The following is a 57,033-nucleotide window of genomic DNA, read 5'->3' as shown; positions in this document are numbered from 1 at the left end:
CATCGCCCACCGGATCACCGACAAACTCGTCGGCTCCTCGCTGATCGCCGCCGGAGGCGTGCTGATCGGGCTGCTGCTGATGCCGTTCGCGGCGGTCCCGGCGGCCGGCGCACGGCCGTATCTGATCGCCTCCGCGGTCGTCCATGTCGCCTACTTCGCGCTGCTGATGCTCTCCTTCCGACTCGGCGACTTCGGACAGGCCTATCCGCTCGCGCGCGGCACCGCACCGCTGCTGGTCACGCTGTTCGCCGCCGTGTTCGTGCACGAGGTCCCCAACGCCCTGGCGGCCGCGGGGATCGCCGTGTCCTGCGCCGGGCTCTTCGGGATCGCGCTGTGGGGGCTGCGCGGCCGCAGGCCCGACTGGGCGGCGGTCGGGGCCGCCCTCGCCACCGGCCTGTCCATCGCCGCGTACACCGTCCTCGACGGCCTGGGGGTGCGCGCCTCGGGTTCCCCGGCCGGCTACATCGCCTGGCTGATGGCCCTTCAGGGCCTGGCCATCCCGGCGTACGCCCTCGTTCGCAGACGCGGCGAACTGCTCACCGCGGCACGCCCGTTCGCGGCGCTGGGACTGCTGGGCGCTCTGCTGTCCGTCCTCGCCTACGGACTGGTCCTGTGGGCGCAGACGCGCGCCGAACTCGCACCGGTCGCCGCGCTGCGCGAGTCGTCGATCATCGTCGGGGCGGCCATCGGCGCGGTGTTCTTCAAGGAGCGGTTCGGGACGCCCAGGATCGCGGCGGCCGGTCTCCTGGTCGTCGGTATCGGGCTGATGCTGCACGCCGGTTGACGGGCGGCCATATTGTCGTTGCCTTGACGAACCGTTCTTCGAACGTTCAGCTGAGCGCCTGTATCCGGGCTGTGTGTTCTCCGTAAGGTCCCTGCGGATTGCGAATGAAGGGACGCACGGGACTCATGGACACACTCCACGCAGTCCGGGCCCGCGGGATCAGCAAGTGCTTCGGCGATGTCGTTGCACTTGACGGCGTGGACCTGGATGTGACGCAAGGCCAGATCCACGGTCTGGTCGGACCGAACGGCGCCGGCAAGACGACGCTGCTCGGTCTGCTGCTGGGGCTGGCCGTCGCCGACGGCGGCAGACTGGAGATCCTCGGCACGCCGGTCGAGCGGACGCTCGCCGCCCCCGACGGTGTCGCCGGTTTCGTGGACGCGCCCGGTCTCTACCCCTCGCTCACCGCCCGGCAGAACCTCGCCGCGCTGGCGGCCCTTCGCGGCCTGGACACGGGGACGGCGGGCATCGACGGCGTGCTCGGCGAGGTCGGGCTCACCGATGTCGCCGACGACAAGACCCGCGGCTTCTCCCTCGGCATGCGCCAGCGGCTGGGGCTCGCCGCCGCCCTGCTCACCCGGCCCCGGCTGCTCGTGCTCGACGAGCCGTCCAACGGCCTGGACCCGGCCGGCAAGAGACATGTGCACGGCGTCCTCACCCGGCTCGCCGCCGAGGGAACCGGCGTGGTGCTCTCCAGCCACCGCATGGACGACCTGGAGGCGCTGTGCTCCGAGGTCACCATCCTCGCCACCGGACGCGTCGTCTTCTCCGGCCCGCTGAGCAAGCTGGTCGCCGAGAACCGTGAACTCGACTACCGGCTGCGCGCCTCCGACCCCGAGGCCGCGCGCCGGATCGCCGCCGACACGGCGGGCATCCGGATCGTCGACGACAGCGGCGTACGACAGGACGCCGACGTACTCGTCGTACGCGCTCTGGTGCCCGCCCTCGACGAACTCGTCGCGAAGGTCGTGCGGTCGGACGTCGCGGTGCGCGAACTCGCCCCCGTCGTATCACCGCTGGAGGCCGCGTTCCTCGCCCTCACCGACCAAGAGGAGACCGGCCGATGACCGCGACCACCGTCGCCCCGAGCACGACTGCGGCCCGCCGTGTCCCGGTGTCGCGCGGCTACCGCTTCGAACTGGTCAAGCTGGTCTCGCAGTGGCGGATCCGGCTGCTGGTCCTCGCCTGCTGGATCGCGCCGGCGCTCTTCGTCGCCGGGGTGAGCCAGCAGAGCACGCTTCCCTCCGACACGCTCTTCGGCCGCTGGATGCATGCCACTGGCTGGGCCGGACCGTTGGTCATGCTCGGTTTCGCGGGCACCTGGGCGCTGCCGCTGCTGACCTCGGTGGTCGCCGGTGACGTGTTCGCCTCCGAGGACCGCCTGGGCACCTGGCGTCATCTGCTGGTGGCGGTCCGCTCGCCCGCGCGGATCTTCGCGGCGAAGGCACTGGCCAGCCTCACCGTCATCCTGCTGCTGGTGGCCGGACTGGCCGTCTCCAGCGCGGTCGGCGGACTGGCGGCGGTCGGCAACCAGCCCCTGGTGGGACTGGACGGGCATCTGCTGACGCCCGGGGACGCGGCCGGCCGGGTCCTGCTCTCCTGGATCGCGGCCCTCGCACCGACGCTTGCCCTCGCCGCGATCGGACTGCTCGGGTCGGTCGCGCTGGGCCGCTCCCCGATGGGGCTGCTGCTGCCCCCGATCGTCGCGCTCGCGATGTCGGTCGCCCAGATGCTGCCGCTGCCCGTCGCCGTGCGCCTCGCCCTGCCCACCTACGCCTTCATCTCCTGGAACGGCCTGTTCACCAGCCCGGCCCAGCTCGCCCCGCTCCTGACCGCCGTCGCGGTCAGCCTGGTGTGGGCGGTGCTCGCGACCGTACTGGCCTATGTGCTGTTCGTGCGGCGCGACTTCACCAATCCGGCCTACGACGGTTCCGGGCGCCGCGCGTTCACCTTCGGCGTGCTGCCGCTGGCCGCGCTGACCGCCGTCACCGTCGGGGCGGTCGCCGTGGGCACCCCCTCGACGGGCTCCGGCATCGAACAGGACAAGGTGCAGAAGTCCCTCGCCACGGTCTTCGCGCACCTCTATCGCCTGCAGACGCAGGAACTCCATCGACCCGCCGTCACCGAAAAGCAGTTGGGGGCCACGGCGGCGTGTACCAAGAGCGACGGCCAGGCCGCCCAGGAGGGCGCGGGGAACGACTGGCGTTGCGTTGTGAGCTGGCACCTCCCCGGCGTCTCGGTGACGGGGACGGCGATCTACCAGCTCGACATCACCTCGGACGGGCGGTTCGTGGCGGACGGTGACGGTCCCAAGGAAGTCAACGGTTACTTCCTGGTGCGGACCGCGACCGGTGACGCCCCGAATCCGCTGTGGCAGTTCGACGGCAACGTCGAACTGCTTGACACCCACTGAAGGGAACAGTTCCGTGCAGGTAACCCGCCAGCGTCGGATCAACGAGAACAGACAAGTCAACTTCCTCGGCCGGCGCGTCGGCCGCCGGGCGCTGCTGGTGACGGCCGGTATCACCGTCGCCCTCGGCGTCACGGGCACCGCGGTCGCCTCGACATACCAGTTCGGCACCCAGCAGGTCGGCCAGACCACCGCCAACGGCCAGGTCGTCTCCGCCGACCAGTACATCAACCCCTACGGCAGCCGCACCGTCATCAACGACGGCAAGATCATGTCGTCGACGGTCAGCCCGGACGGCACCCACCTCGCGGCCTCGGTCGCCGACGGTGACGCGTCCCTGGTGATCATGGACCTGGCGACCGGGCAGGTGAAGCAGAAGGTCGGCACCAACGCGGCGGACGGCCTGCGCATCAGCAGCGGCGCGGTCGGCCAGGAGGGTCCCACCTACTCGCCCGACGGCAAGCAGCTGTGGCTGGGCCAGGCCAACGGCTACACGAAGTTCACCGTCAACGCGGACGGCACCCTCGCGAGCCCCACGGCCGTACCGATCGCGGCCAACGGCTCCAAGCAGGCGCTGGTGGGCGCGGCCGTGTTCTCCGCGGACGGCTCCACCGTGTACTCCGCGGTCAACGGCCAGAACAAGGTGGTCGCGATAGACGCGGCGACCGGCACGGTCAAGCAGACCTGGGCCGTCGGCAACGCCCCGCGCGGTCTCGCCCTGGTCGACGGCAAGCTCTACGTCAGCAACGAGGGCGGGCGTCCGGCCAAGGCCGGGGACACCACCATCAACTCCTACGGCACCGACGTGGTCGCCAACCCGAAGACCGGCGCCTCCACCACCGGCACGGTCAGCGTCATCGACACCTCCGACCCGTCCGCCGCCGTCGGCACCATCGCCGTCGGCCTGCACCCGACCGCGGTGTACGCGAACAAGGGCGCGGTGTTCGTCACCAACACCGCCGACAACAGCGTGTCGGTCATCGACAGCCACAAGGACATGGTCGTCCAGACCATCGCCACCCAGCCGTGGCCCGAGGCGTCCGTCGGCTACGAGCCGAACGCGGTCACCCTCACCGACGACGGCCGCCTCCTGGTGACGCTCGGCCGCGCCAACGCCGTCGCCGTCTACCGCTACACCTCCCCGCAGCAGCCCGCCCGTTACGTCGGTCTGGTCCCCACGGACTACTTCCCGTCGGGGATCACCGCCCTCGGCAAGAAGGTCGTCGTCGCCAACACCCGCGGCGTCGACGCGCTGCGCCCCGACGCCGCCGGCCACAACACGCACGACACCACGTCGAGCCTCACCCAGTTCACGATGCCGAGCGACCAAGTCGTCAGGTCCGAGACGGCCAAGGTGTTCAAGCAGAACGGCTGGACGTCCAACTCGGTCAAGACCGCCAAGGGCAACAGCCACAAGAAGGCCGTCCCGGTCCCGAAGCGGATCGGCGACCCGTCGACGATCAAGCACGTCTTCCTGCTCGTCAAGGAGAACCGCACCTACGACCAGGTCTTCGGCGACCTCCCGCAGGGCAACGGAAACTCCGCGCTCACCCAGTTCGGCGAGAACGTCACGCCGAACCAGCACGCGCTGGCCCAGCAGTTCGGCCTGTACGACAACTTCTACGACATCGGCACCAACTCCGCCGAGGGCCACAACTGGCTCATGCAGTCCGACAACCCGGAGTACACCGAGTCGTCGGCCGGCGAGTACACCCGTAGCTACGACACCGAGAACGACGTCCTCGGCCACCAGAAGACCGGGTTCATCTGGACCGGTGCACAGGCGGCCGGCAAGTCGGTCAAGGACTTCGGCGAGTTCCAGTCGCTGGAGACCAAGCCGGCCGGCGCGACCTGGCAGAACCTGTACTGCGACAGCAAGAACATGGCCGCGACCGGGGCCCAGACCGCCTACCCCATCAAGACGGGCTCGGCGATCCCCTCGCTCAACGACGTGTCGGTGCAGGGCTTCCCGCTGTTCGACCTCGACGTCCCGGACGTCTACAAAGAGCAGATCTGGCAGCAGGACTTCGAGAAGAACGGCCCGGCGAACCTGAACATGTTCTGGTTCTCCAACGACCACACCGGCGGCCCGGCGAATGCCGCCGCCGCGGTCGCCGACAACGACCTCGCGGTCGGCCGGATGGTCGACAAGATCACGCACAGCAAGTACTGGAAGGACTCGGCGATCTTCGTCGTCGAGGACGACTCCCAGGCCGGCCTCGACCACGTCGACGGCCACCGCGCGCCGGTCCAGGTCATCAGCCCGTACGCCCAGCACGGCAAGGTCGACGACCACTACTACTCGCAGATCACCATGGTCCGCACCATCGAGCAGATCCTCGGGGTGCACCCGATGAACCAGCTCGACAGCGCGGCCACCCCGATGTACGGGGCGTTCACGAGCAAGGCGGACGACACGCCGTTCACGGCGGTCCCGAACCGGACCTCCCTGACCCTCGGCGTGAACCCGCAGCCGACCTGCGGTTCGGACACCCCGGCAGCCCAGGACACCAAGGCGGCAGCCGCGCCGACGACGGTCTCGGTGCCGGCGGCCGAGAAGACGCTCGCGGCACAGTGGAAGACCTGGGCGTCGCACCAGCGGCTGACCGGCCCGAACGCCGTGCCCGACTACGCCAACCCCACCCAGATGAACCGTTACACCTGGTACCAGACCCACAACTGGACCAAGCCGTACCCCGGCGACAAGAAGATCTACACGCCGGACGACGTACCGGGCGCCTACCTTCCCTCCTCGGAGAACGACGGCTGAGCGCTCTGCCACGCGGTCATGTGCGGGGCCCTGGGCGGGCCCCGCACGTCCCCTCGTCGGTCCCGGGACGGCTGCCGCGCGCAGGCTGCCGCGCCATGCGCCAAGCTTGCTGCGGAACGTACGCGGAACGCACGCGGAACGACGACGAGAGGGAGACGTCATGACCGACAAGCCGACCGTGGCCTTGCTGGGCACCGGCATCATGGGCGCCGCGATGGGCCGCAACCTCCTGAAGGCCGGACTCACCGTCCGCGCGTGGAACCGCACCCGGGCCAAGGCGGAACCCCTCGCCGCCGACGGCGCCCAGGTCACCGGCACCCCCACCGAGGCCGTCGACGGCGCCGACGTCGTTGTGACCATGCTGTACGACGGCGACACCGCCCTGGAGGCCCTCCGTGAGGCGGCCGGCGCGCTGCGGCCGGGGGTCGTCTGGGCGCAGTGCACCACCGCGGGACTCGACCAGATCCCCGAACTGGCCGCCTTCGCCCGCGAGCACGGCCTGGTCTTCTACGACGCCCCGGTCCTCGGCACCCGCCAGCCCGCGGAGGCCGGACAGCTCACCGTCCTGGCAGCCGGTCCCGAAGAGGGCCGGGAGACGGTCGCGCCGGTCTTCGACGCCGTCGGCGCCCGCACACTGTGGACCGGCGACGACGGGTCCTCGGCCGCCGCGACCCGGCTCAAGCTGGTCGCCAACAGCTGGGTCATCGCGGCCACCGCGGCGACCGGCGAGGTGGTGGCCCTGGCCCAGGGCCTCGGCGTCGACCCGAACAACTTCTTCGACCTGATCGCGGGCGGGCCGCTCGACATGGGCTACATGCGGGCCAAGGCCGGGCTGATCCTGGACGGCGGGCTGACCCCGCCGTCCTTCGCGGTGGACACCGCCGGGAAGGACGCCCGGCTGATCGTCGCCGCCGGCGCGAGCCACGGCGTGCGCCTCGACGTCGCCGAGGCGGCCGCCGAACGCTTCGCCCGCGCCGCCGCCCAGGGCCACGCCGACGAGGACATGGCCGCCGCGTACTTCGCGAGCTTCGACGGCAAGTAGTCGGTCACCCGGGTCCGCGCCGACGTGACGGCCCGGCCCTGTGAGGAGCACCCTGGAAGCAGCGATTGCGGAGGTGGTCCCCATGATGCAGACCGCTGTGGGATGGCACGTCGAGATGGAGTTCCTGGAGGACGACACGCACACGCGCGCGGTGGCCATGGTGCGCCTGCCCGACGGCACCGAGGTACGGGCGCACGGCCATGCGAGCCGTCATGACTCCGACAGCAATCAGCCCAGAGTCGGCGAGGAGATCGCCGGAGCCCGCGCTTTGAACGAACTGGCCATGCAGTTGCTGACTAAGGCGCACGGCGAGATCGACGCGGACTCCGGACGGCACTCGCACCCGATCAACGTGTGAGGAGCGTGGGCGCGGTTGCGGGCGGCGTGGGAGGCGCGGGCCGGGCGCGCAGGCGTGCGAGGCGTGGGCGCGGGGTGCGGGCGCGTGCGTGGGGCGCAGCGCGGAGCGCGCTGCGTGCGCTGGGCGCTGAGGCGCGTACGTCGGCGCTGAGGCGTGCACGTCGGCGCTCGGGCGTGGTGCGTGGGCGCTGGGGCGCGTACGTCCGCGCTGGGGCGCATGCGCGGCTACGACAGCGCCGTGCGCACCGCCCGCACCAGCGCCTGCGCCCGTGCGTCCGCCGTCACGCTCTTGCGGAAGCCGTTGGTGACGTAGCCGAAGGCGATGCCCGACTCGGGGTCCGCGAAGCCGAGCGCGCCGCCGCGGCCCGGATGGCCGAAAGAAGCGGGGGAGAGCAGCGGGGAGGCGCTGCCGTGCAGCATGTAGCCGAGCCCGAAGCGGGTGGAGACGACCAGCACCCGGTCCGGCCCCGCCGACTGCTCGGCGCGGGCCAGCTCGATGGTCTCCGGCGTGAACAGCCGCGTGCCGCCGTCGACCTCGCCGATGAGGGAGGCGTAGAAGCGGGCCAGGCCGTCGGCGGTGGCGATCCCGTTGGAGGCGGGGAGTGCGGCCGCGCGGTAGGCGGGCTCGTTCTCGTCCGGAAGCGGGCTGATCGCGCCGAACGCCCGGCGGGTCAGCGACCCGGGGTCGGCGTACGCCTCGGAGACGGCCCGCTTGGGCCGGGTCCGTAGCGCGCCGGCGGTCTCCGGGGCCTCGACGGGCCCGACGCGCCCCACGCGCGCGTGCTCCGTCTCCGGCAGGCCGAGCCACAACTCGGCGCCGACCGGCCCGGCGATCTCCTCCGCGATCCACTCGCCGATCGGCCGCCCGGTCACCCGCCGCACCAGCTCACCGGTGAGCCAGCTGTAGGTCTGTGCGTGATAGCCGTGATCGGTGCCCGGCTCCCACACCGGTGCCTGGGCCGCCACCGCCGCGGCGCTCAGATCGGGGTCGGCGGCCTGCTCGGGCGTGAGCGGCCGGTCCAGCACCGGCACGCCGGCGCGGTGCGCGAGCAGATGCCGCACCAGCGTGCGCTCCTTGCCGGCCGCCTTGAACTCCGGCCAGTGGTCACCCACCGGGGCGTCCAGGTCCAGCTCCCCGCGCTGCCGCAGAAGTAGCAGCACCGCGGCGGCGACGCCCTTGGTCGCCGAGCGCACGATCTGGGCGGTGCCGTGCTCCCAGGACGCCGCGCCGGCATCCCCGTCGAAGTCCCGGGCGCCGCCCCACAGGTCGACGACCCGGTGCCCGTCCCGGTACACGGCGACCGCCGCGCCCCGGTCCCCGAGCAGCTCGAAGTTCTTCGCGAACGCGTCCCTGACCGGCTCGAAGCCCTCGGCCACAGTGCCGTTCACGTCCACGTCCGCCACGTCCCTCCTGATCGCCTGCCACCCTTGGGGGCCAACGCCCTCGCGGGGCCCGCGATTCCTCGGTACCGAGGACGTACGGGCGTGAGCTGCGCCTCAGTCCTCGGTGGGGGAGGCGTGCGGTCAGCCGAGCACGATCGTCACGTCGATGTTGTCGCGCGTCGCGTTCGAGTACGGGCACACGTCGTGGGCGGCCTCCACCAGCTTCGCCGCGATGTCCGCGTCCAGGACCGGGAGCGAGACACTGAGCGCGACGGCGAGACCGTAGCCGCGCCGTTTGTTGGGGCCGATACCGACCTTCGCGGCGACCGTCGAGCCGGTCAGGTCGTAGCCCTCGCGGTTGCCGACCAGGATCAGCGCGTTGTGGAAGCAGGAGCTGTAGCCTGCCGCGAACAGCTGCTCGGGGTTGGTGCCGTTGCCGTCGCCGCCCAGCGCCGGAGGCATCGCGACCTTGAGGTCGATCTGGCCGTCCTGGCTGGTCACATACCCGTTCCGGCCGCCGTGAGCGGTCGCCTCGGCGACATACATGATCTTCGTCGGACGGGTGTCGACGGTGGCGCCTTCGGTCACGGCGGGACCTCCCCCAGGGCGGAAACGATGATGGGCAACACGATGGTGTGCAAGTACATCGTGCACAAGGTACCGACCGGTAGGAAGTCTCTGGATTACCAGGGGGTGGAAACCGTGGGTAACAGGGAGCGGGGGAGTGAGAGGAGAGGTGGGGCGCGCGATGCTGAGGTGCGCGCTGAGCGTGCGCGCCCGGCGTGGGCGCCGCTACGCGGGGCGCGGGGCCGCGCCGCTCGCCCGGTCCGCGAGCATCCGCAACTCCTCGCGCAACCGTGCCACGTCCGCGCCGTCGAGCCCCGTCGTCGTGAGCAGGGCGCCGGGTACGCGCGCCGCGCGCTCCCGCAGTTCCTCCGCGCGCCCGGTGCACGCGACGAGCACCGAGCGCTCGTCCCGCTCCGAGCGCTCCCTGTGTACCAGACCCGCCGCCTCCAGCCGCTTCAGCAGCGGCGACATCGTGCCGTAGTCGAGACGGAGCGCGCCGGCCAGGTCCTTCACCGTGGTCTCGCCCCGCTCCCACAGGACGAGCAGCACGAGGTACTGCGGGTAGGTGAGCCCGAGGTCGTCGAGGAGCGGGCGGTAGGCGGCGGTCACGGCGCGCTGCGCGGCGTACAGCGCGAAGCACAGCTGGTCGTCCAGCCGTGGCGGCCCCGTGCCCTCTTGATGCGTCACCCGCCCATTGTCACGGACGCGGGGAGGCGCGGGACGGCCGTCACGGAAACGCGTCAGGCGCTTCCGCGTCCCGCCGTCGCCGCGCGCGGGTCGAAGCCGAACGGCAGTTCCAGCCGGTGGGCGCGCATCAGGGCTTCGTCGGACAGGAGTTCGCCGGTGGGGCCGTCGGCGGCGATCGTGCCGTCGCTCAGGATCAGGGAGCGCGGGCACAGCTCCAGGGCGTAGGGCAGGTCGTGGGTGACCATGAGGACCGTGACGTCCAGGGAGCGCAGGATGTCGGCGAGTTCGCGGCGGGAGGCCGGGTCGAGGTTGGAGGAGGGTTCGTCGAGGACGAGGATCTCCGGTTCCATGGCGAGGACGGTGGCGACGGCGACCCGGCGGCGCTGGCCGAAGGAGAGGTGGTGCGGCGGGCGTTCGGCGAAGTCGGCCATGCCGACGCGTTCCAGGGCGGTACGCACGCGTGCCTCGAGTTCGGCGCCCTTCAGGCCGGCCGCCGCCGGACCGAACGCCACGTCCTCGCGGACCGTCGGCATGAACAGCTGGTCGTCCGGGTCCTGGAAGACGATGCCCACCCGGCGCCGGATCTCCGCCATGTGCCGCTTGCCGACCGGCAGTCCGGCCACCGTCACCGTGCCCGTGCCGCCGCTCAGGATGCCGTTGAGGTGCAGTACGAGGGTGGTCTTGCCGGCGCCGTTCGGCCCGAGCAGCGCGACGCGCTCGCCGCGCGTGACGGTGAAGTCCACGCCGAACAGGGCCTGGTGCCCGTCGGGGTAGGCGAAGGCGAGGCCGGAGACCTCCAGGGAGGCGGGAGCGGTAGTCACAGGGCCCATCCCAACACGCAGACGACAAGGGCGGACAAGGGCAGCGCGAGGGCGTGGGACCACTGCGCCCGGGACGCGGTCACCTCGTCGATGACCGGCATCGAGCCGGCGTACCCCCGGCTCACCATGGCCAGGTGGACGCGCTCCCCGCGCTCGTAGGAGCGGATGAACAACGCGCCGGCGGACTTCGCGAGCACGCCCCAGTGGCGCACGCCCCGCGCCTCGAAGCCGCGCGACTCCCGTGCGATCCGCATCCGGCGCATCTCGTCGGTGATGACGTCGCCGTAGCGGATCATGAAGGAGGCGATCTGGACGAGCAGCGGGGGGAGCCGGAGCCGCTGGAGCCCGAGGAGCAGTTCGCGCAGCTCCGTGGTGGCCGCGAGCAGGACGGAGGCGGCGACGCCGAGGGTGCCCTTGGCGAGCACGTTCCAGGCGCCCCACAGGCCGTTCACGCTGAGCGAGAGACCGAGGACGTCGACCCGCTCGCCCTCCGCCACGAACGGCATCAGCACCGCGAAGGCGACGAACGGCACCTCGATCAGCAGCCGGCGCAGCACGAAGGAAGCGGGCACGCGCGCGTGGTGCGCGACGCCCGCGAGGAGCACGGCGTACAGGGCGAACGCCCACATCGCCGTACGCGGTGTCGAGACCACGACGACCACGAAGGCGAAGGCGGCGGCGAGCTTGGTGTGCGGGGGGAGCGTGTGCACGGGGGAGTGCGCGTGCCGGTAGAGCCGGTGGGTGTGTCCTGCGCCCATGTCAGAGCGCCCGGGACGGTTCTTCGGCGCCCCGGCGCCTGCGCACCGCCCAGAACACCGTGCTGCCCGCGACGACGGTCACACCGACGCCGATGACGCCCGCGAGGCCGCCGGAGAGGCGGGCGTCGGAGATGTCCTTGACGCCGTAGTCGGCGAGCGGGGAGTCGGCGGCGGCGTGCTCCTCCGACTTCACGTCGATGCCCTTGTCGTGGGCGACCTTCTCCAGACCGTCCGGGTCGGCGGAGGCGTAGAAGCTGACGAACCCGGCGAGGACCAGGGAGGTGGCGAGCCCCGTGATCCACAGCGCGCGCCGCGAGGTGCGCGCCGTCACGGGCGCCGTGGGCGCCGGCTGTGACGGGGGCGCGTCCACGAGCACGCCGTTCACACGCAACTTCAGCCCCTGCCGCAGTTCGCGCGCCCCGTGCACCAGGTCCGGGCGTACGGCGATGACGGCGCCGACCGTGAGCGCGGTGATCGCGGCCTCGCCGATGCCGATGAGGACGTGCACACCGATCATGGCCGTGGCCACCTTGCCGATGGACACGTCGGTGGTGCCGCCGATCGCGTAGAGGAGCGTGAAGGCGACGGAGGCGGCCGGGACGGAGAGCAGGGCGGCGACGAAGGATGCGGCGGTCACCGAACGCCGGGTGCGCGGCAGGACCTTCAGCAGGCCCCGGAAGACGGCGTACGCGACGACGGTCGTCACGATCGCCATGTCGGTGATGTTCACGCCGAGCGCGGTCAGCCCGCCGTCCGCGAACAGGATGCCCTGCATCAGCAGGACCACGGACACGCACAGGACGCCGGTATAGGGGCCGACGAGTATCGCGGCCAGCGCTCCGCCCAGGAGATGGCCGCTTGTTCCGGCCGCGACGGGGAAGTTGAGCATCTGTACGGCGAAGATGAACGCCGCCACCAGGCCGGCGAGCGGCGCCGTGCGCTCGTCGAGTTCGCGGCGGGCGCCGCGCAGGCTCACGGCGAGGGCGCCGGCCGCGACCACCGCGGTGACCGCCGAGGTGGGGGCGTCGATGAATCCGTCAGGTACGTGCACCGTTCGATTTTAAGGTGTTGTTGCGAAGCTTTTGCAAGAGCGAGGGAGTCGTATATCGCGTACCGAGACGCATCGGGGCCCACCGGGAGCCGCGGGAGAAACGTTGGTGCCCGCAAGCGCAATCCGGAATATGTGGGACATTGGAGAAGAAGCGGATGCACAGCTTTCGCAAAGGTAACGGAGCGTAAAGGGCAGTCCGATGTCTGTAGTCGAGCAGTATGCGCGAGCCCACATCGTCACGGACGAGGACGTGCGGGAGGACCCGGGTGCGGTGCCCGTCATCCTGCGCTACGACCCCGAAGCCGATCCGCGATCGGTGCGCGTCGGCCTGCCCGGGACGGACGAGTGGACGTTCTCGCGCGCGCTGCTGGAGCAGGGACTCAGGGCGCCGGCGGCGAGTGGTGACGTACGGGTGTGGCCGCTGGGGCGGGTGCAGGCCGTGGTGGAGTTCCACTCCGACCACGGCACGTCGGTGGTGCAGTTCGAGTCGAAGGCCCTGCTGCGCTTCCTCCGGCGCACCTACATGGCCACCCCTGTGGCCGGTTAGCGCCGCCTACAGCGACGACCCCAGCTTCAGCAGCGCCGCCACGATCGGCCCGGCCGTGTCGCCGCCGTGGCCGCCCGCCTGGACCACGCCCGCGCCCACCAGATCGCCCTTGTACGCCGTGAACCAGCCGTTGGGCTTCTTCTGCCCGTCGACCTCGGCCGAGCCCGTCTTGGCGCCGTAGTCCGGGCCGAGACCCGCCATCGCCTTGGCGGCCGTGCCGTACGCAGCCGTGTACTGCATGACCTCCTTCAGCTCGGACTGGGTCTTCGCGGACATCGTGCGCGAGGCCTTGGCGACGGTCCGGTTGTCGACCGTGGGGGAGACCAGGTACGGCTGGTGGAAGACGCCCGTCTCGACGGTGGACGCCACCGACGCCATGTTCAGCGGGTTCATGCGCACCCCGCCCTGCCCGATCAGCGAGGCGCCCATCTGCGCGCCGCTCTGCACCGGGACCGAGCCGTCGAAGGTCGGGACGCCGATGGCCCAGTTGTTCATGCCGAGGCCGTAGACCTGCTGCGCCTCGGTCGTCAGGTCGCTGTTGGACAGCTTGGGCGCGAAGTTGATGAAGGCGTTGTTGCAGGAGGCCCCGAAGGCCAACTTGAACGTGCCCTTCTTGATCTCGGAGTCGTCGTCGTTGTGGAACGTCCACCCGGCCAGCTTGTACGTCTTGGGGCAGGGGTGGGACGCGTCCGGGGTGATGAGCCCCTTCTCGAACAGCATCGTCGAGGTGACGATCTTCATCGTGGAGCCGGGGGCCAGCGAGCCCTGGAAGGCCACGTTGAAGCCGTGGCTGGAGTTGGCCACGGCGTAGATCTCGCCGGTCGAGGGGCGCATCACGACGACCGAGGCGTTCTTCTGGGTGGTGACCTGCTTCTCGGCGGCCGCCTGGAGGGTCGGGCTGAGCGTCGTCCTCACCGTGCCCGGCGTGCCCTTGCTGAGCTCCAGGAGGGTCTTGTCGGACAGCTTCGCCTTCTCGGACGCCTTGCCGCGCACCACGCGCAGTTCGACGCCCGCCTTGCCGCCGGCCTTCTTGCCGAACTTCTCCCGCAGCCCGTCCAGGACCGTGCCCAGCGACGGGTACTTGGCAGTGGTGATCTCGCCGCCGTCGCGGTCCAGCGCCTTGATGGGCGGGGTGCCGGACTCGCCGGTGGCCAGGGTGTCGCCGTCCGCGAGGTCCGGGTGGACGACCGCGGCGTGCCAGTCGACCACCGGCTTGCCGTCGCCGGCGCGCCGGACGACGCTGAACGAGGAGTCGTACGACAGCGGCTTGCTGACGCCCTTGTACGACACCGTCGCTTTCACCGAGAACGGGACCTTGGCGCCGGTGCGCGTGCCCTCGGTGAGCGTGACGTCCTTGACGTGGGCGTTCTTGGCGTAGCCGGTGAGCAGCGTGATGCAGGCCTTGGCGTTGTCCGTGACGGCGGCGGCCCGGGTGACCTTGCCCTGCTGCCAGGACGTCAGGAAGGTCCGCGCCGTCGTCTGCACCTCGGTCGCCGACAACGGCCCGGTCTTGACGGGCTTGGCGGCCGGCCCCTTCGACGCCGCGTCGGCCGCTCCGCCGCCGTACAGCGCGTAGAGGCCGATGCCGGCGCCGCCGACGACGACGGCGATCATCCCGCCGATGACGGCGGGTCTCCTCTTCTTCCGCCGTTCGACGACGCGCCTTCTCTTGCCCACAGCTCAGTCCCTCCGCGCACTTCCCCAGGGCCCCCGCCGCCCCGTAGCCCTCACGCTCCCCAACGACGGCAACAGCCTAGAGTCCCGGCCTGTGGGAGTGACTTCAGCCACCGATCCGTAGCACGCTTGCGACAATAGGACCGGCCGCGTCGATGCCGTGCCCGCCGTCCTGGGTCATGGCCGCGGCCGCGACATCGTCGCGGTAGCCGGCGAACCAGCTGTTCGACTTGGACTGCCCGTCGACCTCCGCCGAGCCCGTCTTGGCGCCGATGCTGCCGCGCAGCCCGCTCATCACCCCGGCCGCGGTGCCGCTGGTGGCGGTGCGGTTCATCATGGAGCGCAGCTGGCCGACCGTGTTGGCCGACAGGCCCTTGGCGGTGGCCAGTGCACGGCCGTCCAGTTTCTGCGAAACGAGCACCGGCTGGTGGAAGGTTCCCGTCATCGCGGTCGCCGTCACCGACGCCATGTTCAGCGGGCTCAGCTGCACCTGGCCCTGGCCGATGAGGTTGGCGGCGGTGTCCGGGCCGCCGGAGGCGGGGACGCGGCCGTCGAAGCTCGGGATGCCGACCTTCCAGTCGTTGCGTCCGAGCCCGAAGCGGTCCTCGGCCTCCTTGGTGAGCGAGTCGACCTGGACGGAGTCCGCGTACTTCACGAACGCCGTGTTGCAGGACCGCGCGAAGCTGTCCGAGAGGGTGGCCTTCAGATCCGGCTGAAGTCCCTTGAGGTTGCTGAAGGTCTGGCTCTGCCAGGTCGCGGTCGGCGGGCAGGGCGCCGGGCCGTTCATCGTGGTGATCCCGTCGTCGATGAGGGTGGCCGCGCTGATGATCTTCATGGTGGAGCCGGGAGCCAGCTCGCCCAGGAAGGCCGCGTTGAAGCCGTCCTCACGGTGGTTGGCGACCGCGAGCACCTCGCCGGTGCTGGGCTTGACGGCCACCACCGACGACTCGGCGTACTTCGTCACGGCCGACTCGGCGGCGGCCTGCACGCGCGCGTCGAGCGTCGTGCGCAGCTTGCCCGCCCTGCCCGCCGCGAGGGTCAGCAGGGTGGTGTCGGCGGACTCCTGGGACTCGTGCTGGATCACCAGTTCCACGCCCGGGGTGCCGCCCGCCTTGTCGCCGTAACGGCTGCGCAGCTCGTCCAGGATCGGGCCCAGGGACGGGTACTTGTCCTTGCTGAGGACCGTACCGTTGCGGTCCACGGCCTCGATCGGCGGGCTCGCCGCCTCCCCGGTGGCCAGCGTGTCGCCGCGTCTGAGCTGCGGATGGATCACGGACGGCTGCCAGTCGACGAGCGCGCGGTGCGTGGTCTCGCCACGTACGACCGTCAGCGCGGTCCTGTAGGCGAGCGTTTTCGACTTCCCGTCGTAGGACACCGTCCCCTTCACGCTGAACGGCACGGTGGCTCCGGTCGCCTTGCCGGGCGTGATGTGCACGTCCTTGATGTGCGCGGTGGCGCTGAAGGAGGTGAGCACCGGTTCGGCGTCGGCGGAGTTGTTCGTGTACGACGCCGCGGTCACCGACTCGCCCTTCTCCCAGGCCGCGAAGAACTTCCGCGTGGTGTCCTTGATCTCGTCCGTGGTGGGCGGCCCGGTCCGTACGGCCGCCGTGCCGCCGCCGTCGCCGCGCAACCCTGACAGCACGTTGTAGGCGCCGTACCCGGCTCCGCCCACCATCACGGTGCAGACGCCGCCGACTATGGCCGCCTTGACCCCCTTGCGCATGGCGCGAATCCCCTCCCCGTGCGCTTTCGCCGCATTTTGTGAACGCGTTCAAAAGCTGGCTTTGATGCGCACTGTAGGCGGTTGTGGGGGCCCTGTGTCAGATGTTGACTCATTGTTGTCTGAACAGAGATCAGGGATGTAGCTCACACCCAGGTATCGAGCCACATACGTGAACGCCAGGAGTCGATCGGGATCGCCGTGCCCGTGTACAGCGGCCAGAAGTAGATGAAGTTCCAGACGATCAGCAGGACGAGTACGCCGGCGCCCGAAGCGCCGATCAGCCGGCGGGTGTCGCTCGAGCCCGGCGGCCCGATGATCGCACCGATCATCATCGCCACCGCGAGACACAGGAACGGCACGAAGACCACGGCGTAGAAGAGGAAGATCGTGCGCTCCTGGTACATGAACCAGGGCAGGTAACCGGCCGCGATGCCACAGGCGATGGCGCCCGCCCGCCAGTCGCGGCGGAACGCCCACCGCCACAGGACGTACAGGATCGCGAAGCAGGCCGCCCACCACAGCAGCGGCGTGCCGATCGCCAGCACCTCGCGGGCGCACTTCTCCCCCGCGTTCGACGGGCAGCCGTCCGCACCGGGGGAGGGCGACTCGTAGAAGTACGACACCGGGCGGCCAAGCACCAGCCAGGACCACGGGTTGGACATGTAGGTGTGCGGCGACGAGAGGCCGACGTGGAAGAGGTACACCTCGTGCTCGTAGTGCCACAGGCTGCGCAGCCAGTCCGGCAGGAACGTCCAGGCGCCGCCCTTGCCGTCGGTCGCCGCCCAGTTGCGGAAGTAGCCGCCGCTGCCGTCGGTCGGGGACAGGATCCAGCCGATCCAGGACGCCAGGTAGACGGCGATCGCCACCGGGACCGTCGCCAGGAACGTGATCCCCGTGTCGTACTTCAGGACCGCCTTGTACGGATGCCGGGCGCCGGCCACCTTGCGGGCGCCGACGTCCCACAACAGCGCCATCAGGCAGAACGCGGCCAGGATGTAGAGGCCGTTCCACTTGGTGCCGAGCGCCAGGCCCAGCAGCGCACCCGCCGCCCAGCGCCAGGGGCGCCAGCCGAAGCGGAAACCGTCGGCCACGCGCGCGTCGGGGCGAATCCGGCCGTCCGCGTCGGGAGGCAGCGCGGCCGCGAGTCTCTCCCGTGACCGGTCGCGGTCGATGACCAGGCAGCCGAACGCGGCCAGCACGAAGAACATCAGCACGCCGTCGAGCAGCGAGGTGCGGCTCATCACGAAGTGCAGCCCGTCCACCGCCATCAGGCCGCCCGCCAGGCAGCCCAGCAAGGTGGACCGGAACATCCGGCGCCCGATCCGGCACAGCAGGAGCACGCTCAGCGTGCCCAGCAGCGCCGTCATGAAGCGCCAGCCGAACGGGTTGAAGCCGAAGATCAGCTCCCCGAGCCCGATCACGTACTTGCCGACCGGCGGGTGCACGACGTACGCCGCGTCCGCCGGGACCGTGACATGGCCGTTCGCCTGCAGGATCAGATCGTTGGCGTTCTTGTCCCAGTTGACCTCGAAACCGCGGTGGACGAGCGCCCACGCGTCCTTCGCGTAGTACGTCTCGTCGAATATCACCGCCTTCGGGCTGCCCAGGTTCCAGAACCGCAGCAGGCCCGCCATCAGCGTCACGAGGAGCGGGCCGCCCCAGCCGGACCAGCGCGTGATCCGCTCGGCGAGCGCCGGGGGCACGCCCAGGCCGAGCCACAGCCGGGAGCTGGGCTCGGCGTACGGCGGGACCAGGCGGTCGACGACATCGGCGCCCGCGCCGGTGCCCACGGCGCTTGTGCCGCCAGTGGTGAGCGCCGTGTGCGCCGGGCTCGTCGTGTAGCCGAATCGGCGCAGCCGCTGCTGCCACGTCGGCTGCTCGTCGAGCGCGGCCTGGCCCTGCCGGGTGTCCGTGGAGGACGCGGTACTGGTCACCGCGCCATCGTAGGGAACCGTTCTGTGTGAGTCCCGTGCAATGGGGCTTAGAGGTGCTTTCCTTTGCGATCGACGGCGATCGACGGCCGCGGTTCCCGGGGGACCGCGGCGTGGGACGGCGCTGTCGGTGGCTGCTGCGAGGATGGAGGCGTGACTGGAACCCTTGTCCTCGCAGGCACCCCCATCGGCGACATCGCGGACGCGCCGCCCCGGCTCGCGGCGGAGCTGGCCGGCGCCGACGTGATCGCGGCCGAGGACACCCGGCGGCTGCGGTGGCTCACCCAGGCGCTCGGTGTGACGCCCAAGGGGCGCGTGGTGTCGTACTTCGAGGGCAACGAGGCCGCCCGCACACCCGAGCTGGTCGAGGAACTCGTCGGCGGCGCGCGCGTGCTGCTCGTGACCGACGCGGGGATGCCCTCCGTCTCCGACCCCGGCTACCGGCTGGTCGCGGCCGCCGTGGAGAAGGAGATCCGCGTCACCGCGGTCCCGGGGCCGTCAGCGGTGCTCACCGCGCTCGCGCTGTCCGGGCTGCCCGTCGACCGGTTCTGCTTCGAGGGGTTCCTGCCGCGCAAGGCGGGCGAACGTCGCTCCCGGCTCCAGGAGGCCGCCGGGGAACGCCGCACCCTCGTCTACTTCGAGGCCCCGCACCGCCTCGACGACACCCTCGCCGCCATGGCCGAGGTCTTCGGCGCCGAGCGCCGCGCGGCGGTCTGCCGTGAGCTGACCAAGACGTACGAGGAGGTACGGCGCGGTCCGCTGGCCGAGCTCGCGGTGTGGGCGGCCGACGGGGTGCGCGGCGAGATCACCGTCGTCGTCGAGGGCGCCCCCGAGCGCGGGCCCGAGGAACTCGACGCGGCGGAACTCGTACGGCGGGTGCGGGTGCGGGAGGAGGCCGGCGAGCGCCGCAAGGAGGCGATCGCGGCGGTGGCGGTGGCGGCGGGGATTCCGAAGCGGGTGGTGTTCGACGCGGTCGTGGCGGCGAAGCGCGCGGACGGGTGAGGGCGGCCTCGGCAGCGCCGTCCTGGTTGCTCTTGTGCAGTCGTGTGCGGGTCGCCGTGGGCTGGTCGCGCGGTTCCCCGCGCCCCTGGCAGGGCGTCTCGGGGGCCGGGATTCCGAGGGGGCGCACCTTGATCCTTGAGCGCGCCGCTCTGCTTCTGAGCATGCGCCTCTGACCTGCGGTGATGCGTCCTCTGAGCGGGGCGCGTCTCCTCTGAGCGCGCGCCCCACGGGACGGTAAAGCAAGGGCGGGAAACGCAAAGCCCAGCCCTGCGCGAAAAGGCCGATTGGGCAAGCAGACTCCAAATCGCATCCAACACTCGGCAGGCCCGTCGCATTCGCGCCGGTGAAGGCGTCCACTGGTCAGCAGGGACGCACCCGTCCCTCGCCTCCATGGGATTCCGGGGGGAATCCCAGCGGTCGGAGGCGCTTGTCCAGCGGACAAGAGGAGCTGGCATGAGTGAGATCGCAGGGCAGACCGGCCTCCGCGGTGCGGCCACAGCCGTCGTCCACGAGTCGTATTCCTTCGCCTGCATGCGGTGCGGGCACGGCTGGGAGCAGTCGTACGAGATAGAGCACCACACGGACGCGGAGAACCACGAGTTCGTCATGTATGTGGCGAACGGCCAGGTCGTCCCGTCCCCGCTGAGCCGGCCCGCGTGCCAGAACTGCGACGGCCATGTCCTGCGGATCATGCGCGCGGGGCAGGTCTCGTCGGTGCGCAGCGCGGCCCGGCAGTCGTCCGGGCCGCCGGTGCGGGGCAGTCGGGACGAGGCGGTCGAGGAGGCCGGGACCGGACCCGCGGCGGCGGGGGCCCCCGCGCAGGTCAAGGCGCACCACCACTGGCACCTGTCCGATCTCCTGCATCCGTTCCAGCGCAAGGCGAGCTGACCCGGCCGCGGGTCCGGCGGGGTGTGCCCCTTTCGTAGGATCGGGGCATGCCTTCGAACGCCTCCGCGAACGCCTCCGCCGCGGCCGACAAGAACGCGGCGCCACCGCTCCCGGAGCCCCTCCGGGTGCCGGTCGCCGACTCCCACACCCACCTCGACATGCAGTCCGGCACGGTCGAGGAGGGCCTCGCGAAGGCCGCCTCGGTGGGCGTGACGACCGTCGTCCAGGTGGGCTGCGACCTCAAGGGCTCGCGGTGGGCGGCCGAGACGGCGGCCGCGCACGCGAACGTCCACGCGACGGTCGCCCTGCACCCGAACGAGGCCCCGCGCATCGTCCACGGCGACCCCGACGGGTGGTCCCGGCAGGGTGCCCGCACGGCGGGCGGGGACGCGGCCCTGGACGAGGCGCTCGCCGAGATCGACCGGCTGGCCGGCCTGCCCCAGGTGAAGGGCGTCGGCGAGACCGGACTCGACTACTTCCGCACCGGGCCCGAGGGCAAGGCCGCCCAGGAGCGTTCCTTCCGCGCCCACATCGAGATCGCCAAGCGGCACGGCAAGGCCCTCGTCATCCACGACCGCGACGCCCACGCCGACGTGCTGCGCGTCCTCAAGGAGGAGGGCGCCCCCGAGCGGACGGTGTTCCACTGCTACTCCGGGGACGCCGAGATGGCCGAGGTGTGCGCCCGCGAGGGCTACTTCATGTCCTTCGCCGGCAACGTCAGCTTCAAGAACGCCCAGAACCTCAGGGACGCGCTCGCCGTCGCCCCGCTGGAGCTGGTCCTCGTGGAGACCGACGCGCCCTTCCTGACCCCGGCGCCGTACCGCGGACGGCCCAACGCCCCGTATCTCATTCCGGTCACGGTGCGCGCGATGGCCACCGTGCGGGGCATCGACGAGGACGCGCTGGCGACAGCCCTGGGCGCGAACACGGCCCGCGCCTTCGGCTACTGAGGGTATATAGATCGTAACTGACGGATAACGCTCGCGCCGGTCCGGCTCGGGCCTTATCGCGACCGTGCGTAGTCGTCCCACTTTGGAGAGTGACCAGAGCTCCGCTAGGTTCTGGGGGCCCGATCCGGACCCCTCTGGCCCTCTGGAGCGTGTCGGCGTGAGCACATCGCAGTACGAGACATTTGAGGCGTACGACCCCTACGGCGCGCCGGGGGCGCACGGTGGAGGCGGCACGCACGGAGAGCAAGGCGTGTACGACGCGCCTGTGGTGACCGGCGTGCACGACGCCGTGACGCAGGGATACGGCGTGGCCGCCTACGCGGGTGGTGACACGTACCGGCCGGCGTACGAGCTCGCGGAAGCGGGGGCGCGGGTCGCGCCGGTGGGGCACGCGCAGGCGCAGGCGTATGCCGGTGAGCCGGGTGAGCCGGTGCTTCCGCGGCAGAGCGGGCGCGTGCCGGATGACGGGGCGCGCGAATCAGGAGTGGGCGCCGTGGCGGGGCGGCGTGCCGCGCGCCGGCGGAAGGCGCGGTACACCCAGCGCCCGGATTCCGCCGTGCGCCGTCTGCTGCCGCAGGCGCTGGTCGTCGCCTTCCTCGCCGGCGGCACCACCGCGTTCCTCGCCAAGGACAAGGCCATCGAGCTGACCGTCGACGGCAGGCCGCGCATCCTGCACACGTTCGCGGACGACGTGACCGAACTGCTCGCCGACGAAGGCGTGCAGGTGGGCGCGCACGACGTGGTGGCGCCCGCCGCCGGCGCGGAGCTGGCCAGCGGGGACGAGGTCGCGGTGCGCTACGGCCGCCCCGTACGGCTCACCCTGGACGGCCAGCGGCGCGAGGTCTGGACGACGGCGCGCACGGTCGACGGGGCGCTCAGCCAGCTGGGAGTGCGTGCCGAGGGCGCGTACCTGTCGGCCTCGCGCTCCCAGAGCATCGGACGTGCCGGGCTGGCGCTCGACGTGCGCACCGAGCGCACGGTCACGATCCTGGCCGACGGCCGGACCCGCACCATCCGCACCAACGCCGCGACCGTCCGCGAGGCCGTCGAGGAGGCCGGGGTCACCCTGCACGGCCAGGACACCACCTCCGTGCCGCAGGCCGGCTTCCCGCGCGACGGGCAGACGGTGACCGTGCTGCGCGTCACGGACGGCAGGGAGGTGCGCGAGGAGACCATCCCGTTCGAGGTGCGGCGCACGGCCGACCCCACGGTGTTCAAGGGCACCGAGGTGGTCGAGCGGACCGGGCGGCCCGGGCTGCGCCGGGTCACGTACTACCTGCGGACCGTCAACGGGGTTCGGCAGAAGCCGCGCCGCGAACGGTCCGAGGTGGTCCGCGAGCCGCGCGCGCAGCTCGTCAAGGTGGGCACCAAGCCGCATCCGGACTCGGTGAAGGGCGCCGGCGGCCTCAACTGGCACGGTCTCGCCGTCTGCGAGTCCGGTGGCCGCGCGGCCGCGGTGGATCCCTCCGGTACTTACGGCGGGCTGTACCAGTTCGACACGCACACCTGGCACAGCCTCGGCGGCAGCGGGCGCCCGCAGGACGCGTCGGCCGAGGAGCAGACGTTCCGGGCGAAGAAGCTCTACACGAAACGCGGCTCCACCCCCTGGCCGCACTGCGGGGCACGGCTGCACGGGTGACCGGCGGGCGGGATCCAGGCGGCCCGTACCCTTGTCCCGTGAGCAGCCCCCTCCCCGACGCCCTCCTCGGCCCGGCCGACATCCGTGAACTCGCGGCAGCGCTCGGTGTACGCCCCACCAAGCAGCGCGGCCAGAACTTCGTGATCGACGCCAACACGGTCCGCCGTATCGTCCGCACCGCCGAGGTCCGCCCGGACGACGTCGTCGTGGAGGTCGGCCCGGGACTCGGGTCCCTCACCCTCGCGCTCCTCGAGGCCGCCGACCGAGTGACCGCGGTGGAGATCGACGACGTCCTGGCGGGCGCGCTGCCCGCGACGGTCACGGCGCGCATGCCGGCGCGCGCTGACCGGTTCGCGCTGGTCCACTCCGACGCGATGCACGTCACCGAACTGCCCGGGCCCCCGCCCACCGCGCTCGTCGCGAATCTCCCCTACAACGTCGCCGTCCCCGTCCTCCTCCACATGCTCGACACCTTCCCGAGCATCGAGCGGACGCTGGTGATGGTGCAGGCCGAGGTCGCCGACCGGCTCGCCGCCCCGCCCGGTTCGAAGGTGTACGGCGTGCCGTCCGTCAAGGCCAACTGGTACGCCGACGTGAAGCGCGCCGGATCCATCGGGCGCAACGTCTTCTGGCCCGCCCCGAACGTCGACAGCGGGCTGGTCTCCCTCGTCCGGCGTGCGGAGCCGCTGAAGACGACGGCGTCGAAGCGCGAGGTCTTCGCGGTCGTCGACGCGGCGTTCGCACAGCGGCGCAAGACCCTGCGGGCGGCGCTCGCCGGCTGGGCCGGGTCGGCGGCGGCTGCGGAGACGGCCCTGGTCGCCGCCGGGGTCTCGCCGCAGGCGCGCGGGGAGTCGCTGACGGTGGAGGAGTTCGCGCGGATCGCCGAGGCCGCGTCCCCGCGGGGGACGGAGCATCAGACGGCCGCCGAGCGGCGGGCCGCGTCCCCGACAGAGGAGTCCGGTAAGTGAGCGTCACGGTACGCGTACCAGCCAAGGTCAACGTCCAGCTCGCGGTGGGCGCCGCCCGCCCCGACGGCTTCCACGACCTCGCCAACGTCTTCCTCGCCGTCGGCCTCTACGACGAGGTCACGGTCACACCCGCCGACGAGCTGAGCATCACCTGCGAGGGCACGGACGCCGACCAGGTACCGCTTGACCGCACCAATCTCGCCGCGCGCGCCGCGCTCGCGCTCGCCGAGCGCCGGGGCATCGACCCGGCCGTGCACATCCACATCGCCAAGGACATCCCGGTCGCCGGCGGCATGGCCGGGGGGAGTGCGGACGGGGCGGGCGCGCTGCTCGCGTGCAACGAGCTCTGGCGCGCGGGCGCCTCCCACGCCGAACTCCTCGCCATCTGCGCCGATCTGGGCAGCGACGTGCCCTTCAGCCTGGTCGGCGGCGCCGCCCTCGGCACCGGGCGCGGCGAACGGCTCACCGCCCTGGAAGTCGGCGGCGCCTTCCACTGGGTGTTCGCGATGGCCGGGCGCGGGCTGTCCACTCCGGCCGTCTTCCGCGAGTTCGACCGGCTCGCCGAGGGCCTCGACATCCCCGAGCCCGTCGCCTCCCGCGATCTCCTGGACGCGCTCGCCAAGGGCGACCCGGACGCGCTCGCCGCCGCCGTCTCCAACGATCTGCAGCCCGCCGCGCTCTCGCTCTTCCCGGAGCTCGGGGAGACGCTCGCCGCGGGGCGCACGGCCGGTGCCCTCACGGCGCTGGTCTCCGGCTCCGGGCCCACGACGGCGTTCCTGGTCCGCGACACCGCGTCCGCGGAGAAGGTGTCCGAGGCGCTCCTCGCCTCCGGTACCTGCCGCACGGTGCGCACGGCGACGGCGCCCGCGCCGGGCGCGCGGGTCGTCACCACGGCGCACGGCATCGGCCCGCGCACCGGGGTGTGACGCCGGAGCACGAGCGGGGCGCATGATCCCGTGCAAGCGCCCCGAGCCCACCATCGGCGCCCGACAGCAACTGGACAGAACGGCGGGTGCCCGAGGCCGCGCGGGCAGGGAGAGGCGAGTCGCCATCAGGGTGATGCGGCGTCCGCAACCACGGACCTGAGGAGGCGCAGGTCACCTTCGTCAACCCGGTCTACGGCGTCACCACCGGCGTCACCAAGGACGTCACCACTGTCTCCGGCCGCCTCGACTGGCCGGGGACCGGCTGCCGCGGCCGGACGATGGACGACCTCCTCGACGAGGTACGCGCTCAGGCGGGCGGAAAACAGCTCGCGGCGGGACGGCCTCCCGGCGCGCATTACGCTGGGAGGCTGACCGTCCCCCTGCGCAGGAGTGAAATGGCCGTCAACCTGGTCAATGTCGAGAACGTCAGCAAGGTCTACGGCACCCGTGCCCTGCTGGACGGCGTCTCGCTCGGCGTGTCGGAGGGCGACCGCATCGGCGTGGTGGGCCGCAACGGCGACGGCAAGACCACCCTGATCCGGATGCTCGCCAAACTGGAGGAGGCCGACACCGGGCGCGTCACGCACTCCGGTGGACTGCGTATCGGCGTCCTCACCCAGCACGACTCCCTCGACCCGGCGGCCACCGTCCGGCACGAGGTCATCGGCGACATGGCCGACCACGAGTGGGCGGGCAACGCGAAGGTCAGGGACGTCCTCACCGGCCTCTTCGGCGGCCTGGACCTGCCCGGGTTCCCCAAGGGCCTGGACACCGTCATCGGGCCGCTGTCCGGCGGTGAGCGGCGCCGTATCGCGCTGGCCAAGCTGCTCATCGAGGAGCAGGACCTCCTCGTCCTCGACGAGCCCACCAACCACCTCGACGTCGAGGGCATCGCCTGGCTCGCCCGGCACCTGCGCGAGCGCCGCTCGGCGCTGGTCTGTGTCACCCACGACCGGTGGTTCCTCGACCAGGTCTGCACCCGCATGTGGGACGTGCAGCGCGGCGCCGTCTACGAGTACGAGGGCGGCTACTCCGACTACGTCTTCGCCCGCGCGGAACGCGAGCGGATCGCCGCCACCGAGGAGACCAAGCGGCAGAACCTGGTCCGCAAGGAGCTCGCCTGGCTGCGCCGCGGCGCGCCCGCCCGTACCTCCAAGCCGCGTTTCCGGGTCGAGGCCGCCAACGAGCTGATCGCCGACGTGCCGCCGCCGCGCGACAGCTCCGAGCTGATGAAGTTCGCCTCCTCGCGGCTCGGCAAGACCGTGTTCGACCTGGAGGACGTGACCGTCCAGGCCGGGCCCAAGGTGCTGCTCAAGCACGTCACCTGGCAGCTCGGTCCGGGCGACCGCATCGGCCTGGTCGGCGTGAACGGCGCCGGCAAGACCTCGCTGTTGCGGGCCATGGCCGAGGCCGCGCGCACCGAGGGCGAGGAGCAGCCGGCGGCCGGCCGGATCGCCGTCGGCCGGACCGTGAAGCTCGCCTACCTCTCCCAGGAGGTCGCCGAACTGAACCCGAACACGCGGGTCCTGGAAGCGGTCCAGCAGGTGCGCGAGCGCGTCGACCTCGGCAAGGGACGCGAGATGACGGCCGGGCAGCTGTGCGAGACGTTCGGCTTCAACAAGGAGAAGCAGTGGACGCCGGTCGGTGACCTCTCCGGTGGTGAGCGCCGCCGCCTCCAGCTTCTCCGGCTGCTCATGGACGAGCCGAACGTCCTCTTCCTCGACGAGCCCACCAACGACCTCGACATCGAGACCCTCACCCAGCTGGAGGACGTCCTCGACGGCTGGCCCGGCTCGATGATCGTCATCTCCCACGACCGGTTCTTCGTGGAGCGCACCACGGACCGCGTCTTCGCCCTCCTCGGCGACGCCACCCTGCGGATGCTGCCGCGCGGCATCGACGAGTACCTGGAGCGGCGCCAGCGCATGGAGGAGGTGGCCGCGGCCACCGCCGTGGCCCCCAAGGCCCCCACGGCCGAGCGGAGCGCCGCCGACCAGCGCGCGGCCAAGAAGGAACTCCAGAAGATCGAACGTCAGCTGGACCGCGTCTCCGAGAAGGAGACCAAGCTGCACGACCAGATCGCCGCGAACGCCACGGACTTCGCCAAGGTCGCCGAACTCGACACCCAGCTGCGCGACCTGGCCGGGGAGCGCGAGGAACTGGAGATGCGCTGGCTGGAGCTGGCGGAGGACGCGTAGCACGGCGTGCGCGCGGTGCTGGGCGGCGTGCAACTCGGCGAGCACGCCGTGCTGGAGGGCGTGTAGTCAGGCATGTGCGCCGTGCCGGTGGGCGCGCGACCCGTATCGGCGCGCCCGCCCCCACACCCACCGGCGTGAATCGGCCGCGCACGCGCGCCACCGCACGGCGCGCACCACCCACCTTCGTGCCCCCCGTCCAATCGCGCCCCCGCGCGCAACCCCCTTGCGCGCGCCCCGTGGAGGGACCGTGAAGGCGCGTAACGGGGGCATCACGGGGCGGTTCTTCCTTGGGAACAGGGGTTGATGAGGGTCCGTGGCCTGTCGGTCCCGAGTGATAGAAAGGTCCGTCTGAGAGCAGTCTGAGAACGGCCTGAGGCCCGTCGGGAGCCTCGGGGCGTGGCTAAAAATCAGTAACGGGGGAAGGGCACTGATGACTCAGCCACCCAGTCAGTCGCCGCACCAGGGCGGATTCGGCGCACCGCAGGACCAGCCGCCACCGGGTGGTGGTTTCGGCGCCCCGCAACAGCCGCCCGTTCAGGGAGGTTTCGGTGCGCCCCAGGGCACGCCCCCGCCTCCTGCCCAGCCACCCCAGCCGGGTTACGGCCATCCGCAGCATCCGGGACCGTACGCGCAGCCCGGCCCCTACGGCCAGGCCCAGTCACCCGGCCCCTACGGCCAGGCCCAGCCGCCCGGCCCCTACGGCCAGCCCCAGCAGACGGGGCCGTTCGGGCAGCCGCCCCAGCCGGGTTACGGCTATCCGCCGCAGTACCCGGGCGGACCGGGCGTCGCTCCGCCGCCCGGTGGCGGGGGCCGCGGGCCGTTCAAGGGGAAGCCCGGGCTGATCGTCGCGGCGGCCGTGGCGGGGCTGCTGGTCGTCGGCGGCACCGTGTACGCCGTGACCAGTGGCGGGGACGACGGCAAGAAGCCGGTCGCCCAGCAGTCCGACGACCCCAGGGCCTCCGGCACCGGCACCCCGGCCAACCCGGGGGACGGCAGCGGCGACGGCGGCGCTGACCCGGAGAACCTCAACGAGGGCCGCAAGTCCGGCGAGGCCAAGGTGCTCTGGTACAAGTCGGCTCCCGACGCCCCGGCGTCCGGCGCCGACGCACCCGGCATGTGGATCACCGGGAAGACCGCGGTGAAGGCGGCGTACAAGCAGGTCTTCGCCTACAAGGTGGGCGACGGCGACCCCGCCTGGGCCCCGATCACGTTCCCGCAGAAGATCTGCGCGGTCACCCCGGACCAGTCGGCCGACGGCAAGGTCGTCGTGGCGTACACGAACGGCACCAGTGACCGGGCCAAGTGCAACCGGTTGCAGGAGATCGATCTCGACACGGGCCACAAGGGGTGGACCGCGACCGTCGCCGACGGCGGCCTGTTCGACACCGCGATCAGCATCGAGCTGACGATCAGTGGAAAGACGCTGATGGTGGGCCGCTCCCAGTCGGGCACGGCGTACGACCTCGGCAGCGGCGACAAGCTGTACGACAAGAAGAAGTACGGCGCGTCCTGCTTCCCGACGGCGTTCGCGGGCGGTACGAACCGGCTGATCGAGGTGGCCTCCTGCGGGGTCGGCGGCGGCGACGAGCACGACGAGATCTCGGAGCTGGAGCCGGCCACCGGCGCGGTCAGGTGGACCCAGCCGGTCAAGAAGGGCTGGTCGGTCCAGCGGACGTACTCCGTCGACCCGCTCGTGGTCTACATGACCAACGAGGAGAAGAAGGCCTGGAACATCTCGACCCTGGACGCCAAGGGCACGTTCCGGTCCGAGGTGAAGGTCGACGAGAAGTTCGCCCCCGAGTGCGGCTGGGCGATCCTCGCCCGTGACCTCCAGGGCTGCCAGGGCGTCGCCGTCGACGCGAACACCCTCTACCTGCCGACGGACACGAACAGCGGCGGCAACGAGATTGTCGCGATCAGCTTCGTCGACGGCAGGGCGAAGTGGCGTACGAAGTCCCCGACGGACGAGTCGATGTACCCGGTCAAGGTCGCGGGCGGCACACTCGTCGCGTATGTGCGGCCGTCGTACGACTCGGGCGGCCAGGTCGTGTCGATCCCGACCGCCGGCTCCGCCCACACCACCACCAAGCTGCTGCAGAACCCGCAGCACACCGCCGACATCGAGGACGGCTTCTACGACGACGCGGTCGACTGGGCCGACGGGCGCTTCTACCTCTCCTCCACGCGGCTGTCCGGCAGCGACGACGCGAAGGAGAAGCTGATGATGGCCTTCGGTAACTGAGCGGCCCCCACCCCGCCCCGGCCGGCAGCCCGCGCCGACGGCCGGCCCCCTCACCCGCCGACCGCCGACCGCGACCGTCTGCCACGCCGGCCGCCAGTGCCGGCCCACGAGCCGTCCCCAGTCGGCCCAACCGCCGGCCCAGCCGGCCCACGCGCCGTCCCCAGCCGTCTCCCGCGCCGTCCCCAGAGGTACCCCGCCATGACCCAGCCGCCTCCGCCACCGCCCGACCAGCCCCCGCAGCAGCCCGGTTTCGGCGCCCCCGCCGGCCCGCCGCAGCCACCCGTACCCCCGGCTCCCCAGCCGGGCTACGGCTACCCGCAGCAGCCCCCCGCTCCCCAGCCGGGCTACGGCTACCCGCAGCAGCCCCCGGCCCCCCAGCCGGGCTACGGCTACCCCGCCCAGCCCCAGGCCCCGAACCCGTACACCCAGCAGCCCCCCACCCCCACCCCCACCCCCACCCCCGCCAACCCCTACGCCCAGCAACCCGGTTACGGCTACCCGGGCCGGCCGAGCGGCCCCGGCCCCGCTCCCGCCCCCGCCACCCCCACTTCCGCCCCCGGCAGGAACAACGCCGCGCTGTTCATCGTCGTCGCCGCGGTCGTCGTGATCGCGCTGATCGTCGGCGGTGGCATCTGGTACTCCAAGTCCTCCGGCGCCGACGGCAAGAAGGACGACACCGCCGGCTCCAGCGCCGGCGACACCGGCGGCCAGGGAGGAGGCAGGGGCAGCGAGAAGGTGCCCGCGGACCCGGCCTCCAGGGTCCTCTTCCAGGTCCCGCTGCCCACGGCGAACGACACCACGGTCACCGCCGGTTCCTGGCTCACCGACAAGGTGTACGCGAAGACCGGCGTCGCCCGGATCGTCGGCTACGACCCCGACTCGGGCGCCGAGCTGTGGACGGTCCCGCTGCCCGGCCCGGTCTGCTACGCCAGCGGGCGCACCAGTGCGGACGGCAGGACGGCCGTCGTCTTCCAGCCGAAAACGCCGTCCAAGGGTGCCACGGCCGGCTGCACCCAGGTCGCCGCGATCGATCTGAACGCCGGTAAAAGACTGTGGACGCAGACGATCAAGTCCGGTGACGTACCGATCAACTTCAATAACGTGACGGTCGCCCAGCAGACGGTCGCGGTCGGCGGCACCAGCGGCGGCGCCGCCTTCGACCTCGCCTCCGGCACGGTCCGCTGGCAGCCGAAACCGACCGACACCTGCTACGACGCCGGTTACGGCGGCGGCGCCAAACTGGTCGCGGTCCGCAGGTGCGGCAGCGGCGACACCGCCCAGCTGCACATCCAGACCATCGACCCGGTCTCCGGCAAGGTGATCTCCGAGTACGAGATGACCTCGGGCATCCCCTACGCCAGCGTCGTGTCGACCGACCCCCTGGTCGTGGCCGCCGACGTCAACGACAGCGCGGGCGACGGCAGCGGCTTCTCGGACGTCTTCTCCATCGACAACAGGACCGGGCGGCTGCGCACCCGTATCTCCACGCCGGGCAGCTCGTACGCGGCTCGCTGCGACGGCATCTACCAGCTGGAGAAGTGCCAGGGAGTGGTGGTCGGCAACGACCGGCTGTACCTGGCGACCGAGGCGCACGACGGCGGCGGGGGCCTCGCCAAGACCGACGAGATCGTCGCCTTCGACCTGGCCACCGGCAAGCAGACCGGCCAGCGTGCCGACGCCGGTGACAACTACACGATCACGCCGCTGCGCATGGACGGTCCGAATGTGATCGCGTACAAGGACCCGCCGTACGGCAAGGGCGGTCAGATCGTCAGTATCGACGGCGGTTCGTTCAGCGAGACCAAGCTGCTGGAGAACCCGGCGACCGCGGCGGTCAGGGCCGTGGAGACCGCCCTGTCCCCGGCGTACGGGGAGGTCCTCTACTCTCAGGGACACCTGTACCTGTCCGCGGTGTACGCCCACGCCGCCGGTTCGTCGGTGTCGGCCAAGGAGTACCTGGTCACCGCGTTCGGTGCGGGCGGCTGACGGTTCGTCAAGCGGAAGCCCCCCGCGTCACCCGGCCCGCGACTCCGGTCCCGTCCCTGGTCAGGGGCGGGACCGGACGCGTACCGCATCACACCCGCTCTTCACCTGCGAATACGAGAAAAGCCAGAGATTCCTCCGATCCGGGGCACTTCTCATCAGTAGGGGCAGCGCAACGTCGAACAAGCGTGTAGCTTCCGGGGGCATGAAGGACGAGGTGCCGGGGGGCCCTCTGTCCATGCGGACCAGTGGGCATCCATAGTGGGGCATCCATTGGGGGGACTGGGGGGTTGCTCTATGGGAGTGCGGCTCATGGTGGTCGACGACCACCGGTTGCTCGCCGAGGCGCTGGCCTCTGCGCTGAAACTGCGCGGCCACCGGGTGCTGGCGGCGGCCGCGCCGGCGGCGGGTGCGGCGGAGCTGGTGATCACGCGCGCGCCCGAGGTGTGCCTGCTGGGTACGGCGACACCGGCCGAGCCGGGGATCTTCGACCCGGTGGTGAAGATCAAGCGGGAGCGGCCGCAGGTCGCCGTCCTCGTGCTGGGGCCGGTGCCGTCCCCGCGGGGCATCGCGGCGGCCTTCGCGGCGGGCGCCTCCGGGTACGTCCGGCACGACGAGCGGATAGAGGGCGTCGAGCGGGCCATCATGAAGGCGCGGGCCGGTGAGGCGGCCGTCGCCCCGGCGCTGCTCCAGGGCGCGTTCGGCGAACTGCTCAACCCCGCCGCCCAGCCCGACGACGAGGGCCAGCGCCTCCTCCAGATGCTCACCCCCAGGGAGGTCGAGGTCCTGGTCCGGGTGGCCGACGGCGAGGACACCCGCCTGATCGCGGCAGGCATGGGCATCGCCCCGAGCACGGCCCGCACCCATGTCCAGCGGGTGCTGATGAAGCTGGGGGTGGGGTCGCGTCTGGAGGCGGCGGCCCTGGCGGCCAGGACGGGCCTGCTCGACAGGGCGGGACCTGTCAACGGCGGGACCGAAGCACCCCGGTAGGGGCGCGGGGCTGTTTCGACGTGCGGCTACCGCCGCGTGGGCGCGACCGGCCCCCACGCCCCGCGGCCGAAACGCGACCCTCGCCTACTCCTCGGTCCCCTCCACCGGACGCGACCCTCGCCTACTCCTCGGTCCTCTCCACCGGAGGCGACCCTCGCCTACTTCTCGGTCCCCTCCACCGGAGGTGCCGGCGGAGTGGGCCGGAGCCACAGCCACACCAGGAAGAACACCCCCAGCAACAGCATCCCGATCCCGGTCCACAGGTTGATGTTGATCCCCTGTGCCTTGTCGATCTCGGCCTGCGAGTCCGTGATCCCGGTGATCGTGACGATGATCCCGTACAGCACGAACAGCCCCCCGATGATCCGCCGCAGGTCGAAGATGCGCGCGGCGGTCGTGGACCTGCTCTCCAGCTCGGTGACTTCCCGGTGGACGTCCTGCTCGGAGTAGTGGAATCCGGAGTGCCCGGAGTCGTCGGTCATGGTCTCTCCATTCTTCCGGGACGGGTCAGAACGAGAACGGGATGTAGCAGGCGGCGGCCAGGATCACCGCGCCCCAGCCCAGGAGCGCCGGCCGCCGGTACCAGGCATCGTCGCCGACCGCGGGGGCCTCCGTCATGCCGGGGGAGCGGGTGCCGTAGACCAGGCCCGCCAGCTCCGCCGCCGGCTTGGGCGCGGTGAACAGGGAGACGATCACCATCACCACGGCGCCGGCGACGAAGCCGGCGATCGCGGAGACGAAGTTGGCGCCCTGGTCCGTGGGGATGCCGATGATGCCCCTCTTGTAGAGGACGAAGTAGTTGACCATCGCGGTCACCGTCCCCGCGAGCAGCCCCCAGAAGCCGGACTTCGCCGAGGCGCGCTTCCAGAACATGCCGACGATGAAGACGACGAACATCGGCACGTTGAAGAAGGAGAACAGCGTCTGGAGGTAGCTCATGATGTTCGAGAACGACGACGCCAGGAACGCCGTACCGACGGACGCGGCCACGCCGATCGCGGTGATGAGCCGTCCGAAGCGCACGTAGTAGCCGTCCTCGCGGCCGCGCACCACGTACTTCGCCCAGATGTCCGTCGTGAAGACGGTGTTGAAGGACGACACGTTGGCGGCCATGCCGGCCATGAAGGCCGCGAGCAGACCGGTGACCGCGATGCCGAGGACGCCGTTGGGCAGCAGCTGGGACATCAGGTACGGGATCGCGTCGTTGTACTGGAGGCCGGAGCCGGACGTGCCGATGTTCGGCACCAGCGCGGCGGCGACCAGACCCGGGATCATCACCAGGAAGACGATGAAGATCTTCGGGTAGGCGGCGATCAGCGGGGTGCGCTGGGCGGCGGAGAGGTTCTTCGCCGACAGGGCGCGCTGGACCTCGGCGAAGTTGGTCGTCCAGTAGCCGAAGGAGAGCACGAAGCCGAGGCCGAGGACGATGGTCAGCCAGTTCGCGCCGAGCGGGTTGACGGAGCCGATGCCGGTGCCGCCCCAGGCGGTGGTGAAGTTGTGGCCGTGGGTGGCGTCGAGCTTGTCGACCAGCCCGTCCCAGCCGCCCACCTTCTTCAGGCCGAGCACCGACAGCGGGATGAGGGCGGCCAGGATCACGAAGAACTGGAGCACCTCGTTGTAGATGGCCGAGGAGAGGCCGCCGAGGGTGATGTACGCCAGCACGAACGCGCCGGCCACCACGATCGCCACCCACTGCGGCCAGCCCAGCAGCGCCTCCACGACGATCGCGAGGGCGTACAGGTTGACGCCCGCGATGAGGATGGCGGCGAAGGCGAACAGGATCGAACTCAGCAGGTGTGCGGCTCTGTCGAAGCGCAGCAGCAGCATCTCGGGGACCGAGCGGACCTTGCTCCCGTAGTAGAAGGGCATCATCACCAGGCCGAGGAAGACCATGGCCGGAATGGCGCCGATCCAGTACCAGTGCACGGTGTACGCGCCGTACTGCGCGCTGTTGGCGGCCATGCCGAGGATCTCGGTGGCGGCCAGGTTCGCCGAGATGAACGCGAGGCCGGTGATCCACGCGGGCAGCGAGCGTCCGGAGAGGAAGAAGTCGAGGCTCGTCCTCACCGAGCGGCGGGCCGCGAAGCCGATGCCCAGGACGACCACGAAGTAGATCGCGAGGATCGCGTAGTCGAGGCCGTTGGTGGGGAGCCGCAGCTCCTCCGCGAGGTATGTGGGGGATACGTGGGCATTGGTGGGGTTCTGCACCCAGTAATTCAACACTTTCGTTGTCTCACCTTGATTGATTGCGATGTTGACTCACCTGGTGAGTTGTGTTTTGGTGTGTTCGGTTCTGTTTGGTGGTTGGCTGACTCGAACAACGCTCGATTTTCGGGAGTCCGCAGTGAAGAAGACCTCGACCCGGCTGGCCGACGGTCGCGAGTTCATCTACTACGACCTGCGGGACGACACCGTGCGGGACGCGGTGGACCGCCGGCCGCTGGAGCGGACGCACACCACCTCCGAGATCCGCCGCGACCCGCTGCTCGGCGACCAGGTCGCCATCGCCTCGCACCGGCAGGGCCGCACCTACCACCCGCCGGCCGACCAGTGCCCGCTGTGCCCGACCAAGGGCGACCGGCTGAGCGAGATCCCGGACTCGTCGTACGACGTGGTGGTCTTCGAGAACCGTTTCCCCTCGCTGGCCGGCGACTCCGGGCGCTGCGAGGTGGTCTGCTTCACCTCGGACCACGACGCGTCCTTCGCAAGCCTCACCGACGAGCAGGCGCGCCTCGTCCTCGACGCGTGGACCGACCGGACCTCGGAACTGTCCCATCTCCCCTCCGTCCAGCAGGTGTTCTGCTTCGAGAACCGCGGCGAGGAGATCGGCGTGACGCTCGGTCACCCGCACGGCCAGATCTACGCCTACCCCTTCACCACCCCGCGCACCGCGCTGATGTTGCGTTCACTCGCCACCCACAAGGAGGCGACCGGCGGAGAGAACCTCTTCGACGCCGTGCTGGAGCGTGAACTCGCCGGCGAGCGAGTCGTCCTTGAGGGTGAACACTGGGTCGCCTTCGTGCCGTACGCGGCACACTGGCCCTACGAGGTCCACCTGTACCCGAAGCGCCGGGTCCCCGACCTGCTCGGACTGGACGAGGCGGCGCGCTCAGAGTTCCCCCAGGTTTATCTGGAACTCTTGAGGCGCTTCGACCGTATCTTCGGTGAGGGTGAACCTCCCACGCCCTACATCGCCGCCTGGCACCAGGCGCCGTTCGGGACGCTGGAGGAGTTCGAGGGGGTCACGCGCGACGACTTCGCGCTCCACCTGGAGCTTTTCACCATCCGCCGAACGTCCGGCAAGCTGAAGTTTCTCGCGGGTTCCGAATCCGGCATGAACGTGTTCATCAACGACGTGCCGCCGGAGCGCGCGGCCGAGCGACTGCGAGAGGTAGCGAGTTGATGAAGTACCTGGTGACGGGCGGGGCGGGTTACGTCGGCAGCGTGGTTGCCCAGCATCTGCTGGAGGCGGGCCACGAGGTCACCGTCCTCGACAACCTCTCCACGGGCTTCCGGGAGGGCGTCCCGGCGGGCGCGGCCTTCGTCGAGGGCGACATCCGCGACGCCGCCAAGTGGCTCGACTCCTCCTATGACGCGGTGCTGCACTTCGCCGCGTTCTCCCAGGTCGGCGAGTCGGTCGTGAAGCCCGAGAAGTACTGGGAGAACAACGTCGGCGGCACCATGGCGCTGCTCGCCGCGATGCGCGAGGCCGGCGTCCGCAAGCTCGTCTTCTCCTCCACGGCGGCCACCTACGGCGAGCCGGAGCAGGTCCCGATCGTCGAGACCGCCCCGACGAAGCCGACCAACCCGTACGGCGCCACCAAGCTCGCCGTCGACCACATGATCACCGGCGAGGCCGCCGCGCACGGCCTGGGCGCGGTCTCCCTGCGTTACTTCAACGTGGCCGGCGCCTACGGCGCGCAGGGCGAGCGCCACGACCCCGAGTCGCACCTGATCCCGCTGGTCCTCCAGGTCGCCCAGGGCAGGCGGGAGGCCGTCTCGGTCTTCGGCGACGACTACCCGACGCCCGACGGCACCTGCGTCCGCGACTACATCCACGTCGCGGACCTCGCCGACGCCCACCTGCTGGCCCTGACGGCCGCACGGCCCGGCGAGCACCTGATCTGCAACCTCGGCAACGGCGAGGGCTTCTCGGTCCGCGAGGTCATCGAGACCGTCCGCCAGGTCACCGGCCACCCGATCCCCGAGGTCGTGGCCCCGCGCCGGGGCGGCGACCCGGCCGTCCTGGTCGCCTCGGCGGCCACCGCCCGCGAGAAGCTGGGCTGGAACCCGACCCGCGCGGATCTCGCGGGCATCGTCGCGGACGCCTGGGAGTTCGCGCAGCACGTCTCAAGGGAGCAGTAGTGGGGGCACAGCAGGTCCGGGACGGTTTCACCGAGCTTTACGGAACCGCGCCCGAAGGGGTCTGGTCGGCACCGGGCCGGGTCAACCTGATCGGTGAACACACCGACTACAACGACGGCTTCGTGATGCCGTTCGCGCTGCCGCACGTGACGACGGCCGCGGTCTCCCGCCGCACCGACGGCGTGCTGCGCCTGCACTCCTCGGACATCGAGGGCGGGGTCGTCGAGCTCTCCCTCGACGCCCTGGAGCCCGGCACCGACCAGGAGTGGACGGCGTACCCGGCGGGCGTGGTCTGGGCGCTGCGCGAGGCCGGCCACCCGGTCACCGGCGCCGACGTGCACCTGTCCTCCACGGTCCCCACGGGCGCCGGCCTGTCCTCCTCCGCGGCCCTGGAGGTGGTGATCGCCCTCGCCCTCAACGACCTGCACCAACTGGGCCTGGCCCGCTGGCAGCTGGCCCGCCTGTGCCAGCGCGCGGAGAACGTCTACGTCGGGGCGCCGACCGGCATCATGGACCAGACGGCGTCCGCCTGCTGCGAGCACGGCCACGCCCTGTTCCTGGACACCCGCGACCTCTCGCAGAAGCAGATCCCCTTCGACCTCGCGGCCGAGGGCATGCGGCTGCTGGTCGTCGACACCCAGGTCAAGCACGCCCACAGCGGCGGCGAGTACGGCAAGCGCCGGGCCGGCTGCGAGAAGGGTGCGGCCCTGCTGGGCGTGGACGCGCTGCGGGACGTCGCCTACGACGACCTCGACGCGGCGCTCGACCGGCTGGGCGACGAGGAGGAGGTACGGCGCCTGGTCCGGCACGTCGTCACCGAGGACCACCGCGTGGAACGCGTCGTCGCCCTGCTGGAGGCCGGCGACACCCGTGCCATCGGCCCGGTCCTCACCGAGGGCCATGCCTCGCTGCGCGACGACTTCCGGATCTCCTGCCCGGAGCTGGACCTGGTCGTCGACACCGCCCTGGCCACCGGCGCCCTGGGCGCCCGGATGACCGGCGGCGGCTTCGGCGGCTCGGCGATCGTCCTGGCGGAGGCGTCCGACGTCGACACGATCACCAAGGCGGTCGAAGAGGCCTTCGCGGCGGCCGGGTTCACGGCGCCCCGGACGTTCGAGGCGGTGCCGTCGGCGGGCGCCCGCCGGGAGAGCTGAGGCTCAGCCCAGCCGCTTCGTGAGGGTGTACTCCGTGATCCCCGGCGGATAGTCGGGGACCACGCACACCACCTCGTAGCCCTGCTTCCGGTAGAAGTCCGGCGCCTGGAAGTCCCAGGTCTCCAGGCGGACGGCGGCGCAGGCGCGGTCCTGCCGGGCGATGCGCTCCGCCTCGGACAGCAGCCGGCCGCCCAGACCCGTGCCGCGATGGCGGGCGTCCACCCACAGATAGGTGACGTGCAGCCAGGTCGCCCAGGTGTGCCCCACCAGGCCGCCCGCCAGTTCGCCCGAACCGTCGTCCATCGCCCAGACGTGCAGCGGCACTTGGTGTTCGTCGGGGGTCCCGCGCAGGGCCGCGAGGACCGGGGAGGCCGCGGTGTTGGTGTCCCGCAGCCGCGCGTGGAGCAGTTTCCGCCGTTCTTTGTCGACTTCCGTATCAATACGAAACATGCGGCACACCATAAACGCGTCGGCCGGGCAGTTCTGCAAATTGCCTTCCGCTGCCGCCCCCCTTCCGTACCCTGAGGAGCAGCACCGGTGGGGGCCGGTGCTGATCAGGGGGCGAGACAAGTCGGGTACGACACCCGCGGTGGGGGTAGCAGTTCAGGCACGGCGGCGGCCGTGCGGTTCCGTCCTCCCACGGGTGTCGTGTCCGCATGACCCGTCGTTCTGAGCATCTTGGGGTATCCCCTGCTCGTGAAGAGCTTGGGAAGGGGGTTTTGTGGTTCGCATCCGAGTTCTGGTCGTCGACGACCACCGTATCTTCGCCGAGTCGCTCGCCGCGGCTCTGGCCGCCGAGCCTGACGTCGACGTGTCCGCGGCCGGCAGCGGTCCGGCGGCACTGCGCTGCCTGGAGCGCGCGGTCGCCGAGGGCCGCCGCTACGACGTGCTGCTCGCCGACGCCGATCTGGGCGGCCAACTGCCCGGCGGCCGCCCGGCCGTACCGGTGCAGGAGGGCAACGAGGAGGGTCTGGTCGACGGGATATCCCTGGTCACCGGGGTCCGCTCGGCCCATCCCGCCGTCCGTGTCGTCGTGCTCGCCGAGAAGGACGATCCCAGGCGTGCGGCCCTGGCCCTGCAGGCCGGCGCCTGCGGCTGGGTCGCCAAGGACTGCTCGCTGTCCCGGCTGCTGAACGTCATCCGGGGGGTGCTGCGCGACGAGACCCATCTGCCGCCCGCCCTGCTGACCGGTGTCCTGCGGGAGTTGACGGCCGCGCGCAAGCACCGCACCGAGAGCGAACGGCTCGTGGAGTCCCTCACGCCGAGGGAGCGGGAAGTGCTCCGGTGCATGGTGGCGGGCCTGGGGCGCAAGGCGGTCGCCGAGCGCCTGTTCCTGTCCCCGCACACCGTCCGCACCCATATGCAGAACGTGCTCGGCAAACTGGGCGTGCACTCCACGCTGGCCGCCGTCGCGCTCGCGCGCCGGGCCGGAGTGGGGCCGGTCGACCTGGGGCCCGCCGGGCGGATCATGCCGGAGGAGAGCAGCAGCGCCTGATCGACGCCGGTGAGCCCCGCGTCCCAGGTGGACCCCGCGTTCCCGGTGGGGCCCGTGTCTCCGGTGGGGTCCGCGTGCCCGGTGGGGTCCGCGTCTCTGGTGGGGTCCGCCACTGCGGGACCGCTCAGCCGGGGATGTTGTCGAACGGGGCGGTCAACTGGCGCAGTAGACCGGCGAGTTCGGCGCGCTGGGCGCGGGAGAGTTCGGCGAGGATCGCCCGTTCCTGGTCGAGGAGCCCGGCCAGGGCCTGGTCCGCGCGGTCCTGGCCCTCCTCGGTCAGCCGCACCAGCACGCCCCGCCGGTCGCTCGGGTCCGGCAGCCGCTCCACCAGGCCCTTCTTGGTCAGCCGGTCGATCCGGTTGGTCATCGTCCCCGACGTCACCAGGGTCTGGGTCAGCAGCTGCCCGGGGGAGAGCTGGTACGGCGTCCCCGCGCGCCGGAGCGCGGTCAGCACGTCGAACTCCCAGGGCTCCAGGCTGTGCTCCGCGAAGGCCAGCCGACGCGCCCGGTCCAGGTGCCGGGCCAGTCGGCTCACCCGGCTGAGCACCTCAAGCGGTTCCACGTCGAGGTCCGGGCGCTCCCGGCGCCACGCAGCCACCAGCCGATCGACCTCGTCCTCCATGGCGATCAGTGTAGTGGTTGTGTCGACGTGAAGTCTCTTGATGTCGAGCTTCTTGACATCGAGATATCGAGGCGGGGAAGGTGGAGCCCATGACGACTCCCGCCTGGGACCCTGCCCAGTACCTCCGTCACGCCGGCCACCGTGCCCGCCCCTTCACCGACCTCCTCGCCCGGATCCCCGCACTCCCCGGCGAACCCCCGGCCGTCGCCGACCTCGGCTGCGGCCCCGGCAACATGACCGCCCTGCTCGCGGAACGCTGGCCCACCGCCCGCATCACCGGCTACGACAACTCGCCCGAGATGCTCGACAAGGCACTCGTGGAGTACGAGGGCCCCACGGCCGGCGGCGGCCGCCTGGACTTCTCCCACGCCGACGTCCGTACCTGGGCGCCCGAGCGGCCGTACGACCTGATCGTCAGCAACGCCACGCTCCAGTGGGTCCCCGGGCACGCCGAGCGGTTCGCCGGCTGGATCGCCGCCCTCGCCCCCGGCGGCACCTTCGCCTTCCAGGTCCCCGGCAACTTCACCGCCCCCAGCCACCGGCTGATGCGCACCCTCGCCGAGTCCCCCCGCTGGCGGGGCCGCCTCGCCGAGGTCCTCCGCCACGACGACGCCGTCCTCACCCCCGAGGACTACCTGGAGCGGCTGACCGGGCTCGGCTGCGCCGCCGACGTCTGGGAGACGACGTACATCCATCTGCTGACCGGCGAGGACCCGGTCCTCGACTGGGTGAAGGGCACCGGACTGCGCCCGGTCCTCACCGCCCTCGCCGACGATCCTGGGGCCCGCGACGCCTTCCTCGCCGAGTACCGGGCCGCACTGCGCGAGGCCTACCCGGCCGGCCCGCACGGCACCCCGTTCCCGTTCCGGCGCGTCTTCGCCGTCGCCCGCAAGGAGGAGAACTGATGCTCGTCGCCCTCGACCATGTCCAGCTCGCCGCCCCGCCCGGCTCCGAGGACCGGCTGCGTACGTTCTACGTGGACACCCTCGGCATGACGGAGATCCCCAAACCGCCCGTGCTCGCGGCGCGCGGCGGCTGCTGGTTCCGGGCCGGCGAGATCCATCTGCACGTGGGGATCGAGCAGGCCTTCCGGCCGGCCAGGCAGGCCCACCCGGGCCTGCTGGTGACGGGTATCGAGGCGTACGCGGCCCGGCTCGCCGCCCGCGGCACGCCCGTCGCCTGGGACGGGGACCTTCCCGGCCACCGCCGCTTCTACTGCGAGGACCCCGTCGGCAACCGCCTGGAGTTCCTGGAACCGGTCCGCTGAGACGCCGTTTGCCCCGGCCCGGTCACGGTTACCCGGTGGGACGACAGCCGGCTACGAACCCGTCAGGAGTGATCGACGGTGGCACGAGAGCAGAAGGCCAAGGCCAAGAAGGAACAGCTCAAGGGCAAGGCCAAGGAGATCGGTGGGCGCGCGATCGGCGATCGGCCGATGGAGATGGAGGGCCGCGCCGAGAAGGCCAAGGGCGACGCCCGCCAGGCCAAGGAGAAGACCAAGGACCTCTTCAAGCACTGAGGACCTCTTCAAGCACTGAGGACCTCTTCAAGCACTGAGGACGTCTTCAAGCACTGAGGTCTTCCAGGGACCGGCGGGCGGTCTCACGCCTTGCGGTGCCCTATCAGCCGCGGCTTCTGCTCCAGGCCGTCCAGGCCGTGCCAGGCCAGATTGACCAGGTGGGCGGCGACCTCCGCCTTCTTCGGGCGGCGCACGTCCAGCCACCACTGGCCGGTCAGAGCCACCATGCCCACCAGCGCCTGCGCGTACAGCGGGGCCAGCTTGGGGTCGAAGCCGCGCGACTTGAACTCGCGCCCGAGGATGTCCTCCACCTGGGTGGCGATGTCCGAGATGAGGGACGCGAAGGAACCCGTGGACTGCGGGATGGGGGAGTCCCGGACCAGGATCCGGAACCCGTCCGTGTACTCCTCGATGTAGTCGAGCAGGGCGAACGCGGCCTGCTCGCACAGTTCACGCGGATGCCCGGCGGTGAGGGAGCCGGTCACCATGTCCAGCAACCGGCGCATCTCCCGGTCGACCACCACGGCGTACAGCCCCTCCTTGCCGCCGAAGTGCTCGTACACCACCGGCTTGGAGACCCCGGCCTTCGCCGCGATCTCCTCCACCGAGGTGCCCTCGAAACCCTTCGCGGCGAAGAGGGTGCGACCGATCTCCAACAGTTGCTGGCGACGCTCCGCACCGGTCATGCGGGTGCGACGCGCCCGCCGCGGCTTTTCGGGACTGGGGGTGCTGGAGTCGGTCGCCACGGCGTCAATCATGCCGTCTCGGCGGTCTCCGTCCCTCGCCGGGAACCGCCTTCCCCGGTGTTACGGCGCGAATCGATACGTGAGCGTGATGGCCACCGCACGTCGTACGCCCAGCCCAGCTGCTCGCACCAGCGGATGATCCGCGCCGACGAGTCCAGCTGGCCGCGCTCCACCCCGTGCCGGGCCGAGGTCGGGTCGGCGTGGTGCAGGTTGTGCCAGGACTCGCCGCAGGACAGGATCGCCAGCCACCACACGTTGCCCGACCTGTCCCGGGACTTGAACGGCCGCTTCCCCACGGCGTGGCAGATCGAGTTGATCGACCAGGTCACGTGGTGCAGCAGCGCCACCCGGACGAGTGAACCCCAGAAGAACGCGGTGAACGCGCCCCACCAGGACCAGGTCACCAGACCGCCGATCAGCGGCGGCAGCGCCAGCGAGAGCACGGTCCAGAAGATGAAGTGCCGGGAGATCGCCCGGATCGCCGGGTCCCTGACCAGGTCCGGCGCGTACTTGTCCTGCGGGGTCCGCTCCTCGTCGAACATCCAGGCGATGTGCGCCCACCACAGGCCCTTGAGCAACGCCGGCACGGTCTCCCCGTACCGCCACGGCGAATGCGGGTCGCCCTCCGCGTCGGAGAACTTGTGGTGCTTGCGGTGATCGGCCACCCAGCGCACCAGGGGCCCCTCCACCGCCATCGAGCCCGCGACCGCCAGCGCGATCCTGAGCGGCCGCTTCGCCTTGAAGGCGCCGTGGGTGAAATAGCGGTGGTAGCCGATCGTCACGCCATGGCAGCCGAGATAGTAGAAGAACACCAGCAGGCCCAGGTCGAGCCAGCTCACGCCCCCCCACCCCCACGCCAGCGGCACCGCCGCCAGCAGCGCGAGGAACGGCACGACGATGAACAGAAGCAGGGTGATCTGCTCCAGCGAGCCTTTCCGCTCGCCGCCCAGGGTGGCGGACTGGAGCGAGCCGTCGGCCGCCTTCCGGGGGTCTTCGATCACATCGGAACTAGACGAGGTCATGCGCGTCCCCTGGGGGGTCGAGGGTTGAGACAGGTGCCGATCCGCGGCGACCGAGCGGGACGATAAGGGTTCTTCCCTACGGTTCCGTAACCTACGGCGACGTAAGTATGGCAGCGAGGCATCTCGCAGCAAGAGCCCCGCAGCCTGCGCGTCCTCATGGACACCTATCCTTGAAGTCGGTCGGACAGCGCGGTCCGCTCTGTTTCCTTCCCGGATGTCCGGCCCCTATGCGGACAGGCCCCGCCTGCCGCCCGGCCGACGGACGGGTCCCCTCCAGACGAGCTTCAACACTGCAAGGAGCCGCACCTGTGAGCAGTGCCGACGACCAGACCACCACGACCAGCAGTGAGCTGCGCGCCGACATCCGCCGGCTGGGTGACCTTCTCGGCGAGACCCTCGTCCGGCAGGAGGGCCCCGAACTGCTGGACCTCGTCGAGAAGGTCCGCCGCCTCACCCGCGAGGACGGCGAGGCCGCCGCCGAACTGCTGCGCGGCATCGAACTGGAGACCGCCGCCAAGCTGGTCCGCGCCTTCTCCACCTACTTCCACCTGGCCAACGTCACCGAGCAGGTCCACCGCGGCCGCGAGCTGCGCGCCCGCCGCGCCGCCGAGGGCGGCCTCCTCGCCCGCACCGCCGACCGGCTCAAGGACGCCGACGCCGACCACCTGCGCGAGACCGTCCAGAACCTCAACGTCCGACCGGTGTTCACGGCGCATCCCACCGAGGCCGCGCGCCGCTCGGTCCTGAACAAGCTCCGGCGTATCGCGGCGCTCCTGGACACCCCGGTCATCGAGTCGGACCGCCGCCGCACCGACGTCCGCCTCGCCGAGAACATCGACCTGGTCTGGCAGACCGACGAGCTGCGTGTGGTGCGCCCCGAGCCCGCCGACGAGGCCCGCAACGCCATCTACTACCTGGACGAGCTGCACGCCGACGCCGTCGGCGACGTCCTGGAGGACCTCACCGCCGAACTGGAGCGGGTCGGCGTCAAGCTCCCCGACGACACCCGCCCGCTGACCTTCGGCACCTGGATCGGCGGCGACCGCGACGGCAACCCCAACGTCACCCCCCAGGTCACCTGGGACGTCCTCATCCTCCAGCACGAGCACGGCATCAACGACGCCCTGGAGATGATCGACGAACTCCGCGGCTTCCTCTCCAACTCCATCCGTTACACGGGTGCGACGGAGGAACTGCTGGAGTCGCTGCGCGCCGATCTGGAGCTGCTGCCGGAGATCAGCCCCCGCTACAAGCGCCTCAACGCCGAGGAGCCCTACCGGCTCAAGGCCACCTGCATCCGGCAGAAGCTGGTCAACACCAAGCACCGCCTGGCCACCGACACCCCGCACCAGCCCGGCCGCGACTACCTGGGCACCGCCGAACTCCTCGCCGACCTGCGGCTGATCCAGGCCTCCCTGCGCGAGCACCGCGGCGGCCTGTTCGCCGACGGCCGCCTGGCCCGGACGATCCGCACCCTGGCCGCGTTCGGCCTCCAGCTCGCCACCATGGACGTCCGCGAACACGCCGACGCCCACCACCACGCCCTCGGCCAGCTCTTCGACCGCCTCGGCGAGGAGTCCTGGCGCTACTCCGACATGCCCCGCGAGTACCGCGCCAAGCTCCTCGCCAAGGAGCTCCGCTCGCGCCGGCCGCTCGCGCCCACTCCGGCGCCGGTGGACGCGGCCGGGGAGAAGACCCTCGGGGTCTTCCAGACCGTGAAGAAGGCGCTGGAGGTGTTCGGGCCCGAGGTCGTCGAGTCGTACATCATCTCCATGTGCCAGGGCGCCGACGACGTCTTCGCCGCCGCCGTCCTGGCCCGCGAGGCCGGCCTGATGGACCTGCACGCCGGCTGGGCCAAGGTCGGCATCGTCCCCCTCCTGGAGACCACCGACGAGCTCAAGGCCGCCGACACCATCCTGGAGGACATGCTCTCCGACCCGTCCTACCGGCGCCTGGTCGCGCTGCGCGGAGACGTCCAGGAGGTCATGCTCGGCTACTCCGACTCCTCCAAGTTCGGCGGCATCACCACCAGCCAGTGGGAGATCCACCGCGCCCAGCGCCGCCTGCGCGACGTCGCCCACCGCTACGGCGTACGCCTGCGGCTCTTCCACGGCCGGGGCGGCACCGTCGGCCGCGGCGGCGGCCCCTCCCACGACGCGATCCTCGCCCAGCCCTGGGGCACCCTGGAGGGCGAGATCAAGGTCACCGAGCAAGGCGAGGTCATCTCCGACAAGTACCTGATCCCCTCCCTGGCCCGGGAGAACCTGGAGCTGACGGTCGCGGCGACCCTGCAGGCCTCCGCGCTGCACACCGCCCCCCGCCAGTCCGGGGAGGCACTGGCCCGCTGGGACGCCGCCATGGACGTGGTCTCCGACGCCGCGCACTCCGCCTACCGGCGCCTGGTCGAGGACCCCGACCTGCCCGCGTACTTCTTCGCGTCGACGCCCGTGGACCAGCTCGCCGACCTGCACCTGGGCTCCCGCCCCTCCCGGCGCCCGGACTCCGGCGCCGGCCTGGACGGCCTGCGGGCCATCCCGTGGGTGTTCGGCTGGACCCAGTCCCGGCAGATCGTCCCCGGCTGGTTCGGCGTCGGCTCCGGACTGAAGGCCCTGCGCGAGGCCGGCCTGGACACCGTCCTCGCCGAGATGCACGAACAGTGGCACTTCTTCCGCAACTTCGTCTCCAACGTCGAGATGACCCTCGCCAAGACCGACCTGCGGATCGCCCAGCACTACGTCGACACCCTCGTCCCCGACGAGCTGAAGCACGTCTTCGACACCATCCGGGCCGAGCACGAGCTGACCGTCACCGAGGTCCTGAAGATCACCGGCGAGAGCGAACTGCTGGACGCCACCCCCGTGCTCAAGCAGACCTTCGGCATCCGCGACGCCTACCTCGACCCCATCTCCTACCTCCAGGTCACCCTCCTCAAGCGCCAGCGTGACGCGGCCGCCGCCGGCGCCGAACCCGACCCGCTCCTCGCCCGCGCCCTCCTCCTCACCGTCAACGGCGTGGCGGCCGGCCTGCGCAACACCGGCTGACCACCACCACCGCACGTGACTGTGCCCCCGGGTCGTACACCCGGGGGCACAGCCATACGTGCTCACAGCCGGACGTGCTCACAGCCGTACGTGCTCACTGCAAGGCGAAGAACGCCGCCGTCAGCAGCGCGATCCCCGAACCGCCCAGTGCCCACGCCACCCGGGTCAGCCGCAGCCCTCCGGCGACCACCACCGCCGCCAGCAGCAGCGCGCCGCCCAGCGGCACCCAGGCGAGCAGGATCCCGGCGGGGCCGGACCGGACCACCTCGTCGGTGCCGGGCTTCACGATCACGTCGTAGGTCTGCCCCTTGCGCACCGCCACCGACTTGTCGATGACCACCCGGGAGCGCGCGGAGGCGCCGGAGGCGGCCGGGGTGAACGGGCCCGTGCAGGTGTCCGTACCGCACGCGGTCACCGCGACCGCGCCCCGCTCCTTGCCCTTGGTCAGCATCACGTGCTGCGCCGTGCCCCAGGAGCCCCACACCCCGCCGACCAGGATCAGCACGGCGACCGCGCCCATCGACACGACCCGGCCGAATCGCAGGGCGGCGACCGGAGGCGTACGGGAGGAGGGGACCGAGGCAGCAGGCATGGCCGGGATCATTGGCCATGTCCCTACGGCCGGTCAACTGCGGTGGGGGACAAGTCAGGAGTTGTACGAGCTTTGCGCCCGCTCCAGTCCCTCGGTGACCAGCGCCTCCACGGCGTCGGCCGCCCGGTCCACGAGGTAGTCGAGTTCCTTGCGTTCGGCCGAGGAGAAGTCCTTCAGCACGAAGTCCGCGACCTGCATACGACCCGGAGGGCGCCCGATCCCGAACCGCACCCGGTGGTAGTCGGCGCCCATGGCCTTCGTCATCGACTTCAGCCCGTTGTGGCCGTTGTCGCCGCCGCCGAGCTTGAGCCGGAGGACGCCGTAGTCGATGTCCAGTTCGTCGTGGATGGCGACGATGTTCGCAACCGGCACCTTGTAGAAGTCGCGCAGCGCGTTCAGCGGGCCGCCGGACAGGTTCATGAACGACATCGGCTTGGCCAGGATCACCCGCCGGCTTCCCGGGCCCGGCGCCCCCAGCCGCCCCTCCACGACCTGCGCCTGCGCCTTGCCGGCCCGCTTGAACTTCCCCCCGATCCGCCCGGCGAGCAGGTCCGCGACCATGAAGCCGACGTTGTGCCGGTTCATCGCGTACTCCGGTCCGGGGTTGCCGAGGCCGGCGATCAGCCAGGGGGCGTTGGCGGCGGCTGCGGGGGTGGTCACGTCCATGTCTCCTTGATACGCGCCAGCCGCCGCTCCCGGGAGGGAGCAGCGGCTGACGAACGGTGAAACGAAGGTGAGGATCAGGCCTCGGCGACTTCCTCGGCCGCCTCGCCCTCTTCGCCCTCGGCGGACTCCTCGGCCTGCGCGGCCAGGACCTGCAGGACGACCGCGTCGCCGTCGACGGCCAGCGTGGTGCCGGACGGCAGGGTGATGTCCTTGGCCAGGATGGAGGCGCCGGCCTCCAGGCCCTCGACGGAGACGGTGACGGACTCGGGGATGTGGGTGGCCTCGGCCTCGACCGGCAGCGCGTTCAGCACGTGCTCGAGCAGGTTGCCGCCCGGGGCCAGCTCGCCCTCGGTGTGCACCGGGATCTCGACGTTGACCTTCTCGCCGCGCTTGACCAGCAGCAGGTCGACGTGCTCCAGGAAGCCCTTGATCGGGTCGCGGACCACGGACTTCGGGATCGCCAGCTCGTTGGACTTGCCGTCGATGTCCAGGGAGATCAGGACGTTCGGGGTACGCAGCGCGAGCAGCAGCTCGTGGCCCGGAAGGGTCAGGTGGATCGGGTCCGAACCGTGGCCGTACAGGACACCGGGGACCTTGCTGTCGCGACGGATACGGCGGGCGGCGCCCTTGCCGAACTCGGTGCGCGACTCGGCGGCGATCTTCACCTCGGACATGGTGATCACTCCTCGTAGAAAGTAGATACGGACGTGGTCACCCGGCCACGAACGGCCTGCTACGAAGAGCGCGTCGATAACGGAGCGCCGACACCTGCATGGAACAGGTACGGCCTCCCTCGCCGAGCAACTTGTGCAGTCTACTCGGCGGGGGAGGCCGTACCAAAAGGATCTTCAGTGCGGGCGGTGCGGGCCGTGTGCCCTGTGCAGAAACCTCACTGCACGGTGCTTACGAAGCGCCGCTCACTGTTCGTCGAAGAGGCTCGTCACCGAACCGTCCTCGAACACCTCACGCACCGCGCTCGCGATCGTCGGCGCGATCGACAGCACCGTGATCTTGTCCAGGTCCCGGCCGAGCTCGCCCGGCGTCGGCAGCGTGTTCGTCAGCACGAACTCGCTCACCCGCGAGTTCTTCAGCCGGTCCGCCGCCGGACCCGAGAGCACACCGTGCGTCGCCGTCACGATGACGTCCTCGGCGCCGTGCGCGAACAGGGCGTCCGCCGCCGCGCAGATCGTGCCGCCGGTGTCGATCATGTCGTCGACCAGGACGCAGACCCGGCCCTCGACCTCGCCCACGACCTCGTGGACGGTCACCTGGTTCGCCACGTCCTTGTCACGGCGCTTGTGCACGATGGCCAGCGGCGCGCCGAGCCGGTCGCACCAGCGGTCGGCGACCCGTACCCGGCCGGCGTCCGGGGACACGATCGTCAGCTTGTCCCTGTCGACCTTCGTGCCCACGTAGTCCGCGAGCAGCGGGAGCGCGAACAGATGATCCACCGGACCGTCGAAGAACCCCTGGATCTGGTCCGTGTGCAGGTCCACGGTCAGGATCCGGTCCGCGCCCGCCGTCTTCATCAGATCGGCGATGAGCCGCGCCGAAATCGGTTCACGGCCCCGGTGCTTCTTGTCCTGCCGCGCGTAACCGTAGAACGGCACGATCACCGTGATGGAACGCGCCGACGCACGCTTCAGCGCGTCGATCATGATCAGCTGCTCCATGATCCACTGGTTGATCGGAGCCGTGTGGCTCTGGATCACGAAGCAGTCGGCACCGCGCGCCGACTCCTGGTAGCGGACGTAGATCTCGCCGTTCGCGAAGTCGAAGGCCTTGGTCGGTACGACCCCGACACCCAACTGGTGGGCGACCTCCTCGGCAAGCTCGGGGTGGGCGCGGCCGGAGAAGAACATCATCTTCTTCTTGCCGGTCGTCTTGATCCCGGTCACAGCACTGTCTCCTCAGAGGTGTCTCAGCCGTACAGCTGGATGTCCAGCGACCTCTGCGCCGTACGCGGGAGGCCGAAACAGCTGGTTAGGTGCGGGTGTGCACTTATCACGGTACGACGTCTTCGGCGCACCTGTTTCCGGTCAGTCCTCGTTCGTGCCCCGCCGGGAAGCCGCCTCGGCCGCCTTCGCCGCCGAGCTCCCCGGACGCTTCCGGGCCACCCAGCCCTCGATATTCCGCTGCTGACCGCGGGCCACGGCCAGCGAACCGGGCGGTACGTCCTTCGTGATCACAGACCCGGCAGCGGTGTACGCACCGTCCCCGACCGTGACAGGCGCCACAAACATGTTGTCCGAACCCGTCTTGCAGTGCGAGCCGACGGTGGTGTGGTGCTTGTTCTCGCCGTCGTAGTTCACGAACACGCTCGCCGCACCGATGTTCGTGTACTCGCCGATCGTCGCGTCGCCGACGTAGGAGAGGTGCGGGACCTTGGTCCCCTCGCCGATGGCGGCGTTCTTGGTCTCCACGTACGTGCCGATCTTGCCCTTGGCGCCCAGCCGCGTCCCCGCCCGCAGATAGGCATACGGTCCCACGGTCGCGTTCGGACCGACATGGGCGGAATCAGCCACCGTGTTGTCCACGCGTGCCCCGGCGCCGACCCGGGTGTCCTTCAGCCGGCTGTTCGGCCCGACCTCGGCGCCCTCGGCGAGGTGGGTGGAGCCCTGCAGCTGCGTCCCCGGGTGGACGACGACGTCCCGCTCGAAGGTGACCGTCACGTCGACCCAGGTGGTCGCCGGGTCCACGACCGTGACGCCGTCGAGCATCGCCCGCTCCAGCAGCCGGTCGTTGAGGATCCGGCGGGCCTCCGCCAGCTGCACCCGGTTGTTGATCCCGGCGATCTCGCGGTGGTCGGCGGCGACCGACGCACCGACCCGGTGCCCGGCCTCGCGCAGGATCCCCAGTACGTCCGTCAGGTACTCCTCGCCCTGGCTGTTGTCCGTGCGCACCTTCCCCAGCGCGTCCGCGAGCAGCTGCCCGTCGAACGCGAACACACCCGAGTTGATCTCCCGGATCGCCCGCTGCGCGTCGGAGGCGTCCTTGTGCTCGACGATGGCCGTCACGGCGCCGGACGCGCCGTCGCGCACGATACGGCCGTAACCGGTCGCGTCCGGGACCTCGGCGGTCAGCACGGTCACGGCGTTGCCGTCGGCGTGGTGGGTCCCGGCGAGCCGGGCGAGGGTCTCGCCGGTGAGCAGCGGGGTGTCCCCGCAGACGACCACGACGGTCCCGTCGACCGGGCCGCCCAGTTCCTCCAGCGCCATCCGCACGGCGTGCCCGGTGCCGTTCTGCCGCTCCTGCACGGCCGTACGGACGGTGGGGTCGACCGCTTCGAGATGCGCGCCGACCTGCTCGCGCGCGTGCCCGACGACGACGACCAGGTTCTCGGGGTTCAACTCACGGGAGGCGGCGAGCACATGGCCCACCAGGGAACGGCCACAGATGTCGTGCAGGACCTTGGGTGTGGCCGACTTCATACGGGTGCCCTCACCCGCTGCGAGAACGACGACGGCTGCCGGGCGAATGGCGCTCACGGAGTTGCCCTTCGGCTTCTTGGATGGGTGGGGGTGACATCCGCAGGATACCGGGGCGTTTCGTGGGGGACATGAGAGCGGGCCCTGACGGGACTGTCAGCGGTCAGGACCGGAAATGGGTGAGCTCCCCCGCCAGGACTCGAACCCGGACAGATGGCACCAAAAGCCACAGTGCTGCCAATTACACCACGGGGGAATACGTCGACCAGGCCGGACAATCAGTCAGGCCGGTGAGTGGCGCCTCCTACTATGCCGTACCAGGCGCCTTCGATGCGACGGTACAAGTCGGCGCCCTTCAGGACCATTACAGCGACGTCTTCGCCGCTTCGCGGCATCGCGGCGTCGCGGGTTCGCCGCTCTGCGGCTCATGCGTTCTGCGGCTCATTCGTTCTGCCGCTCTGTTGTTCTGCTGCTCTGCTGTGACGAGCCGCCGGTGTGCGTCGCGGCCGCTCTTCCGAACCCCCGTCGTGTTCACGGGTGAACGTGCCGTCCGCGTACCGTCTGGCCGGATTGATCGATTCCGGCCTCGAACGGGCGTGGTTCGGCAGTTCGAGGGATACCGGTGGGTTTCGGTGTTGTTCGGTTACGGAGGGTGGTGTAGGCCAGTAGACGAAACTCACCGGAAAAGCCCACCCCCGCGCCCGTAGGCTGGACGCATGACCACGACGGGGGCAGACCGCACGACGGCCTTGGCAGGGCCGTGGTGGTGGTCGCGGTGGCGTAGTGCGGCGCTGGACGGTGGTCTGGCGCTGGTGTCGGCGCTGGAGTGCGGCGCCGAGGGAATCCCGTTCGCACGGGACGCGGGAGTTCCGGTGTCGGCCGGGATCGTGTTCGGTCTGCTGGCCGGTTCGGTGCTGTTGCTGCGCAGGAAATGGCCGATCGCCGTCGTACTCGTGTCGATCGCGATCACGCCGGCCCAGATGGGCTTCCTGATGGGCATCGTCGGCCTCTACACCCTCGCCGCGGCCGAGGTACCGCGCCGGATCATCGTGGCGCTGTCGGGGATGACCCTGCTGGGCACGTTGATCGTGACGTTCGTGCGGGTGCGGCAGAGCATGGCACGCGGGGATCTCACGCTCGGGGACTGGTTCGTCCCGTTCGCGGCGCTGGCGACCTCGCTCGGGCTGACCGCGCCTCCGGTGCTGCTGGGCCTCTACGTGGGCGCGCGGCGGCGGCTGATGGAGAGCCTGCGGGAGCGGGCGGACAGCCTGGAACGGGAGCTCCAGCTGCTCGCCGAGCGCGCCGAGGAGCGTGCGGAGTGGGCGCGGGGCGAGGAACGGACGCGGATCGCGCGGGAGATGCACGACGTCGTCGCGCATCGGGTGAGCCTGATGGTGGTGCACGCGGCGGCGTTGCAGGCGGTGGCGCGGAAGGACCCGGAGAAGGCGGTGAAGAACGCGGCGCTGGTGGGCGACATGGGACGCCAGGCGCTGACGGAGCTGCGGGAGATGCTGGGGGTGCTGCGCTCCGGGGACGGCGACCGGCGTCGTACGGCGTCGGCGTCCGCGGCCTTGCCGTTGGCCGCGGTGAGGGTGGCCGCCGCGGCGGCGGCTTCGCGGGTGGCCGAGGAGGAGGGGCCGTATCTGTCGGAGCTGGAGGAGCTGATCGGGCAGTCGGCGGCGGCCGGGATGGTGGTCGATCTGTCGGTGGAGGGGGACGCGCGGTCGTACACGGTCGCGGTGGAGCAGACGGCGTACCGGGTGGTGCAGGAGGCGTTGACCAACGTCCACAAGCACGCGGCGGGCGCCAAGACCCATGTGCGGCTGGCGCATCGGGTGGCGGAGATCGCGATGCAGGTGGAGAACGAGCCACCGCCGGAACCGGCGTCGGCGGCCTCGGCGGGCCTGCCGTCCGGCGGCAACGGTCTGGTGGGCATGCGCGAGCGGGTACTGGGGCTCGGCGGGGTGTTCGTGTCGGGGCCGACGGACGCGGGGGGTTTCCGGGTGTCGGCGGTGATTCCGGCGACGTGAGCGGTTTTGGTGGGTGAGTGGGTGGGTGGGCGCCGGTTCGCCGGTCGGGGGTGGGGGCCGGTCAGGCGTGGGTGGTGAGGCGTTGGGGTTCGACGCCTGCGATGAGGGTGGTGAGGCCGTGGTCGATGTCGGGGCCCACGTACCAGTCGCCGGTGTGGTCCAGGGTGTAGACGCGGCCCTCGGCGTCGATGGCGAGGAGCGAGCGGGTCTCGGTCTCCTCGCCCAGCGGGCAGACCTCGGTGTCCAGGGCGCGGCCGAGGTCGCCGAGGGTACGGGCGAGGTGCAGGCCGTGCAGCGGGTCGAGGTGGAGGGTGGCCGGCGCGATCTGGCGGCCGGGCCCGGCGGGGGTGATGTGCAGGCCGCCGAATTCGGCCCAGGCTTCTACTGCGGCGGGGAAGACGGTGTGCCGGTGTCCGGCGGGTGAGGTGTGCTCGCGGAGGGCGTCGGCCCAGACCTCGGCCTGTTTTATGTCCCAGCGTCCGGGTTGCCAGCCGGCGGCGCGCAGAGCTGCGTCGACGGGCACGGAGAAGCGGGTGGTGGAGGTGCGGTCGGGGTGCATCTGTCCTTAGTTCGTGTGCGTGTGCGTCTGCGTGTGCGGGGCGGTGGTGGCGGCGGTGGTGTGTTGCGTGGGTGGTGCGGCGGTGCTGCGTGGGTGGGGGTGTGCGTCAGTCGTCCGTGACGGTGGGGTCGACGACGCGGACGCCGAAGTGGGCGGTGAGGGCGGCGCAGGCCCGGCAGGGGGCGGCGAAGCTGCCGTGCAGGGGGTCGCCGTCCTCGCGTATGCGGCGGGCGGTGAGCTTGGCCTGCTTGAGGGCTTTGCGGGCTTCGCCGTTGGTCATGGGTTTGCGGGTGGCTCGTTTGCTGCGGGCACTGTCGGCGGAGGCGATGTGCCGTGAGATGAGGATGGCCTCGGCGCAGCGGCCGGTGAAGCGGTCGCGCTGTCCGCTGGGCAGGGTGTCGAGGAACTCCTGGACCAGCGGGTGCAGCGGAGGCGGCTGGTCGCCGCGGGCCGCGGTGCCGGTGAGGGTGGCGCCGCGGACGGAGAGGGCGGCGGCGACGGTGGGCAGGATGCCGTCGCGGCGGTGCCGGAGAGCGGGCGCGGGAGGTATTTCGGCGCTGCTCCAGCCGATGCGGGGGTCGCCGTTGGTGGCGCCGTGACTGGCGCCGGGCATGGCGGTGTGCGGTCCCGTCTGTGTGACGTTCATGATCGTCTTCCCCTCCCGGGCATCCCCCCGAAAGTCACAGACTGCCAAATCCCGTGGCGGGTGCGGAAGCTGGGGCGGTGCGACACGCCCGGGTTTGGGCACGCTGTCACGGCAGGGTGACGGCTGGTCACGGAAGCGGAGGCCCGGTGACCGGGGTTCGCGTACCGCATAGGCTGTCGGCACCGCGATGGGCGCGGTCGACGCGTCTGGGACGTGGGAGACACAGCCGGATACGGGCCGTGGCGCGCTTTTGGGGTGCGGTTTCGGTTCGTACAGAGTGCCGCAGGGGGCAACCGTCATGACGACAGGTCGGCTCGGGCTGGGGGCACCGCCCAGCCGCCAGGCCGGAGGACAAGCCGCGCCGCCGAACTCGGCCTACGCCGGGCAGGTCGTGCATTTCCCGGATCCGGTCCGGGCGGCACGTCACCCGAGAGGGGTACGTGTCGACGAGCACGGCTACCCCGATTTCTCGCCCTACGCGCGCGCGGCGGCGGAGATCGCGGACCCGCCGGAGGGCTTCGGCGTCGACGAGTTGCGGCTGACGGACTACGTGTCGGCGAACGCCGTGCTGTCGGCCTCGGGGCATGAACTGTGGGACACGGTGCCGGCGGTGGCGACACCGCACGGCTGGACGTGGCATCACGTGGCCGGGTCGCGGCGGCTGGAGTTGGTCCCGGTCGAGGTGAAGGCGTTGCTGCGGCATCACGGCGGGGTGGCGACGGCCCGGGTGGACCAGGGCAAGCGGGGCACGCGTCCGTTGCAGGAGACGCGCCCGGCCCATGTCGGGCTGCCCAAGTCGGGCGTGGCGGTGTCGGAGTCGCAGGTGCAGGGCGTCGAGGAGGACCTCGGCTACCGGTTGCCGGGTGCGTACCGCTCCTTCCTGAAGGCGGCGGGCGGGTGCGCGCCGATGGGTACGGCGCTGGACGCCGAACTCGGTCTGCTCCTCGACCAGCCGTTCTTCACGGTCCGCGACGAGGCGGCGGTCAACGACCTCGTGTACGTCAACAAGTGCCTGCGCGACCATCTGACCAAGGACTACCTGGGCGTGTGCTTCGTGCAGGGCGGTCTGCTGGCGGTGAAGGTGAAGGGCGACCGGCTCGGCTCGGTGTGGTTCTGCGCGTACGACGACGTGCGCGACGTGGATCCGTCGTGGTCGCCGGCCGAGCGGGTGGAGCGGCTGCTGCTGCCCTGCGGTGAGGACTTCGACGTGTTCCTGTCCGGACTGGCGGGTTCCCCGCCGGAGCTGGAGACGGTGGCGAACCTGATGGTGGACGGCGGTTTCGCCCGTGCCGTCTCTGTTGGCTCGGGGGAGTGAGTTTCGGCATGGTGACGTTCGCGCAGGCGCAGGAGCGCGCGGAGGAGTGGATCAACGGGGACGTGCCGGCCTACCAGCACCGCGAGGTGCGGGTACGGGAGTTCGGCCTCGGGTTCGTGGTGTGGGGCGAGGACCGTGCGGAGGGCCCGCGTTCGGACGCGGGCGGGCAGCGGCTGGTCATCGCCCGGGACAGCGGCGACGCGACGCTGTGGCCGGCGCTTCCGGTGGGCGAGGTGATCCGCCGGTACGAGGAGGAGTACGGCCGTGAGGCGGAGGTCGCCGACGCGGTACCGGCGCCCGCGGCACGGGTCGACCTGAACCAGACCTCGTTCCTGTTGAGCCCGCCGGAGTGGCTCCAGGAGGCGGCGGACAAGCTGGGTATTCCGGATCGGCGATCGGGGGGTGACGGGGCGTCGGCCGAGGGGGCGGCCGGGGGGTCCGGGGCGGGTTCGGGTGTGGGTTCCGGTGTGGGGGTCGGGGCGGGCTCAGGTGTGGGTTCCGGTGTGAGGGCCGGTGCGGGTTCGGTGGGGCCGGGGACGGGTTCCGTCGGGCTTGCGGAGACGCAGGCGGGGGTGCCGGCAGGTGCCGGTGGGGCTGGTGCTGGTGGGGTTGGTGCCGGAGTTGGTCCGGCAGGGGGGAGTGGGGCTTCTTGGCCGGCGGCCGGGGGCGGTGCGGGTGGCGCGGGAGTGGGCGCGGGCGCGGGAGCGGCTGCCGGGGCGCAGGGTGCGCCTGGTGCGCCGGGCGTGCCCAACGTGCCTGCCGGCGCGACCCCTTGGGCGGGCACCGACACGAACGCCGATGCCGGTGAGGACCGTTCCGTGCCGTTGCCCGCGACGGTGTTCGCGCCGCCGCTGAGCGACTCCGACGACGGTGTGCTGGGGGATGCCCAGACGGCGCTGATGGCGGGGGGCAGCCAACTGTCGCGCACGGCGGTGTCTCCGGCGCTCGACGAGGCGAGCGCGCCGGGCGTGCAGGGCGCGCACGGTGTGCAGGGTGGTGTATCAGGGGCGCCCGGAGCTGCTGGTGCGCCGGGCGTGCCAGGTGTACCCGGGGCGCACGGTGCGGCCGCCGCGCCCGGCGCGCCGCAGGACAGCACGCCCCCGCCGCCTCCGCCGGGCGCCCCGACGTACGGCTACCCGCAGGGGCCGGCGGCGGCTCCGGGCACGCCCGCGTCGGGCGCGTCGGCCAATCCGCCGGCGCCCGCGGCTCCGCCCGCGCCTTCCTACGGCTATCCGCAGGGCCCCGCCGCCCCGAGCTACGGCTACCCGCAGGCGCCGCCCGGCGCTCCGGGCACGCCCCGGCCTCCGGCGGGTCCGGCCGCGCCGAGCCGCCCTCTGGCACCGAACGCCGGTGACATAGCGGACGCCGCGACGAGCCGGGCCGCACCTCCTCCGCGCAAGGCGCGCGGCGCGGCCGGTGCGCCGCCGCCTCCGCCGGGCGCCCCGGGAACGCCGGGCGCACGCCCGGGAGGCCCGCCCCAGCCGCCCGCGCCGGGTGCGTCGGGTGCGCCGGCCGACGGGTACGCACCGACGCAGATGGTGT

The 57,033-nt window shown here is 71.3% G+C and carries 50 protein-coding genes and 1 tRNA gene (2 of these 51 running past the window's edge); 28 read left to right on the top strand and 23 right to left on the bottom strand.

The window, feature by feature from the left end:
- From ACZ5K7_RS09175 to ACZ5K7_RS09150, 6 genes are all read left to right on the top strand, one after another.
- Positions 1 to 784: the 3' portion of a DMT family transporter gene (locus ACZ5K7_RS09175; RefSeq protein WP_351706772.1), read on the top strand. The gene continues 62 nt to the left of window position 1, outside the view; the window shows 784 of its 846 coding nt (coding positions 63–846); its start codon lies off the left edge, out of view; the stop codon is at positions 782 to 784.
- Positions 785 to 909: 125 nt separating this feature from the next.
- Complete coding sequence (locus ACZ5K7_RS09170) at positions 910 to 1,851, top strand: ABC transporter ATP-binding protein (protein ID WP_468912128.1); 942 nt, start codon at positions 910 to 912, stop codon at positions 1,849 to 1,851.
- A complete protein-coding gene (locus ACZ5K7_RS09165) occupies positions 1,848 to 3,197 on the top strand; it encodes an ABC transporter permease (protein WP_468912126.1) in 1,350 nt (449 codons plus the stop codon). Before ACZ5K7_RS09170 ends, ACZ5K7_RS09165 begins: the two co-directional genes overlap by 4 nt.
- A gap of 13 nt (positions 3,198 to 3,210) precedes the next feature.
- Positions 3,211 to 5,964 (top strand): alkaline phosphatase family protein, encoded by a 2,754-nt coding sequence (locus tag ACZ5K7_RS09160; protein ID WP_468912124.1) that lies wholly within the window; start codon positions 3,211 to 3,213, stop codon positions 5,962 to 5,964.
- Between the two features lie 160 nt (positions 5,965 to 6,124).
- On the top strand, positions 6,125 to 7,006 hold the full coding sequence (locus ACZ5K7_RS09155) for an NAD(P)-dependent oxidoreductase (protein WP_351706760.1): 882 nt from the start codon (positions 6,125 to 6,127) through the stop codon (positions 7,004 to 7,006).
- Positions 7,007 to 7,088: 82 nt separating this feature from the next.
- Positions 7,089 to 7,364, top strand: coding sequence for a DUF1876 domain-containing protein (locus tag ACZ5K7_RS09150; RefSeq protein ID WP_351706757.1), 276 nt, complete (start codon positions 7,089 to 7,091; stop codon positions 7,362 to 7,364).
- Between the two features lie 224 nt (positions 7,365 to 7,588).
- Here the strand turns inward: ACZ5K7_RS09150 and ACZ5K7_RS09145 are convergent, their stop codons facing one another.
- From ACZ5K7_RS09145 to ACZ5K7_RS09120, 6 genes are all read right to left on the bottom strand, one after another.
- The gene (locus tag ACZ5K7_RS09145) at positions 7,589 to 8,758 is read right to left on the bottom strand and encodes a serine hydrolase domain-containing protein (protein WP_468912589.1); all 1,170 of its coding nucleotides are present in this window, start codon (positions 8,756 to 8,758) and stop codon (positions 7,589 to 7,591) included.
- Between the two features lie 129 nt (positions 8,759 to 8,887).
- Positions 8,888 to 9,292: an organic hydroperoxide resistance protein gene (locus ACZ5K7_RS09140; protein ID WP_351706855.1), complete on the bottom strand. Its 405-nt coding sequence runs from the start codon at positions 9,290 to 9,292 to the stop codon at positions 8,888 to 8,890.
- A gap of 246 nt (positions 9,293 to 9,538) precedes the next feature.
- Complete coding sequence (locus tag ACZ5K7_RS09135) at positions 9,539 to 10,000, bottom strand: MarR family winged helix-turn-helix transcriptional regulator (protein ID WP_351706754.1); 462 nt, start codon at positions 9,998 to 10,000, stop codon at positions 9,539 to 9,541.
- 53 nt (positions 10,001 to 10,053) lie between these two features.
- Entirely contained in the window at positions 10,054 to 10,830 is a 777-nt protein-coding gene (locus ACZ5K7_RS09130; protein WP_351706751.1) for an energy-coupling factor ABC transporter ATP-binding protein, read from the bottom strand.
- Complete coding sequence (gene cbiQ, locus ACZ5K7_RS09125; protein WP_351706748.1) at positions 10,818 to 11,579, bottom strand: cobalt ECF transporter T component CbiQ; 762 nt, start codon at positions 11,577 to 11,579, stop codon at positions 10,818 to 10,820. The genes ACZ5K7_RS09130 and cbiQ overlap by 13 nt, the downstream gene beginning before the upstream one ends.
- Before the next feature lies 1 nt (position 11,580).
- Positions 11,581 to 12,630 (bottom strand): energy-coupling factor ABC transporter permease, encoded by a 1,050-nt coding sequence (locus ACZ5K7_RS09120; RefSeq protein WP_468912122.1) that lies wholly within the window; start codon positions 12,628 to 12,630, stop codon positions 11,581 to 11,583.
- A 199-nt stretch (positions 12,631 to 12,829) separates the two neighbouring features.
- Here ACZ5K7_RS09120 and ACZ5K7_RS09115 point away from each other — a divergent pair, with 199 nt between their 5' ends.
- Positions 12,830 to 13,177 carry an SsgA family sporulation/cell division regulator gene (locus ACZ5K7_RS09115; protein ID WP_468912121.1) on the top strand — a complete coding sequence of 116 codons (348 nt, stop codon included), beginning with the start codon at positions 12,830 to 12,832 and terminating at the stop codon, positions 13,175 to 13,177.
- A gap of 6 nt (positions 13,178 to 13,183) precedes the next feature.
- Here the strand turns inward: ACZ5K7_RS09115 and ACZ5K7_RS09110 are convergent, their stop codons facing one another.
- From ACZ5K7_RS09110 to ACZ5K7_RS09100, 3 genes are all read right to left on the bottom strand, one after another.
- The gene (locus ACZ5K7_RS09110) at positions 13,184 to 14,854 is read right to left on the bottom strand and encodes a penicillin-binding transpeptidase domain-containing protein (protein WP_351706739.1); all 1,671 of its coding nucleotides are present in this window, start codon (positions 14,852 to 14,854) and stop codon (positions 13,184 to 13,186) included.
- Positions 14,855 to 14,957: 103 nt separating this feature from the next.
- On the bottom strand, positions 14,958 to 16,574 hold the full coding sequence (locus ACZ5K7_RS09105) for a penicillin-binding transpeptidase domain-containing protein (protein WP_468912119.1): 1,617 nt from the start codon (positions 16,572 to 16,574) through the stop codon (positions 14,958 to 14,960).
- 143 nt (positions 16,575 to 16,717) lie between these two features.
- Positions 16,718 to 18,508 carry a dolichyl-phosphate-mannose--protein mannosyltransferase gene (locus ACZ5K7_RS09100; protein WP_468912118.1) on the bottom strand — a complete coding sequence of 597 codons (1,791 nt, stop codon included), beginning with the start codon at positions 18,506 to 18,508 and terminating at the stop codon, positions 16,718 to 16,720.
- A 150-nt stretch (positions 18,509 to 18,658) separates the two neighbouring features.
- Here ACZ5K7_RS09100 and rsmI point away from each other — a divergent pair, with 150 nt between their 5' ends.
- The 10 genes from rsmI (at position 18,659) to ACZ5K7_RS09050 (ending at position 32,291) form a co-directional block, all read left to right on the top strand.
- The gene (gene rsmI, locus ACZ5K7_RS09095; protein ID WP_468912116.1) at positions 18,659 to 19,507 is read left to right on the top strand and encodes a 16S rRNA (cytidine(1402)-2'-O)-methyltransferase; all 849 of its coding nucleotides are present in this window, start codon (positions 18,659 to 18,661) and stop codon (positions 19,505 to 19,507) included.
- A 453-nt stretch (positions 19,508 to 19,960) separates the two neighbouring features.
- The gene (locus ACZ5K7_RS09090; protein ID WP_468912114.1) at positions 19,961 to 20,395 is read left to right on the top strand and encodes a hypothetical protein; all 435 of its coding nucleotides are present in this window, start codon (positions 19,961 to 19,963) and stop codon (positions 20,393 to 20,395) included.
- A gap of 47 nt (positions 20,396 to 20,442) precedes the next feature.
- Positions 20,443 to 21,345 (top strand): TatD family hydrolase, encoded by a 903-nt coding sequence (locus tag ACZ5K7_RS09085; protein ID WP_468912112.1) that lies wholly within the window; start codon positions 20,443 to 20,445, stop codon positions 21,343 to 21,345.
- 157 nt (positions 21,346 to 21,502) lie between these two features.
- On the top strand, positions 21,503 to 22,984 hold the full coding sequence (locus ACZ5K7_RS09080) for a ubiquitin-like domain-containing protein (protein WP_468912110.1): 1,482 nt from the start codon (positions 21,503 to 21,505) through the stop codon (positions 22,982 to 22,984).
- 38 nt (positions 22,985 to 23,022) lie between these two features.
- Entirely contained in the window at positions 23,023 to 23,952 is a 930-nt protein-coding gene (rsmA, locus tag ACZ5K7_RS09075; protein WP_351706718.1) for a 16S rRNA (adenine(1518)-N(6)/adenine(1519)-N(6))-dimethyltransferase RsmA, read from the top strand.
- On the top strand, positions 23,949 to 24,878 hold the full coding sequence (locus tag ACZ5K7_RS09070) for a 4-(cytidine 5'-diphospho)-2-C-methyl-D-erythritol kinase (RefSeq protein ID WP_468912108.1): 930 nt from the start codon (positions 23,949 to 23,951) through the stop codon (positions 24,876 to 24,878). The genes rsmA and ACZ5K7_RS09070 overlap by 4 nt, the downstream gene beginning before the upstream one ends.
- Positions 24,879 to 25,273: 395 nt before the next feature.
- Positions 25,274 to 27,076 (top strand): ABC-F family ATP-binding cassette domain-containing protein, encoded by a 1,803-nt coding sequence (locus tag ACZ5K7_RS09065; protein ID WP_351706712.1) that lies wholly within the window; start codon positions 25,274 to 25,276, stop codon positions 27,074 to 27,076.
- A 430-nt stretch (positions 27,077 to 27,506) separates the two neighbouring features.
- On the top strand, positions 27,507 to 29,318 hold the full coding sequence (locus tag ACZ5K7_RS09060; RefSeq protein WP_468912106.1) for an outer membrane protein assembly factor BamB family protein: 1,812 nt from the start codon (positions 27,507 to 27,509) through the stop codon (positions 29,316 to 29,318).
- Between the two features lie 198 nt (positions 29,319 to 29,516).
- On the top strand, positions 29,517 to 31,304 hold the full coding sequence (locus ACZ5K7_RS09055; protein ID WP_468912104.1) for an outer membrane protein assembly factor BamB family protein: 1,788 nt from the start codon (positions 29,517 to 29,519) through the stop codon (positions 31,302 to 31,304).
- A 294-nt stretch (positions 31,305 to 31,598) separates the two neighbouring features.
- A complete protein-coding gene (locus ACZ5K7_RS09050) occupies positions 31,599 to 32,291 on the top strand; it encodes a helix-turn-helix transcriptional regulator (protein WP_351706703.1) in 693 nt (230 codons plus the stop codon).
- Positions 32,292 to 32,449: 158 nt separating this feature from the next.
- Here the strand turns inward: ACZ5K7_RS09050 and ACZ5K7_RS09045 are convergent, their stop codons facing one another.
- Both ACZ5K7_RS09045 and ACZ5K7_RS09040 read right to left on the bottom strand, forming a co-directional pair.
- A complete protein-coding gene (locus ACZ5K7_RS09045) occupies positions 32,450 to 32,773 on the bottom strand; it encodes a hypothetical protein (RefSeq protein WP_351706700.1) in 324 nt (107 codons plus the stop codon).
- A gap of 25 nt (positions 32,774 to 32,798) precedes the next feature.
- Positions 32,799 to 34,499, bottom strand: a complete 1,701-nt coding sequence (locus tag ACZ5K7_RS09040; protein ID WP_468912587.1) for a sodium:solute symporter family protein — start codon at positions 34,497 to 34,499, stop codon at positions 32,799 to 32,801.
- A 136-nt stretch (positions 34,500 to 34,635) separates the two neighbouring features.
- Between ACZ5K7_RS09040 and galT the strand changes: the two genes are divergently transcribed.
- The 3 genes from galT to galK are packed head-to-tail and all read left to right on the top strand — an operon-like array spanning position 34,636 to position 37,810.
- Positions 34,636 to 35,694 carry a galactose-1-phosphate uridylyltransferase gene (gene galT / locus ACZ5K7_RS09035; RefSeq protein ID WP_468912102.1) on the top strand — a complete coding sequence of 353 codons (1,059 nt, stop codon included), beginning with the start codon at positions 34,636 to 34,638 and terminating at the stop codon, positions 35,692 to 35,694.
- Positions 35,694 to 36,656 carry a UDP-glucose 4-epimerase GalE gene (gene galE, locus ACZ5K7_RS09030; RefSeq protein ID WP_468912101.1) on the top strand — a complete coding sequence of 321 codons (963 nt, stop codon included), beginning with the start codon at positions 35,694 to 35,696 and terminating at the stop codon, positions 36,654 to 36,656. Before galT ends, galE begins: the two co-directional genes overlap by 1 nt.
- On the top strand, positions 36,656 to 37,810 hold the full coding sequence (galK, locus tag ACZ5K7_RS09025) for a galactokinase (protein WP_468912099.1): 1,155 nt from the start codon (positions 36,656 to 36,658) through the stop codon (positions 37,808 to 37,810). Before galE ends, galK begins: the two co-directional genes overlap by 1 nt.
- A 3-nt stretch (positions 37,811 to 37,813) precedes the next feature.
- On the opposite strand, the gene ACZ5K7_RS09020 is transcribed toward galK, so the two are convergent.
- Positions 37,814 to 38,260, bottom strand: coding sequence for a GNAT family N-acetyltransferase (locus ACZ5K7_RS09020; RefSeq protein ID WP_468912097.1), 447 nt, complete (start codon positions 38,258 to 38,260; stop codon positions 37,814 to 37,816).
- Between the two features lie 271 nt (positions 38,261 to 38,531).
- On the opposite strand from ACZ5K7_RS09020, the gene ACZ5K7_RS09015 reads away from it, so the two are divergent.
- Positions 38,532 to 39,305 carry a LuxR C-terminal-related transcriptional regulator gene (locus ACZ5K7_RS09015; protein ID WP_468912096.1) on the top strand — a complete coding sequence of 258 codons (774 nt, stop codon included), beginning with the start codon at positions 38,532 to 38,534 and terminating at the stop codon, positions 39,303 to 39,305.
- Positions 39,306 to 39,429: 124 nt separating this feature from the next.
- Here the strand turns inward: ACZ5K7_RS09015 and ACZ5K7_RS09010 are convergent, their stop codons facing one another.
- Positions 39,430 to 39,927: a MarR family winged helix-turn-helix transcriptional regulator gene (locus ACZ5K7_RS09010; RefSeq protein ID WP_351706683.1), complete on the bottom strand. Its 498-nt coding sequence runs from the start codon at positions 39,925 to 39,927 to the stop codon at positions 39,430 to 39,432.
- A gap of 89 nt (positions 39,928 to 40,016) precedes the next feature.
- Here ACZ5K7_RS09010 and ACZ5K7_RS09005 point away from each other — a divergent pair, with 89 nt between their 5' ends.
- The 3 genes from ACZ5K7_RS09005 (at position 40,017) to ACZ5K7_RS08995 (ending at position 41,446) form a co-directional block, all read left to right on the top strand.
- The gene (locus ACZ5K7_RS09005) at positions 40,017 to 40,832 is read left to right on the top strand and encodes a trans-aconitate 2-methyltransferase (protein ID WP_351706680.1); all 816 of its coding nucleotides are present in this window, start codon (positions 40,017 to 40,019) and stop codon (positions 40,830 to 40,832) included.
- Positions 40,832 to 41,194, top strand: coding sequence for a VOC family protein (locus ACZ5K7_RS09000; protein ID WP_468912094.1), 363 nt, complete (start codon positions 40,832 to 40,834; stop codon positions 41,192 to 41,194). Before ACZ5K7_RS09005 ends, ACZ5K7_RS09000 begins: the two co-directional genes overlap by 1 nt.
- A 78-nt stretch (positions 41,195 to 41,272) precedes the next feature.
- On the top strand, positions 41,273 to 41,446 hold the full coding sequence (locus ACZ5K7_RS08995) for a CsbD family protein (protein ID WP_468912092.1): 174 nt from the start codon (positions 41,273 to 41,275) through the stop codon (positions 41,444 to 41,446).
- A gap of 83 nt (positions 41,447 to 41,529) precedes the next feature.
- Here the strand turns inward: ACZ5K7_RS08995 and ACZ5K7_RS08990 are convergent, their stop codons facing one another.
- A complete protein-coding gene (locus ACZ5K7_RS08990; RefSeq protein ID WP_351706674.1) occupies positions 41,530 to 42,204 on the bottom strand; it encodes a TetR/AcrR family transcriptional regulator in 675 nt (224 codons plus the stop codon).
- Positions 42,201 to 43,214, bottom strand: coding sequence for an acyl-CoA desaturase (locus tag ACZ5K7_RS08985; protein WP_468912091.1), 1,014 nt, complete (start codon positions 43,212 to 43,214; stop codon positions 42,201 to 42,203). The genes ACZ5K7_RS08990 and ACZ5K7_RS08985 overlap by 4 nt, the downstream gene beginning before the upstream one ends.
- 308 nt (positions 43,215 to 43,522) lie before the next feature.
- On the opposite strand from ACZ5K7_RS08985, the gene ppc reads away from it, so the two are divergent.
- The gene (ppc, locus tag ACZ5K7_RS08980) at positions 43,523 to 46,255 is read left to right on the top strand and encodes a phosphoenolpyruvate carboxylase (protein ID WP_468912089.1); all 2,733 of its coding nucleotides are present in this window, start codon (positions 43,523 to 43,525) and stop codon (positions 46,253 to 46,255) included.
- Positions 46,256 to 46,349: 94 nt separating this feature from the next.
- Here the strand turns inward: ppc and ACZ5K7_RS08975 are convergent, their stop codons facing one another.
- The 6 genes from ACZ5K7_RS08975 to ACZ5K7_RS08950 form a co-directional block, all read right to left on the bottom strand.
- The gene (locus ACZ5K7_RS08975) at positions 46,350 to 46,859 is read right to left on the bottom strand and encodes a hypothetical protein (protein WP_468912087.1); all 510 of its coding nucleotides are present in this window, start codon (positions 46,857 to 46,859) and stop codon (positions 46,350 to 46,352) included.
- 42 nt (positions 46,860 to 46,901) lie between these two features.
- On the bottom strand, positions 46,902 to 47,513 hold the full coding sequence (gene pth, locus ACZ5K7_RS08970; RefSeq protein ID WP_351706663.1) for an aminoacyl-tRNA hydrolase: 612 nt from the start codon (positions 47,511 to 47,513) through the stop codon (positions 46,902 to 46,904).
- A 74-nt stretch (positions 47,514 to 47,587) separates the two neighbouring features.
- Positions 47,588 to 48,187: a 50S ribosomal protein L25/general stress protein Ctc gene (locus ACZ5K7_RS08965; RefSeq protein ID WP_351706660.1), complete on the bottom strand. Its 600-nt coding sequence runs from the start codon at positions 48,185 to 48,187 to the stop codon at positions 47,588 to 47,590.
- Positions 48,188 to 48,430: 243 nt separating this feature from the next.
- Entirely contained in the window at positions 48,431 to 49,411 is a 981-nt protein-coding gene (locus ACZ5K7_RS08960) for a ribose-phosphate diphosphokinase (protein WP_351706657.1), read from the bottom strand.
- A 141-nt stretch (positions 49,412 to 49,552) separates the two neighbouring features.
- Entirely contained in the window at positions 49,553 to 51,001 is a 1,449-nt protein-coding gene (gene glmU / locus ACZ5K7_RS08955; RefSeq protein WP_468912084.1) for a bifunctional UDP-N-acetylglucosamine diphosphorylase/glucosamine-1-phosphate N-acetyltransferase GlmU, read from the bottom strand.
- A gap of 124 nt (positions 51,002 to 51,125) precedes the next feature.
- Positions 51,126 to 51,197 (bottom strand) — tRNA-Gln (locus ACZ5K7_RS08950).
- A gap of 460 nt (positions 51,198 to 51,657) precedes the next feature.
- Here ACZ5K7_RS08950 and ACZ5K7_RS08945 point away from each other — a divergent pair.
- A complete protein-coding gene (locus ACZ5K7_RS08945; protein ID WP_468912082.1) occupies positions 51,658 to 52,971 on the top strand; it encodes a sensor histidine kinase in 1,314 nt (437 codons plus the stop codon).
- A gap of 61 nt (positions 52,972 to 53,032) precedes the next feature.
- On the opposite strand, the gene ACZ5K7_RS08940 is transcribed toward ACZ5K7_RS08945, so the two are convergent.
- Entirely contained in the window at positions 53,033 to 53,530 is a 498-nt protein-coding gene (locus tag ACZ5K7_RS08940) for an SUKH-3 domain-containing protein (protein ID WP_468912080.1), read from the bottom strand.
- 106 nt (positions 53,531 to 53,636) lie between these two features.
- Positions 53,637 to 54,176: a YwqJ-related putative deaminase gene (locus tag ACZ5K7_RS08935; protein ID WP_351706645.1), complete on the bottom strand. Its 540-nt coding sequence runs from the start codon at positions 54,174 to 54,176 to the stop codon at positions 53,637 to 53,639.
- A 298-nt stretch (positions 54,177 to 54,474) separates the two neighbouring features.
- Between ACZ5K7_RS08935 and ACZ5K7_RS08930 the strand changes: the two genes are divergently transcribed.
- The gene (locus ACZ5K7_RS08930; protein WP_351706642.1) at positions 54,475 to 55,491 is read left to right on the top strand and encodes an SMI1/KNR4 family protein; all 1,017 of its coding nucleotides are present in this window, start codon (positions 54,475 to 54,477) and stop codon (positions 55,489 to 55,491) included.
- 8 nt (positions 55,492 to 55,499) lie between these two features.
- A protein-coding gene (locus ACZ5K7_RS08925) for an SUKH-4 family immunity protein (protein ID WP_468912077.1) crosses the window boundary here: on the top strand, positions 55,500 to 57,033 show its 5' portion. It continues 1,583 nt past the right edge of the window; only the first 1,534 of its 3,117 coding nucleotides appear in the window; the start codon lies at positions 55,500 to 55,502; its stop codon lies beyond the right edge, outside the window.

This window comes from Streptomyces sp. NPDC031497 (assembly GCF_055580905.1).
The sequence above is the reverse complement of the archived record's forward strand: the minus strand, read 5'-3'. Positions and strand labels throughout refer to the sequence as shown.

Coding starts and splice junctions, on each gene's coding strand:
- ACZ5K7_RS09005 (WP_351706680.1), top strand. CDS start 40,017: ATGACGACTCCCGCCTGGGACCCTGCCCAGTACCTCCGTCACGCCGGC.
- ACZ5K7_RS08930 (WP_351706642.1), top strand. CDS start 54,475: ATGACGACAGGTCGGCTCGGGCTGGGGGCACCGCCCAGCCGCCAGGCC.
- galE (WP_468912101.1), top strand. CDS start 35,694: ATGAAGTACCTGGTGACGGGCGGGGCGGGTTACGTCGGCAGCGTGGTT.
- ACZ5K7_RS08985 (WP_468912091.1), bottom strand. CDS start 43,214: ATGACCTCGTCTAGTTCCGATGTGATCGAAGACCCCCGGAAGGCGGCC.
- ACZ5K7_RS09140 (WP_351706855.1), bottom strand. CDS start 9,292: ATGTATGTCGCCGAGGCGACCGCTCACGGCGGCCGGAACGGGTATGTG.
- ACZ5K7_RS09155 (WP_351706760.1), top strand. CDS start 6,125: ATGACCGACAAGCCGACCGTGGCCTTGCTGGGCACCGGCATCATGGGC.
- ACZ5K7_RS09165 (WP_468912126.1), top strand. CDS start 1,848: ATGACCGCGACCACCGTCGCCCCGAGCACGACTGCGGCCCGCCGTGTC.
- ACZ5K7_RS09150 (WP_351706757.1), top strand. CDS start 7,089: ATGATGCAGACCGCTGTGGGATGGCACGTCGAGATGGAGTTCCTGGAG.
- ACZ5K7_RS08990 (WP_351706674.1), bottom strand. CDS start 42,204: ATGATTGACGCCGTGGCGACCGACTCCAGCACCCCCAGTCCCGAAAAG.
- pth (WP_351706663.1), bottom strand. CDS start 47,513: ATGGACGTGACCACCCCCGCAGCCGCCGCCAACGCCCCCTGGCTGATC.
- ACZ5K7_RS09020 (WP_468912097.1), bottom strand. CDS start 38,260: ATGTTTCGTATTGATACGGAAGTCGACAAAGAACGGCGGAAACTGCTC.
- ACZ5K7_RS09115 (WP_468912121.1), top strand. CDS start 12,830: ATGTCTGTAGTCGAGCAGTATGCGCGAGCCCACATCGTCACGGACGAG.
- ACZ5K7_RS08935 (WP_351706645.1), bottom strand. CDS start 54,176: ATGAACGTCACACAGACGGGACCGCACACCGCCATGCCCGGCGCCAGT.
- ACZ5K7_RS09065 (WP_351706712.1), top strand. CDS start 25,274: ATGGCCGTCAACCTGGTCAATGTCGAGAACGTCAGCAAGGTCTACGGC.
- ACZ5K7_RS09000 (WP_468912094.1), top strand. CDS start 40,832: ATGCTCGTCGCCCTCGACCATGTCCAGCTCGCCGCCCCGCCCGGCTCC.
- ACZ5K7_RS08975 (WP_468912087.1), bottom strand. CDS start 46,859: ATGATCCCGGCCATGCCTGCTGCCTCGGTCCCCTCCTCCCGTACGCCT.
- ACZ5K7_RS09010 (WP_351706683.1), bottom strand. CDS start 39,927: ATGGAGGACGAGGTCGATCGGCTGGTGGCTGCGTGGCGCCGGGAGCGC.
- cbiQ (WP_351706748.1), bottom strand. CDS start 11,579: ATGGGCGCAGGACACACCCACCGGCTCTACCGGCACGCGCACTCCCCC.
- ACZ5K7_RS09050 (WP_351706703.1), top strand. CDS start 31,599: ATGGGAGTGCGGCTCATGGTGGTCGACGACCACCGGTTGCTCGCCGAG.
- ACZ5K7_RS09090 (WP_468912114.1), top strand. CDS start 19,961: ATGAGTGAGATCGCAGGGCAGACCGGCCTCCGCGGTGCGGCCACAGCC.
- ACZ5K7_RS09060 (WP_468912106.1), top strand. CDS start 27,507: ATGACTCAGCCACCCAGTCAGTCGCCGCACCAGGGCGGATTCGGCGCA.
- ACZ5K7_RS09105 (WP_468912119.1), bottom strand. CDS start 16,574: ATGCGCAAGGGGGTCAAGGCGGCCATAGTCGGCGGCGTCTGCACCGTG.
- ACZ5K7_RS09085 (WP_468912112.1), top strand. CDS start 20,443: ATGCCTTCGAACGCCTCCGCGAACGCCTCCGCCGCGGCCGACAAGAAC.
- ACZ5K7_RS08940 (WP_468912080.1), bottom strand. CDS start 53,530: ATGCACCCCGACCGCACCTCCACCACCCGCTTCTCCGTGCCCGTCGAC.
- ACZ5K7_RS09045 (WP_351706700.1), bottom strand. CDS start 32,773: ATGACCGACGACTCCGGGCACTCCGGATTCCACTACTCCGAGCAGGAC.
- ACZ5K7_RS09170 (WP_468912128.1), top strand. CDS start 910: ATGGACACACTCCACGCAGTCCGGGCCCGCGGGATCAGCAAGTGCTTC.
- ACZ5K7_RS08965 (WP_351706660.1), bottom strand. CDS start 48,187: ATGTCCGAGGTGAAGATCGCCGCCGAGTCGCGCACCGAGTTCGGCAAG.
- ACZ5K7_RS09130 (WP_351706751.1), bottom strand. CDS start 10,830: ATGGGCCCTGTGACTACCGCTCCCGCCTCCCTGGAGGTCTCCGGCCTC.
- ACZ5K7_RS09055 (WP_468912104.1), top strand. CDS start 29,517: ATGACCCAGCCGCCTCCGCCACCGCCCGACCAGCCCCCGCAGCAGCCC.
- ACZ5K7_RS08945 (WP_468912082.1), top strand. CDS start 51,658: ATGACCACGACGGGGGCAGACCGCACGACGGCCTTGGCAGGGCCGTGG.